Consider the following 57671-nt stretch of genomic DNA (forward strand, 5'->3'; position numbering starts at 1 on the left):
TCATGTTAACGACGATATATGAAGTTGCAGATAAAGGCTTTTATTACGATGAACAAGTCATGAAATTTATTCATGAAGGTTTATTAAACAGTAGTGATCAGATTAAAAAATCTAATTTTGATACTACCTATTTCACCAAACGTGAAAAAGAAGTATTAGAACTTATTTGTAAACAATTCACTACCAACGAAATTGCCGAAAAACTGTTTATTAGTCCGAGAACTGTCGACGGCCATCGCAATAATTTACTTTTAAAAACGGAAGCTAAAAACCTGGCAGGCTTAGTGGTGTATGCGATTCAGAATAAATTAGTAAACTTGGAAGAACAGTTATAAAAAAAAGCATCCTTTACAGAATGCTTTTATATATCATAGTGTATTGACTACTTAATCTCTAGACATAAAGATTTGTAACACATACCAGAATAGCAACATCAAGGATGCAAATAAGCCTAATGATGCCGGAATGTAATCGTCTTCAGAATATTTATGTATCAAATTTGAGGTTTGGTATAAAATCGAACCTCCAGCTAATAAACACATGGCTACAGAAAACCATAAGCCTAAATTAAATCCGAATAATGTTCCTGCGATTATAAGTCCGATAGCAATAAAAAAGCCAATAGTCAAACCTGTTTTCAGAAATGAAAAATCTTTTTTTGTCACAAAAACAACGGCAGACAATCCTGTAAATAAAGATAAAGTTACGATAGCCGCCTGATTTAAGATTTTTCCACCATCTTCTAAAAAATTAATGGCGATATAAAGCAAAGGCACAAAAATAAAGGCTTCCGCCAGAATGTAAAGTCCGTATGCCAGATACTGCTTGTTTTTATCTTCAGTTTTTAAGGCCATGCCTTCAGCATAATTGGTAATAAACATAAAACCTCCAAGCATGATAAGCCATCGCCAGCCTTGGGTCATTGACATCGCAAAATTCACAATAGTTTCGCTTTGTAGGAGCATCCATTCAAATAGAATGAACACCAAAACACCACCAGCTACGTGGCCGTAGGTTTTTTTGTAAAAGGCTACACGATCTGCATCAGATAATGAATGTACTAACACTTTTCCTTCTAATTGACCAACAGGTCTTTGATTTGAATTTTCCATAAGTAATAATTGATTCGTAATATCGAAAATACTAAAAACAAAACCGAATTAGGTTTAAAAAACCATAATTCGGTTGAATTTTATGCTATTTCAATCTGTTTAATCGCGTCCGCCAAAAACTTGCATTGCCCAATATAAAAGTGACGCTAATGCACCAATGGCAGCGACCAAATAAGTTCTGGCTGCCCATTTTAAAGCATCTTCAGAACCTTTATATTCTTCTGGAGTAACAACGTTTTTATTTTTTAACCATGCTAAAGCTCTGTTACTCGCATCATACTCAACTGGCAATGTGATAAAGCTAAATAAGGTTGCAAATCCCATAAAGACTAAACCTGCAACAGCGACCCAGTAACCGAGACCAACTCCAGCGGCAGCTCCAAGAACCAAACCACCAATAACAAGCCATTGCGACATGCCAGAAGTAACGCTCACAATAGGCACTAATGCTGAACGCATCCCTAAAGCACTGTAGGCTTGTGCGTGTTGTACAGCGTGACCCACTTCGTGAGCCGCAACTGCTGCTGCAGCTGCATTACGCTGATTGTAAACCGCTTCACTTAAATTAACGGTTTTATTTTTCGGATTATAATGATCTGTTAACTGACCCGCAACAGAAATCACTTCCACATCAGAAATCCCATTATCGGCCAGCATCTTTTCTGCTACCTCTCGTCCACTCATCCCATTACGCAATTGCACTCTTGAGTACTGCGCAAATTTTCGTTTTAACTGACTACTCACTAACCAGCTTACTAATGTTATAGCGCCAATTAGAATCCAGTAGCCTATTCCTATTCCTCCCATAATGTTTTTAAATTAAAATTGTTAGTTTAAAGATAACAAAAAGTAAGCCAAATTGTGTTTAGGAAATTTTGTCAGTTCACTCTTTAGAATGTATGACTTTCGCCACCTTTCCTTCTTCAAAAACTACGACGAGCCGATCGCCAATATAGTCTTTAAAACTAGGAGCTTTACCCATTTTATAGATAATATAATTTTTAGAATCATCATTAAAAATTTCGGGCGTTCCTAAAAGTGCTATGACCTCGTTTTTTGTTTTTCCGATGAGTAACTCATTATCGATAATATCATCGGCCATCTGATAGCGTTTCGCCGGATTAGAATGCCAGTTTTCCTGATGAAAACGTTCGTCAAAAAGCCAAATTAATGAGCTTGCTGCAATGGCTGCAACGAAAAAAAACAGCAGTACTTTATCATACTTTTTGATATTCAAAACCTATTAATTTTTAAGTTCCAGACTGCTCACTTTAAAACGGTTTTCTAGAATTTCACCTGAAACCTCACCCGTTCTAATCACTTCACAAAATCCAGTATTTTCATCATGAGCATCTCCAAAATCATCAATATGAGCACCATCAACAAAATAAGCCTTGTCATCAATACGAACAGCTAAATCACAGCCTTCCTGAGTGGTTAATCCAAATTGACATTGCCCACAAGAAACCTCAACGATTTGCTTTTCAGAATTTGCACAAGCAAAACTTAAGCTAAGACTTAATAATAATGCTAATTTTTTCATCGTTTTCTTATGTTTTAACCTACAATATTGACGATTTTTCCAGGCACAACAATTACTTTTTTAGGCTCGCGCCCATCCAATTGAGCGATTGTTTTTTCATGAGCCATGACTGTTTTCTCAATGTCTTCCTTCGTCATATCTAAAGGTAATTCTAAGGTAAAACGCATTTTTCCATTAAATGAAATTGGATAATTCTTACTGCTTTCGACGAGATGTTTCTCTTCAAACTTCGGAAATGCTGCTGTTGAAATCGATTCGGTATGACCAAGTCGACTCCATAATTCTTCAGCAATATGTGGTGCATAAGGTGAAATTAAGATTAGTAACGGTTCAAGAATGGCCTTGCTGGTACATTTTTGAGCAGTTAACTCATTCACGGCAATCATAAAAGTTGATACAGAGGTATTGAACGAAAAGTTTTCGATATCTTCTTCAACCTTTTTAATGGTTTTATGAAGCGTTTTCAGACTATCTTTTGAAGGTTCGGTATCACTAACATTTAAACCATTGTCACCAACATAGAGTTTCCAGAGTTTTTTAAGGAAGCCGTGTACACCTGTGATCCCAGCTGTATTCCAGGGCTTGGCTTGTTCTAATGGTCCAAGAAACATTTCGTAAAGGCGTAAGCTGTCGGCACCATATTGCTCGCAAATAGCATCTGGATTGACGACATTGTATTTGGACTTGGACATTTTTTCGACTTCGCGTCCTACTTTATAAACACCATCTTCTAATTCAAATTCAGCATCTTTAAACTCAAGTCTCCAATTTTTGAAAGCTTCAATATCTAATTCATCTGAAGCATTAACAAACGAAACATCAACATGAGAATTACTAAATGGAGTCATAAGATGTAATTCCTTTTTATTAATTTTATTTAATAAGCTTTTTTCAATATAAGGTTTAACAATATCTGATGCTAAATTTGTCTTATTGCCTTCAGAATGGATTCTATCGTAAGATTCTCTTGAAATAAAAACACTCTTTTTATTTACTAATACTTCTTTGGTATTTTGGTCAATGATTGAATAGAAAATATAATAAACAAAAGCACTCGTTCCCAAAATCATCCCCTGGTTAATCAGCTTTTTAAACGGCTCTTCAACATTGACAAAGCCTCTGTCTTTCATAAACTTCACCCAAAATCGTGAGTACAACAAATGACCTGTGGCATGTTCGCTGCCGCCAATATATAAATCGACATTTTCCCAGTAGTTCAAGGCATCTTCGCTTGCAAATGCTTCACCTCTATTGGCTGCTTCTTCCATATACCTAAAGAAATACCAGGAACTTCCTGCCCATCCTGGCATAGTATTGAGCTCTAAAGGAAAGACATGCTCATGGTCAATCAATTCATTTGAAACAACTTTATTATTCTTTGTATCCCAAGCCCAAACATCGGCACGACCTAAAGGCGGTTCACCTTCTTCGGTTGGCAAGTATTTCTCTACTTCTGGCAACACGATTGGCAAATGTTTTTGTTCAATCATTTGCGGCATCCCATTCACATAATACACAGGAAATGGTTCACCCCAATAACGTTGACGAGAAAACACCGCATCACGTAATCTATAATTGGTTTTGCCTTCGCCTTGGCCCAATTGCTCCAATTCATAAATGGCACGTTTGGTGGCTTTTTTATAATTCATTCCGTTAAGGAAATCACTGTTGGCAATTACAGTCTTTTCTTTATCTGAAAAAGCTTCTTCGGAAATATCGACACCTTCAAAAATATTAGGAATCGGAATATCAAAATGTTTGGCAAAATCATAATCACGTTGATCACCACATGGAACACTCATCACAGCTCCTGTTCCGTAGCCAGCCAAGACATAATCACCAATCCAGATTGGAATTGGCTCCTTTGTAAACGGATGCTCCGCATAAGCACCTGTAAAGGCTCCAGAAATAGTTTTTACATCTGCCATACGATCGCGTTCGCTACGTTTTGCAGTGGCTTCTATATAAGCATCGACGTCTGCTTTTTGAGCTTCGGTTGTGATTTTTGACACCAATTCGTGTTCTGGCGCCAGCGTCATAAACGACACTCCGTAAATGGTATCGGGTCTTGTTGTAAAAACTTCGATCTTGTACGGATGAGATTCAGAAACAAGTTCGGAATGAGGTTCACTTAAGTCATGCTGAACGTGTTTCAGCATCTCACTTGTCATGTTGACATTGAAAGTCACAGATGCACCAACCGACTTGCCAATCCAATTGCGCTGACTTTCCTTAAGTGAATCGGTCCAGTCTATCGTATCTAAACCTTGAAGCAAACGTTCAGCATAGGCCGAAATTCGCATGCTCCATTGGGTCATTTTTTTTCGAATTACCGGATGTCCGCCACGTTCAGACACACCATTAACAATTTCATCATTGGCTAAAACGGTTCCTAGTGCCGGACACCAATTCACTTCAGTTTCGGCCAAATAGGTCAATCGGTATTTAAGTAATATTTCCTGTTGCTGTTCTGAAGAAAAACCGTTCCAGTCTTCCGCAGAAAATTCGGCTATAGCATCATCACAAACCGCATTCACTTTTGTGTTTCCTTCCGACGCAAACTTTGAAATTAAAGTCTCAATGGGTTCGGCTTTATTGCTGTCGTTATTATACCAGGATTCGAACAACTGAATGAAAATCCATTGCGTCCATTTATAATATTCGGGATTGCTCGTACGTACTTCTCGGCTCCAATCGAATGAAAATCCGATTTTATCGAGTTGTTTCCTATAGCCTTTTATGATATTATCTTGATAATTATCATCTTTAATGTTTACGGGAATATTTTTGTCAATTAAGGCTTCATTTTTAATACTTCCATCCTCATTAACATATTTTTCTAAAATCTTATTTTCATTACTTAAACATCCATCAATGTTTATCTCAGTAGTAATTTTTGGATGCAATCCCGTTTGAATCGCATATTGCTCGGCAGGCAAACCAAAACTATCATAACCCTGAGGATGCAAAACATTAAAGCCTTTATGGCGCTTGTATCGTGCATAAATATCACTGGCAATATAGCCTAATGGATGACCAACATGTAAGCCTGCTCCACTCGGATAAGGGAACATATCTAATACATAGTATTTAGGTTTATCACTATTGTTTTCAGCTTTAAATGTTTGGTTATCGGCCCAATAATTTTGCCATTTCTTTTCGATCTCGTTAAAATGATAACTCATGGTTTGTTTGCAAATTTAGACCGCAAATTTAACGGTATTACAACACAATTAAAAGTTTAAGCGTTGTAAACCTTATACAAACAAATAGTTTTATATTTTTACAGCATTAATCCGACATATTTATGAGCACATCCTTTGACAGATATCAAAAACGAAAATTAATTTCTTCCTACTTTTCTGTGGTGATTAGTATTGCTTTGGTATTGTTTTTATTGGGATGCTTAGGATTATTGGTTTTAAATGCTAAAAAGGTTGCCGATCATTTTAGAGAACAGGTTGTGGTGACGATTTATTTAAATGATTCGGCTAAAGAGGTTGAAGTAAATCAGCTTCAAAAAAGTTTAGCTATGGCCGAATACACCAAAGAAGCCAAGTATGTTTCAAAAGAAGAAGCGGCTCAAATTGTCAAATCTGATATTGGAGAAGATTTTATGGAGTTTTTAGGTGCCAACCCTTTACAAAACTCGATTGACGTTTACCTTAAAGCCGATTTTGTAACCAACGAAACTTTGGATGGGATTACTGAAGAGTTAGCGACCAAAGCTTTTATTGAAGATATTAAATACGATAATGATCTGGTCGAAATCATGAACAATAATGTAAAGAAAATCACATTTTGGGTTTTGATTTTAAGTGCTTTATTTACACTCATTGCCGTATTACTTATTAACAGTTCGATTCGATTGGCAGTGTATTCTAAACGTTTTATCATTAAAACGATGCAAATGGTTGGGGCCACCAAGCGTTTTATTAGAAAACCCTTTGTACTTAAAAGTATTCAACTAGGAATTATTGGTGCTATCGTTGCATTAATAGGAATGGCTGTGGTTTTATATTACCTTAACCAAACCTTCCCAGAACTAGAATTGCTTCAAAAACCCGTATTAATTGCTGCGCTATTTATCGGTATTTTTCTACTTGGTATTTTAATTACATGGATTAGTACGTTTATAGCAACGCAACGTTTCTTAAACCTAAAGACCGATCAATTGTATTATTAGTTGTTGGCTATTGGCAAATACTAAAATCTTCAAGGTTTCGTTATGACACTACCAACTCATCTTAATGTGATGAAAAGACAACTCCTTATTTTATTATGCGTTAGTTTTTTAACCACAACATCATGCATTATAAAAAACCCGCAACCCGAAGACTGTGTGATTACAACAGCTACAATCACCAAAATTACTGAAGGCCCATCGTATGATATTGTTTTTCATGATGATGATGCTTCCTTCTATATTAATCGCGGATTAGAATATGGACTAAATTTAGATACTCTTAACGCAAAAGTTTTAAATAAAACTGTTACTTTGCACTTACCAAAATTATTTTATGGTACCACAAAACATATTGCTCAGTTAGCAATAGGTGATGAGATTATCTTTACAGAGTTTTAAATCATTATGGGAGAACAAAAACGCAAAGAAACGACGAAACAGGATTTTATCTTCGGAAAGAAAAACTATAAGTTCATGCTTATAGGTTTGGCTTGCATCGTACTTGGATTTATTTTAATGTCTGGTGGCGGCAGTGATGATCCTAATGTATTTGATCCTTCGATCTTTAGCTGGAGACGTATTCGACTAGCGCCAACCTTAGTACTTATTGGTTTTGGAATTCAAGTCTATGCGATTTTATTGAATCCGAATAAAACTCCTAAATCTTAATCAGTAACTTTTACTGAACAAATTCAGAATCTTTTATCAATTGATACGTCTATTTTGATATTTTTGCCGCATGGATATTTTAGATTCAATTGTATTAGGAATTATTCAAGGACTCACCGAGTTTTTACCAGTCTCTTCTAGTGGACATCTCGAATTAGGCAAGGTCATCCTACAGGATGAAAATCTGGGAGCAGAAGACAGTCTGCTATTTACAGTGGTATTACACTTTGCAACAGCACTGAGTACAATGGTTATTTTTAGAAAAGATATTCTGGAGATTGTTAAAGGTGTTTTGAAGTTTGAATGGAATGAAGACCTTCAGTTTATTTCTAAGATTGCCTTGTCAATGATTCCAGCTGTGATCGTTGGCCTCTTTTTTGAAGAACAACTCAAAAGTCTTTTTGGAGGCAATATCAGACTCGTTGGTTTTATGCTTATCGTGACTGCTGCGCTTCTCTTTTTAGCTGATCGCGCCAAAAACACAGATAAAAAAGTCACGTTTTCAAATGCCTTTATCATCGGAATCTCTCAAGCCATAGCAATGCTTCCAGGAATATCCAGATCTGGCGCAACCATTTCGACATCTGTATTACTTGGAAATGATAAAACCAAAGCGGCTCGCTTTTCGTTTTTGATGGTCGTTCCGCTTATCTTCGGAAAAATAGCCAAAGATGTTTTAAGTGGAGAAATCACCTATGACAGTTCTAATTTTACAAGTTTAAGTGTAGGCTTTATTGCCGCATTTGTTACTGGCTTATTTGCATGTACCTGGATGATCGCTCTGGTTAAGAAAAGTAAGCTATCCTATTTTGCATTCTACTGCATTATTGTTGGGATCATAGCAATCATCTATTCTTATAACTTAGCCTAATGACACTTGAAGATTTCAAAAATGGTCAGGTGTTACTCATTGACAAGCCTCTAAACTGGACTTCCTTTCAGGTGGTTAATAAACTGCGTTGGGAAATACGTCAGGCATTCAACATTAAAAAAATAAAAGTTGGTCACGCCGGAACATTAGATCCTTTAGCTACGGGATTACTCATTATTTGTACAGGTAAAATGACCAAACAAATTCACACTTTTCAAGGTCAGGATAAGGAGTACACTGGAACTTTTGTTTTAGGCAGCACGACGCCTTCCTATGATTTAGAATCCGACATAGACCAGCACTTTCCAACCGAGAACATTTCCGAAGCTTTAATTCACGAGACTACCAAAACATTTATTGGTGCTATCGAACAATTTCCGCCTGTATTTTCGGCTTTAAAAAAAGACGGAAAGCGTTTGTACGAATATGCCCGAGCTGGAGAACACGTCGAAGTTTCATCGCGAACTGTGCACATTTCAGAATTTGAAATCACAAAAATCGAAGGGACAACTATTGACTTTAGAGTGGTTTGTAGTAAAGGTACTTATATTCGCTCTTTGGCTCATGACTTCGGAAAAGCGCTTAACTCTGGCGCACATCTTTCGGTGTTACGTCGTACAAAAATTGGTGATTTTGATGTCGCCAATGCGAGCTCTCCTGAAGATTTTATTCAATCCTTGTCTTCGGAATAATTATTGATACTTGCTTCTAAACCTCTTCAACTATGAAGCAAGCCTCTACACTATTTATGGTGCTGTTAGGTATCAATCTGTATGCTCAAGATGATATCAAAACTAATGGAATTTTTTATAAAATATCATTAGCGACCACATTAACTGTCAACGAAGATTTCACCCTTGGTGATGACACAATTGAACGCTTTTTTAGAACAAGTGCTTTCTTTTTAAACAATACTGTTGGTTTTCAGTTTGATGATCGTTCTGCATTAGGTCTAAATGCCGAGTACAATTGGCATTCTGAAAGTGGTTTACAATTTTTACCTGTACATTTAAGCTTTCAATACAACATCGTTGATTTTGATGATACATTATTTATTAGAGTAAGTTACGGACGCTTAGTTGGTATCAACAGTGATTTTGAAAAAGGAACACTTTATAAAGTTGGTCTAGGCGCTCGATTATTTGATGAAAATTTTAAAAACTCATGGCTCATAGGTATTGATTTTACCAGAAAACGATTCGGATTTAGACAGTTAGAAAAGCTTTCTAGTCTTTCATTTTTTCTGGAATTTATGCTGTTCTAATCTTTTTTTGTTAATTTAACGTATATAAGACACCAACTTAAATTAAAATAAGGCCTACTTGGAATTTATTGAAAAACATAAAGCGCTTCTCATTACGTCCTTACTTACAGGAACGATAATTCTAGCTATGTTCTCGCTTAGTATCAAGAAAAAAGCAGAATTTATAGCCGAAAGCTATTATGAAATTGAACCTCAAACCATTGAAGAATTAGAACAGCTTGAACGGCTAAAAGCGTTGGAAGAGCGTGAAAATGCTAATCTGAAAACCAATCAGGCTTTTAATGAAGATGAAGAGTTTAAGGAAATGATGCGTAATTTTAAAACCATGAGTTCGCAACATGAAGATGAGATTTCTGAAGACACACCTGAAACACCTTCTGAAGCCTCTTCTCAAACCCCTGAAGCACTTACAGCGTCTAACGCCTCGCACAACGCTTCTCAAAACTATGCTTTAAAAGACCAAGAACGCAAAACATTTAATAAGGCAAATGATATATTAGCGATGCATTCTCCCAAAAAAGAAGCTAAAAATAGCAAAGGCAATGCGGCCAGTAGTGTTTCGTTTTCACTTTCTAAAAGATCTAAAGTAAAACTTCCGCCACCAGTCTATTTATGTGAAACTGCTGGTAAAATAGTGGTGAATATTACGGTGAATTCTAGCGGACAAGTCACAGATGCCTATATCAACTCCTCATCATCAAGCAGCAATCAGTGCTTAATTGATACAGCTTTAGAATATGCAAAAAATGCATTGTTTTCTCGTGCCGAACGTCAAAGCCAGATAGGTTCTATCACCTATTATTTTCAAGGAAAATAGGACAGACTCTATGATTAAATCTAAGCTTGTAAAAAGTTAGGCTTTATCCAATAGCGTAAGTATGTCCTCTACAATATTTTGCCCTTTATCCTTATTATACCAAACTTGTAAATCTTCTTTAAATACTGGTGTTAAGATTCCGTGTTTCGCTTTATACTCATTGACCAATTGCGTGGCTTTACTTGGTCGTGGCCCAAAAGTACTGAGAACCTCTCTGGTGTTTGAATCAATCATAATTAACTTTGCAATAGCACGTCCGCCATTGGTTAAAAATTGATCCATTAAAGCTTCATTTTCATCTCTAAAAACTAATTTTAAGTCGATGTTTTCTGAAAGTTGAGCCAATTTATTAAGCACCGGAATCACATGAGCGGCATCACCACACCAACTTTCAGTAATGACCAGCCAGGTGACTTTTTGGTTAAAACGGGCTATGCCATCTCTGGCTTCTTCAGGAATTTTAACTGTTTTATCCCAACGTTTCATGCGTCGGTCATTAAGCATTGTATAGTTAACTAAAGCTTCGGTTTTTTCGTTTCCAGATGTGGATCCTTCTAAAACTAACTGCGTTACTAGTTCACGATATTCCTCATATGAAATGGCCTTTTGTAAGCTTTCATTAATAAGGTCTTTTACAGGTATAGTTGTCAATGTATTCATGTTATTTAGGCTTGCAATTTAAATGATTCTGCTCGAGCAGAACATGATTTAAATCATCTATTTTATATTCTAGATCATTTTACTGTAGCTCAGACGAATTTTTGTGCAAAAACTTACTATTTTTAAAATTCAATAGGTCTAAATAGAACTCATATGAAAAAACATAAATGCGGTTGGTGCTTAGGTGACGACTTATACGAAGCATACCACGATGAAGAATGGGGCGTTCCTGTAAAGGATGACGACACCTTATTTGAATTTTTAATTTTGGAGACCTTTCAAGCGGGTTTAAGTTGGATTACTGTTTTAAAAAAGCGTGAGAATTTCAGAAAAGCTTTCGACTATTTTGATTATAAGAAGATTGCACAATACAATCAGAAAAAAGTAGACAACCTGCTCCAAAATGAAGGGATAATCAGAAACAAATTAAAAGTTAAGGCTACCATTACCAATGCACAAGCTTTTATGAAGGTACAAGAAGAGTTTGGGTCCTTCTCAAAATATATATGGGGTTTTGTTAATGACAAGCCTATTAAAAATAAGCTTAAAGATTATAAAATGGCACCTGCTAATACACCGCTGAGTGATGCGATTAGTAAAGATTTAAAAAAACGTGGTTTTAAATTTGTGGGTTCAACAGTGATTTATGCGCACATGCAAGCTACAGGAATGGTGAATGACCATGAAGTTAATTGTTTTAGATATGATGAAGTTTAAACTTGTTTTTGTACTCTGTATATGGATTTCTTGTTTTAGCTTGGAGGCACAAACGAAAAACGAAAAAGAATCACGCATACCGTTGACCGAATTTCCTAATGAATCACAAATACTTCTAAAAACCATTATAAAAAAGGTGAAGCGTTCTCGCTTTTACAAAGAAACCGACGGTAGTAAACTGAGTTTTGAAAGCAAATTCAAATATAATAAGTATTGGTTCAGTGTTGAGTTTAATAATTTAGGAACTCTAGAAGACATTGAAGTTTTGGTAAAGGAAAAACATTTATCTAAACCTGTTAAAACGGCTATTAGATCTTATTTAAAAACGAATACTACTAAATATGAAATTATTAAAATTCAGGAACAATACGTGTATTCTAGCGACCATAGTGAAGCTACATTTTTAAACTCAATTTTAGAAAACAGAACAACATTATCATCAAACTATGAACTAATTGTTGCAATGAAATCTCAGAAAACATGGGAACTGAAAGAACTCACATTTGATGAAAAAGGAGATTTTATCAAGGCTCGAAACTTACAACAAGACAGCTATGAATATATCATGTACTAGACTTCTGGTCGTGCTGCTTCTGCTGGTAACTTTGAGCACAAAAGCACAGGAAGACACCGAAATATTTCACGAACAAGAATTTGGTCTTAGACATAGTTTTAGTAAAAAATACAGTGCCAATTTTGAATTGGCCTCACGTGCTTATGTGTATACAAACGAAGATTTTTTATACAAAATCAGACAATTACAAATTAGTCATTTTTCAACTTTAAAATTAGACTTAAAACACAGCATGGCTTTAGGCATCATGTATAGAAATCGAAATGCTTTTGAGAACTCCAGCAATGAAATTAGAATAACCCAACAATTTAATAGAAAATCCTTGTTTAATACTTTGCGAATCGGACATCGGTTACGAAGTGAACAACGCTTTTATGACAGCTTTACGGCGTTTCGATTTCGCTACCGCTTAGCGCTTGACATTCCTTTGCAAGGTTTAAAACTTGATGTTGGTGAAACCTATTTTGTAGTTACTAATGAAGGTTTACTAACCAGCTCAAAAGTTCATAAACCAGAACTAGAATATCGAATATCACCATCTATAGGTATTTTATTATCGGAAGACTTAACTATAGAATTTGGAGTCGAACTTCGATTAGACCAATTAAATATTGATACTGAAGACACCTTATTTTTTAATACTTCCGTAGATATAAAAATTTAGTCTAAGTAGTTCAAAAATTCTTTTCTGGAAATCTCTTCGGCACCTAAACTTTCGAGATGATTGGTATAAACCTGACAATCGATGAGTTGATAATTGGTGTTTTGAACAAAGGAAATAAAGCCTGCTTTACTCGCATTACTCACACGACTGAACATACTTTCGCCACAAAACACGCCATTATCTAAATCTACACCATACAAACCGCCAACCAGTTCATTATGGAGCCAAACCTCAACAGATTTAGCATAGCCTAAACGGTACAAATTAATGTAGGCAGCTTTCATATGTTGTGTAATCCAAGTGCCTTGTTGACCATCGCGTTTTATTTGTGAGCAGGCTTCAATGACAGACTCAAAATCGGCATTGATGGTCACTTTAAAATCTGTATTTCTAAGCACTTGTTTCATGCTTTTCGAGACCTTCAATTTCTTCGGAAAAAGGACAAATCGAGGATCTGGAGACCACCAGATAATAGGTTCTTCTTCATCAAACCACGGAAAAATTCCACGTTGATAAGCCGCTAATAATCGTTGCGATGATAAGTCGCCTCCAATAGCTACAATGCCTTCTTCAGTAGCCGAAGACACATCAGGAAATTCGATGGTATGATCTAGAAATTTCATATTTGAATAAGGTCAGCATTATTCATCAATAGTGTGTTAAATCTAGGTAATAACTTTGAAAACATCAGATTTTTATTCATATTTGATATGACCTTTGTGAATTAAATTTTGTTCATCATTGCTTTTTTTGAGTTTGTTTATAAAGGTCAAACCTAAAACCACAATACTAAGTCCCAAAGCAATTTGGGGCTTTTTTAATAAAAAAAACCTCAATTTTCATTGAGGTTTCATTTATGACTCTTTTCATCTTTACAATGAAAATTGTTCTATACTATTAAAACGGTAAATCGTCGTGATCTTCTTCGTTTAAATTCGTCGCAGGTTCGAAAGCTTCTGTTGGAGCTGCAGGTGGTACATTAGCGCCATCAGCTTGCACAGCTTCAATTCTCCAACCTTGTACAGAATTAAAATATTTGGTTTCCCCTTGAGGATTCACCCATTCTCTACCTCTTAAATTGATATTTACTTTGACAGCTTGACCTACTTGGTAACTGTTTAACAAATCGGTTTTATCTTGAACAAATTCAACCAAAATATGTTGTGGATATTGTTCTTCTGTCGTTACTACCAATTCTCTCTTTCTAAACCCATTGCTTCCAAACGTTTGAGTTTCTCCAATCATTTTGATTTTTCCTTGTACTTCCATTGTTGTATTTACTTATATTTAATTTAGACTATTTTATTCTTTAAGATAGCAGCAATTTCCAGGCACTATCAACGTCGCCATAACTCAAATAGTTTCTGGCAATTTTATGTTTTTCACGATGTGACATTTCTTTGATATTCGGATAACGTTCACTCACATTGTTTATAAATTCATCTATTTCATTTTGCTCAGGCAGTGCTTCAACATTCCCCAACATTCCTAAGTCATTCCCCGTTAAAATCATACTGTTTTTAACTTCCGAAGGCATTGCATCTACGCCAATTCCGATAGTCGTTAAAGGTTTAGGAATTTCAAAAAATCCTTTTTTTGCTCGGTTGTAATAACTACCTCCTGCTCTCGCAACCAGATCAAGTTTTTCTTGTACTATACTTTGATTATCATCGAGTACATCGTCAGAAATATGAAGCTTTACAACTTCACAAATCACTAAGTTCCCTGCACCACCTTCGGTTCCTAAGTGTACAATATCGTTGACTTTACATTCAAACTGCACAGGAGATTCGGCCACTCTAAATGGTTTTACTATATCAGATTCTAACATAGTTAAACCTGATTTTTCAAACTCATTAACACCTTTAGCATACTCGGTACTACTTAAGGACATTTGCTGTACGATATCGTAATTAACGACATTAATAACAACTTCTTTAGTGATTTCAACATTCTCTAAAGTATGCTTCGTGGTATTATCTCTGACGCGTCGCGCTGGAGAAAAAATCATAATTGGCGGATTCGCACTAAACACATTAAAAAAACTAAATGGCGATAAATTAGGATGGCCTTCAGCATCTATTGTACTTGCAAAAGCAATAGGTCTTGGAGCCACGGCACTTAATAAGTAGCCATGAAGTCGTCCTGTTGATAAGTCTTTTGGTGTAAACGAAGCCATCGTGTTGTTATTTTCACTCTAAACCTAAGCGTTTCAAGTGCTTGTATTTATTTGAAATGCAAATGTAACCATATTGCTAGTGTTATAAAAATGAATTCACCTTATCTCAACACAATATTATTAACATAAATCCTTTATATTTAAAAATCAAAAATCAAGTTAATGGCATTAACCATAAACCGCAATATGACACGATGGATTATCATCGTTGCATCCTTCCTCATTATTTCTCTTATTCTTTGGAACACCTACGTGTTTTTTCAGTATTTTAAATCTGAAGAAAGAGCTAAGATGAAAATATGGACGAATGCTTATATTGAATTTTCAAACGATTTAAACGACATTCAAAGTGGCTCTGATGATGTAGAAATCAACCTTGTTGCTGAAAACATAGTAGTAGATTCAACATTAACCACACCACTTTTGCTTATTGATAAAAATGGTACAATTCTCAGTTCAAGAAATATCTCACCTTTTTCAAATAGTACTGAGCCTGAAGACATAAAAAAAGATTCTGCTTATGTTGCACAAAACTATAAAAAGCTAATTGCTAAATTTAGTGAAGAGAATGAACCCGTTGTGCTCGAAAATTTAAATCGAACTCTTTACTACGGAAACACACCTTTACTCAATAAATTGAAATATTATCCGCTTGCATTGTTATTAATAATATTTCTTTTTGCTGCAGTAGCCTTCTTTTTTTATCGGAGTACAAAAACGGCAGATCAAAATAGGCTATGGACAGGGATGGCAAAAGAAACTGCGCATCAAATTGGAACGCCCTTATCGTCACTGGTTGGCTGGACCGAAATTCTTAGATCAGAAAACGTCAACCCAGATTATTTAGTGGAAATTGAAAAAGACGTCACAAGACTCCAAACCATAACCGAGCGTTTTAGTAAGATTGGTTCTATGCCAACCTTAGAAAAAACTGATATTGTTAAAGAAACATTAGATTCGTATGAATACTTAAAAGCGCGATCATCTAAACTAATTGATTTTGAAATCTCTACTCCTTCATCGCCACTCTACGTTAGTCTTAATCAGCAATTATACAGCTGGACCATAGAAAATCTGGTTAAAAACGCTATTGACGCTATGAAAGGAAAAGGCAATTTAAAACTTGCTATCACCAACGATGATAAACATGTTAAAGTTACGGTTCAAGATTCTGGAAAAGGTATTTCTAAACAAAGTTATAACGCTGTATTCCAACCGGGTTATACGACTAAAAAACGTGGTTGGGGATTAGGTTTATCGCTTGCTAAACGGATTATTGAAGATTACCATAACGGAAAAATTAAAGTGCTTCATTCAGAAATTGGAAAAGGCACAACCATGCAAATTTCATTGAAATTATTATCTTAATCGGTGGTTATGAAAGAAAAACAATACTTTACATTAAAAGAGGTACAACTCAATAACAACTGCCCTGAATGTTATTCTAACGAAGGCTTAGAGTTGACATTCAAACAACGTTTTATTGAAAACAAATTCTACAAATCGATTACTCAAGAAACCATTCATGAGATGCATTGTAAAACGTGTAATACTGCTATTTTTCCTGTGCGGTGGACCAACGATATTGAGCAAGTTGTGGCCTATCAAGAACGTGCTGTTATACCCAAACCAAAATCCCTAAAATTAAAACAACTGGCATGGTTTGTCATTATCGCTGATGCCTTATTGTTTATTGTCGTGTTATTAGTTGTTACAGGCGTCTTGAAATTTTAATTACAAAAACGAGACAATCTTATTGGCAATGGCTTCAAAGGCGTCTTTATCTAATTGCACTTTGTTTATAAATCGGGCATCCTCCATAGAGTTCAACGGAATTAAATGCACATGTACATGCGGCACTTCGAGTCCGATAACTGCCATCCCAACACGCTCACAAGCAACAGCTTTTTCAAGGGCTATGGCGACTTGACGAGAAAATTCCATGAGACCATGGTAGGTCTTTTCATCCAAATCAAAAATCTTATTGACTTCTTTCTTCGGAATGCAAAGTGTATGTCCTTTTGCATTGGGATTGATATCCAGAAAAGCCAGATAATCGTCCGTTTCAGCAACTTTATAACAAGGAATCTCGCCATTTATTATTTTAGTAAAGATAGATGCCATGGCTTTAAATTTTAGAGTCTATGTAAATATAAAAAGATTCCTCTTTTGAAGGAATCTTTTTGACTCATATATTAATAAGTTTTATGTTTTATCTAGAAATTTCTAAGACATCAAATTTCATCACACCGTTTGGTACTTGTACTTCGGCAACTTCTCCAACCGATTTTCCTAAAAGGCCTTTACCAATAGGCGAATTAACCGATATTTTCCCTGAAGCTAAATCGGCTTCACCATCGGCCACTAAGGTATAAGTCATTTCCATGCCATTGGTTTGGTTTTTGATTCTCACTTTAGATAAAACCAAAGCTTTAGACGTATCCATCTGAGATTCATCAATAACACGTGCACCAGCCAAAGTTTCTTCTAACTTAGAAATTTTCATTTCTAACATTCCCTGAGCTTCTTTTGCAGCATCATATTCAGCATTTTCACTCAAATCCCCTTTATCTCTTGCTTCAGCAATAGCCTGTGATGCTCTTGGACGTTCTATATCTTTAAGTTGTTTTAATTCGTCTCTTAATTTTTTTAATCCTTCCGCAGTATAATAAGATACTTTACTCATAATTCAATCGTTTACTTAATGTATGCTTAATCACTATATTCAAAATATCCCGAAACAAGTTCGGGACTAATGAAAAAATCTCGCCGTCACGAGATTAGTAATACAAAGATACAAAATATTTAATTCAACCTTTAAAATATTGTAAATTGCACCCAAAAATTACCCAAATTATGAAGAAGTTATCTTTTGTTTTATCGCTCTTAGTTTTAATGAATTGCGGCAGCGATGACAATATAAATAATTGCAATTTTTTACTCAATGTTGGTGTTAACGCATCGCTAAATTTAAACTTGCCCGAGTATAGCCAGTTGATGTTTACAAGCAATTCTGTATATGTCGCTAATCAAGGTAATGGAGGTATTATCGTCACTAATGTTGGTAATAATAACTACAGAGCTTGGGATGCAGCAGATCCTAACCATGTGCCGAGTGCCTGCTCTTTATTACAAATAGATGGCGCAAATGCAGTTTGTGGTTGTGCAGATGAAAATGAATACAGCTTATTTACCGGACAAGCAATTGGAGATCCTTTGCCTTGCGGACTAAAAGAATACCGAGTGACGCTTTCGGGATCCAATTTGGTGATTAGCAATTAAACCTGTTTAAAAAGTAAAACTCATAAAAAAACTCCTAATCGTTAAATTAGGAGTTTTCTATTTAAATAATGCTTCGGAAGCATTAAAACTTTAAGGTGACTCCTAATAAAAAGTTAGTGGTGGCTTGCGGATAAAAACCGGCAAAGTATCCTGTTGAAATTCCCGTAGGACTATCGCTATCATCAAAATCAAAAGACCCAAAATAGCCATTAGACACGTACTTTTCATTAAAGATATTATTGACTAATCCTGAAAACACAACCGATTTAAACACCGATTTTGGTTGCCATTCATAGGTAATATTGAAATCATTAATAAAATAGCTTTCCAATTTTGAATCTGGGTTTTCGGTATTGCCCATAAATTGTTCACCAACAAATTTACTTAACAAAGCCATTTGAAACCCTTCTCTAGGCTGAAATACAAACGCATTGGCAGCAACAAATTCTGGAGAAAATGAAATATCGGTTTTGCCTAAATTAAGGAGTTCGCCATTAACAGACTCAAAAGTTTCCTTGTTTTTATTAGAACTTATTGTAAAGTTAGGCTGTACCGAAAACTTATTAGTAATCGCCACAGCAGCATCAACTTCTAATCCTAAACGATAACTATCACCACTATTGGCTCTTACAGGATCTCCAGTAGTATCAATCTGACCTGTCAATACTAACTGTTCATTATAAAGCATATAATAGCTATTAACATTCAACCTGAATTTTTGTGTGTTATGTCTCCAGCCCAATTCAAAATCATTAAGCTGCTCAGGTTTTACAGTCGCATTATTTTCAAAATCGCTTCGGTTTGGTTCACGATTTGCTCTGGCATAAGAAAAGTATAAGCTGTTATTAGGATTGACTTTATAGGTAATTCCGGCTTTCGGATTAAAGAAACTGTAATTTTCATCAACGTTAAACGGAACTCGATCTGAAGTAAGTCCAGACGTCTCATAACCTACGAGTCGCAATTGTAAATCACCATACAAACTCACTTTATCATTAATGCGATACGTCGCTTTTGTAAACAAACTCCAATCTGATTTTTTTCCGTTGCCTTCATAATAACGATCTCTAATTTCGCTATCGCTGGCAAATTCTGCCCAAATGATTTCCCCAAAATGATCACCATCATAAATGCTGTAGGAGGTTCCGAAAAAGAGATTGACCTCATTATTTTTGTAGTTGGCACTCGCATTTATCACATAAAAATCATTATCCAGCCAACGACGTCTAATTAAATCGGTAGTATTCACAGTTTCACCGCCAATTTCTATAGGTGTTAAATCATAATCGGCAAAGTCTTCATCTTCTTTATATTGCTCAAAATAACCTCTTCCGTAGGTATAATTCAAACCTAAATTAGTTGACCATCGGTTGTTATAACGTTGGTTCCAATGTAACTGATAATGGTCTTGATTATAATTATCAACTTCATTATCGTAGAACTGAGGATTTCCGTCGGCATCCGTGTAAGCACCAGACGGATTAAAAGTTCGGTTGTCTTCTAAAGTTTCAGCATCAATTCCATTCCAGGCTTGATAAGTAACTTCTTTCCCACCAAACATTATGGCTTTAATTAAAGTATTGTCATCTACATAAGACCCTTGTAAAAAGTAAGATTTTAAGTCGGTTTCAGCTCTATCAATATAGCCATCAGAAGAAATATTAGACAAACGACCCGCAATTTCAATATGGTCATTTATTAAGCCTGTACTAAATTTGACCGTATGTTTTCTGGTATTGTAACTTCCGAAGGCATTAGAAATTTCACCATTTGATTCTGAAGAAACAGCATCTGTAAGGACATTTATACTGGCGCCAAAAGCTCCAGAACCATTGGTTGACGTCCCGACACCTCGCTGTAATTGTAAACTTTCAACAGACGATGCAAAATCACCTAAGTTTACCCAAAAAGTACCTAACGATTCGGCATCATTATACGGAATTCCGTTGATGGTCACATTGGTCGACTGCGCGTTGATTCCACGAACCCGAATTCCCGTATAACCCACACCAGCACCAGCGTCGGTAGTCGTCACCACAGATGGCAAATAGTTTAAAAGCACCGGAATATCCTGCCCTAAATTACGTTTGGCCAATTCCTTTTTGGTAACATTAGAATGTGTGATTGGTGATGTTGCATTAACTCTAACAGCTTTAACCAGAACTTCGTCAAGTGTTTCGGTCTTTGTTGAATCTTGCTGTTTTTCATTGTTCTGTGCCATAGCACTTACAGAAAGCACAAAAAGTGCTAAAAAAAGAAATGTGTTTTTCATTACGATTATAATTCATAATCGAATAAAAAGAGGTCATTATTCTTGGTTAATAATTAAAATTGTGAACATTAATATAAATGTGATTAAAAAAATGCTAAAGCATTTTTTTGCACTCACTAAAAATGTCCAGTGGACATTTTATTAACGTTCGCTTCCTAAACAGCATTACCTGTTCTAGGTTCAATGGGTATGATCTCAGCCGATAATAGGCACCCCTTTTTTGAGAACGCTGCAAAGATAAAATAGATTTATTGTTTTACAGTTAAGATTTTAAAATAATTTAAAAAGAAACCTATAATTGTAATATTGCTATATCACGATAACATCAACTAATACCAAAGACTTGATTACTTAAAACAATGTGTCTACTGAATTTCAGGTGGTTTACGATTCGCTTTTTTTTCCGAATTTCTGCGTTTGTTTGTAAGTCTTTTTTTGACAACAGCTCTTGGGATTTTAGTTGGGATACGCTCCTTATCTTCAATTAAATTATCCCTAATAAGTTCTACAAACCGCTGACTAATAATCGTTTTGTTTTTATGCTGACTTCGGCTTTCGCCACATTGCATGATGAGTACAAAAGTTTTACTTAATCGGGTTTGAAGATTGGATTTAAGTAATTCTTTTTGCGCTTCAGTTAGTACTTCTGAATTCTGAACATCAAAAGCTAATTCAACTTTAGAGGCCGTTTTATTAACATGCTGTCCACCAGCACCAGAACTCTTAATGGCTTTAAAATTTACCTCTTGCAATATGGCTTCTGCATCAAACATCTTATTTAATCTGATGAGGCGCTTTAAGTAAATCATTAACTGTTTTCACAGGACTAAACGTAATTAAGGGAACTTCTACGAAAATGGTATTCCAGTTGGCCATACTACCATTCCACAACCCAGGAAGTTCAAGAGCTTTGATGTCTTTTCCGGTTTTAGTTTTCATGGTAATAAAAGCTGTTTTAGGATCAACAAACTTTTTGAGATTAAACTTTTCACCTTTATGGTTTTTGATACCACAGACTAAATCTACAGGGTTAAAATGCGTTGCATTCTTCAAAATTTCTTTTTGGTGCTTGCTTTTTTTATTGATTTGAGCAGATTCTACGATTTGTAAGGAGATATTTCCGCTTTCATCTTTAACCCAAAACGGGCCACCTCCTGGTTCACCTTCATTTTTTACCATCCCACAAACTCGAATTGGACGATCGAGTTTTTCAGCTAAGTATTCTATTTGATATCTACGTGAATACTTTTCAAATTCGGAGCTGATTTTAACATTCAATTTATTGACTAAAAACTCCCCTATTTCGATTAATTTTTCTTCGGAAGGCTTGCTCGATTCCAGTAACTTAAGGTATTCAAATGCTTGGCTTTGCACTTCAAGTAAAATGCCTGCCAGTATTTTTTTGAAATTGGCGACTTCTTCCTTGTATTTGTAAGTCACTACATTATCAATGTTTTTAATAAAAACAATATCGGCATCTAAATCATTTAAGTTTTCTATAAGTGCGCCATGACCAGAAGGTCTAAAATGCAAAGCGCCATCGTCTTCGCGAAATAATTTATTTTTGGAGGTTACCGCAATCGTATCGGTAGATTCTTTTTGATAAGAAAATGAGATATCAAATGCTGAACCCGATTTTTCTTCTACTTTCTTTTCGATTCTTTGGAACTCTTCATCAAATTTATGGTTGAATTTTTCTGAAATTGTAAAATGCAATTTTGCTGATTCTTTACTTGAAGAGTATAGTGCAGATTCATACAAATGTTCTTCAAAAGCTGTTGAAATCGTCTGATTTTTGTACTGATGAAACGGCAGCAGGCCTTTGGGGAAATTTCCGTAATTTAATTGGTCGGTATGAAGCATCATTTGTACAAACTTTAGCCGTTGCTCATTAATGCTCAAACTATCAAAGTCTGAATAGGTGCTTTGAAGTCTATCCATAACTATATGATAAAACGGAAACTTTTCGAGGCCGATAAAGAACATGGACAGATCTTTACTATCGTGCGTATTGATATAAGAATTAATACTTTCTTCCTCAATATTATACTCCTCTAAAAACTTAAATAAAAATTTAAACATTCGTGTCGCAGCACCAGAGGCTGGAACAAATTTTAAAATAGAAATTTCATCTTTTTTAGTTTCAAAAATCGAAATATAGCTTTCACTTTTATCTTTTGATAATTTAACAATCCCATTACCAATTGTAGCCGCAGAAACTAAATTTGAAAAAGGCAAACCGGTTTCAAAAAGCTCAATTTGTTTCTTAATTTTTTTTAAGGTTAAGCCTTTGCGTTCTATTTGTTTTATATCGTTTTCAGAAAAATTCAATCGCTTATTTTTAAAAGTTTATCAATATGTTGTTTGCAGATTTCTAAGCGCGCTTCAAAACTCCCTTTAACAATCACATAAGGCTTTTTAGAATCTGCTAGTGCTTCCTCAAATCTTTGAAATTGCTGCAATCTGTTATGGGGTTGATCCCGAATTCCATCAGCTTCCCAAACCGTGTCAATATAAGTTAAAAAATACAAATCATAGGTATTTTCAAGTGCGTATTTTTTTACCATATCTGGACAAAAATCATCATAATAAAACTCTGAATACACTTTGGTTTCTAACAAATCGGTATCGCAAATTAATAGTCGGTTAGCATGGTTAAGTTGCTCATTTTCCAATTGCATTTGTCCGATAGCAATAGGCAGTACATCGTGTTTGGTTAGCTGTAAATTGTTTTTCGCTTTAGTTTCAGCATAGATACGTGAAAACTCCTCAACAAAAACCGTATCATACCAATGCGCCAATGTTTTAGCCAACGATGATTTTCCAGTAGACTCCGGACCATATAAAACTACTTTTATACAGTTTGGGTTGGTGTCTCTATTTTGTTTAAGCTGTTCTTCCATGCTAAATAGCCAAATATGGCAATAAATGTAAATCCTAAATATTGAAAACTCGTAAAGGTAAAACCTTTATAAAAATAAAGTGGAACAGAGATGACATCCCCTACAATCCAAAACAACCAATTCTCTAGTTTTCTTCTTGCCATTAACCACATGCCGACAAAAAATATTGCTGTCGTAATCGTATCAACATAGGCAACCCAGCCAGACCATTTATCAAATGCTTGATAGACAATATAAACAAACGCTAAAGTCGCTATAAAAATAACGACACCTATTTGTTTTTCTTTTATGGTTGTTCTAGAAATTGGTGTAACCTGGGTTTCATCTATTTTTCTTGTCCATATATACCAACCATAAACACTCATGATAAAATAATATACATTTATCATCATGTCCCCTAACAGTTCCCATTTTATTAATAAATACACAAATATTGCGGTACTTATCATTCCTGTTGGGAATACCCAAATTTTATTTTGTTTAGAAAACCATACAGATAAGAACCCAAAAATTACAGCTGTTATTTCTAGAACAATATCTGTAGTAGAATAGGCATCATATTGACCAAAAAAAAACTCAAAAATGTGGTTCATAATCGTAGCGATCCGATTTTACAATTTTCATATGTAATAAGCCTCTTTCAATTAACTCAAAAGCTGCTTTAATTTCGACTGTTAAGAGCGTCATGACCGCATCATAATCACCATAGACCTGTGTGCTTAACGGATTTTCAAGTACTTTTAAATTAGAAGCACGAAGCTGTTTGATAAAATGAATAATTGCAGGTTCGTAATCGTCATGCAATGGTGTTAAAGTAAGTTCTACGGATATGTTCATATTATTTTTTATAAAAACGAAAGTCTAAGTTATTGTTTAAACTAAATTTATATTAGGCTTTTAATTCATCGAAGAAGCGTTCATCCTCTTCAAAAGCAGTACCTATAACTACTAAATTGGCTCCTGCCTTATAGGCATTCTCTAATTGTGTTTTCGTTCTAATGCCACCTCCAACAATCAGCGGAATCTTCAAAGTCTGCTTTACAAAACTAATGATTTCAATTGGCACAGGATGCAAAGCACCACTACCGGCTTCCAAATACATGAGCTGCATACCCAACCATTCGCCAGCTTTAGCAGTATCGGCTATTTTTTGTACATGTTCTCTAGGTATAGGTGTTGTTTTTGTAACTCTTTCTACAGCTGTTTGCTTACCGTTTTCAATTAAAATATAACCGGTTGAAATTACTTCTAAATTAGAACCTTTCAACTTTGAAACGGCTTGTACATGTTTCCCAATCAAATATTCAGGATTATCACCTGAAATCAGCGATAGAAACAATAAAGCATCAGCTTCTTTAGTAATTTGCGATACATCACCAGGGAATAAAACAATGGGTAAACTGGTATGTTTTTTAATTTCAATAACCAATTGTTCTGTGGCGTTTTCACTAACGATACTTCCACCAACAAAAATATGGGTGGCTACAGATTGATTTAACTTTAACATAAAATCAGACAAGCCTTCGAGCATCATTTTGTCTGGATCGATTAAAACAGCCAGTAATTTTTCCCCTTTGGAAATCGATTCAATAACCCTTCTATATACCTCTTTTTTATTGGTCACTAACACAACTTTTACGTTTTCAATCTAATTTAAAGTTCTTCATTTCTTTTAAGTCGTCACAAACGCACATGTAAACCCTTCAAATTCTAAAAAGTGCGTTTGATATCTGTATTTTTTATTGTCGTAGTCTATCCAAGCCACGGTTTTCCCATCTTCCAGCATAAAAGGAATCACTAAAAAATGCTCTCGAAACAACATACCTGGTGTCGCAAATAGTTTGTATAGCGATTCTTTAATACCCCAAATAACGGTGAGTCTTTTAATATAATCTGTATCGTTTTCAGAGAGGTAATTGAGCTCATAATCCACAAATTTTTTAGCAATCACCGTAATTTTTTCTCGCTGCTTTTCGATATCGATACCAACTTCAGCATCGCTAATAATGATTCCCGAAAAGGTAAACGAATGCGTAATCGAGATTTGTTTTCCATCTTTTAAATGGGGTTTTCCGTTGGTATCATAATACAAATCCTGATCGGTATATCCAGAGTCTCGAAGCAAATGACGCACACTTAAAAAACCACGTTGATGCAACTCACTTTTCATACCTAATACGCGCTCTAAACTATTTGGTTTTAAATCTAAGGGCTGCATTAATTCAGTATAAGATTCTGTAATCTTCCAGATTTTAACAACAGTTTGTGAGTTTGGATGGATAGTTTTATAAAGTGGCATTTAATTATCTGAAACTTAATGGTTATCTTTGCTGCGCCTTAAGCGAATTAGATCGTTTTATCAAGCGAATTTAACCAAAATTAAACTCTAAAGGCAAAGCATAATTAAAAAATAAGAAAGCAAAAATAAACAAATGGATAAAACAACGACTTACGTACCTTACAAAGTAAAAGATATGTCTCTTGCAGATTGGGGAAGAAAAGAAATTGAATTAGCTGAAGCGGAGATGCCAGGACTAATGAGTCTTCGTGAAGAATACAAAAACACGCAACCTTTAAAAGGTGCGCGTATTGCAGGCTGTTTACACATGACCATTCAAACTGCGGTCTTAATCGAAACACTACAAGCTTTAGGTGCTGAAGTTACTTGGAGTTCTTGTAATATTTTCTCAACACAAGATCAAGCTGCTGCTGCAATTGCTGCTACGGGTACTGCTGTATATGCATGGAAAGATATGACTGAAGAAGAATTTGATTGGTGTATTGAACAAACCTTATTCTTTGGTGACGATAAAAAGCCGTTAAATATGATTTTAGATGATGGAGGCGATTTAACAAATATGGTATTAGATAAATACCCTGAGTTAGCTGCTGGAATCAATGGCTTGTCTGAAGAAACTACTACAGGTGTTCACAGACTTTACGAAAGAGTAAAGAATGGAACATTACCAATGCCAGCAATTAATGTAAATGATTCTGTTACTAAGTCTAAGTTCGATAACAAATACGGTTGTAAAGAATCTGCTGTAGATGCGATTCGTCGTGCTACAGATGTCATGCTAGCTGGAAAGCGTGTGACCGTTTGTGGTTATGGTGATGTTGGTAAAGGTACTGCTGCTTCTTTTAAAGGTGCTGGTAGTATCGTTACGGTTACCGAAATTGATCCAATCTGTGCTTTACAAGCTGCCATGGATGGTTTTGAAGTTAAAAAATTAGAAACTGTTGTAGCAAATTCTGATATCGTTATCACCACTACTGGAAACAAAGATATTGTTCGTTCTGAGCATTTTAAAGCCATGAAAGACAAAACTATCGTTTGTAATATTGGTCACTTTGATAACGAAATTCAAATGGCCTGGTTAAATGAAAACTACGGAAATACCAAAAACACCATTAAACCTCAGGTTGATAAATATACCATTGATGGTAAAGACATTATCATTCTCGCTGAAGGGCGTTTGGTTAACTTAGGTTGTGCTACTGGTCACCCAAGTTTTGTAATGAGTAATTCGTTTACCAACCAAACTTTAGCTCAAATTGAGTTATGGAACAATGCTGATGCTTACAAAAATGATGTGTATATGTTGCCTAAGCATTTAGATGAAAAAGTAGCCAAATTACACTTAGAAAAAATTGGTGTTGAGCTAACTGAGCTTAAAGATTACCAAGCCGATTATATTGGTGTAACAGTTGAAGGTCCTTACAAACCTGAACACTACAGATACTAAAACCATTTGCGCTCTTAACCATTAGATCGCATAAGAGATAAAAACAAAATCCTGAACATTCGTGTTTGGGATTTTTTTGTAGTTGCACTTACTATTAGGACAAATTCAAACACCTAATACTCTTGTTTTATTTAGTAACTTCACACAAACAAAATTTATGAGTTTAAAAAAACTAAATACTGCATTAGTTCATATCGAAAATCATATAGAACACCATCATATTTCAAATCCTGAAATATCAAAAGCTGATGTGGCATGGCATATTGATCACAGCCTTAAGGTTATTAATAGAGTTATTGATTCACTCAAAACATCAGACCCAAACACTTATAAAAATAACTTCAGTTTTTTAGGCAAATTCTTTTTTACACTTGGGTTTTTTCCCAGAGGAAAAGCAAAAGCTCCAAAATATGTGAGACCTCCCGAAACCATTTTAAAAGCAGATCTTATTTCGCAAACTACATTAGCCAAAGCCAATATTGAAACCATAGCTGATTTACCCCAAAATGCTTATTTCAAACATCCTATATTTGGAAATGTGAATACGCCAAGAGTGTCTAAATTTTTAGTATTACACACCCAGCATCATTTAAAGATTATCAATGCTATAGTCTCCAAATAAGAGTTGTTGTATTGGGGCAATTGCAACGTCGCAAAAGCTATGTTGCACCAGGCTTTCCGTTGTATCTTTTTCTCGTCCCTCAAAAAAGGATGCCACTGCAATCCTTATTGCAGAACAAGCTCTAACATTGTTTACAACGACTCCAAATAATAGGTAAACTAATACCCAGTAACGAGTAAACGCTTAGCGCCTTTTAAACCACATTTTTGATAATGATGATAAGCCTTTGCAGCGCGTTCACTAATTTGAGCATCCGATTCATTCAAAATCCAACCGTCAATAGCCCATTTTAAAGTATAAGCTTCTGGTGCCATTAATCCAGTGGTCCAAACCAACGGATTGGCTTTGGTTTGCTTCAAATAGGGTTTAAAATAATCTTTACTAATACATGCTAAGATTATGGCGTCTCTCTTGGTTTCATTAACCGGTTTAAAATCCCCCTGAACATTAAATTCCATGAGTCCGTCGTGACCAATATAAGTCAGTAATTGAGCATCTCCTCCAAACTTCAACACTTGCTTTTTGTGTGTTATCGCTACCGAATTTCGTCCTGCCGTAGCTTCCAAAAAATCGATCGTTGTTTGCTTGATGTACTTTCCGTCATAGGCATCAGCCAAAAGATAAGTATTGGTGGTGTTATGCTTAAACAAAACCCGTTCTAAAATATGATTTCCTATAGCTTTTTCCGAAGTTATTAAAGTCCAATCTTTAGAATTTTTAAAATGAGTTTTCACACCATACAAGGCCGACCAATACAAATTTCCTTTGATATCTTGTCCGTTACCAAGCTTTGCAGGAACAGGAACAATACCTTGATTTACATTATCACATAAGGCGACAAATACATGAATGGTTTTGGGTTGAGACTGTGAAAAGACCGTTAGAGACAATAATAACGAAATGGTGAATAGTAGTGGTTTCATACAAGCTAAACGAACAACTTATAGAAAATCGTATAAAACAAAAACCTTTCTATTGCTAGAAAGGCTTTTGTATAAAATCGAGTCATTTCTATTTTTTAGGATGAACTAATGTCATCTCTTCAATTAAATGCGTTGCACCAGCGTATTTATCGACAATAAATAAAACATAACGTAAATCGACCATAATGTTTCGGCAAATTTCTGGATCGTAATAGATATCACTCATCGTACCTTCCCAGACACGGTCAAAATTTAAACCAACCAGGTTTCCTTCCGCATCAATTGCCGGACTCCCAGAATTTCCTCCAGTAGTATGGTTGGTTCCTAAAAAACAAACTGGTAGTTTTCCGTTTTTATCTGCGTATTGTCCATAGTCTTTCGCGGCATATAAATCTCTGAGGCGCTGAGGCACATCAAATTCGTAATCTCCAGGCACATATTTTTCAATCACACCATCCAGATAGGTCACCGGATTATAATAAATAGCATCTCTTGGCGAATAACCATTCACTTTTCCATAGGTCACACGTAATGTACTATTGGCATCTGGGAAATAACGTTCTTCAGGCATCACTTCCATTAAGGCCGTCATATAGGTGGTTTGAAGGGCGTTTATTTCGGTGTTAATTCGTTGAAAATCGGGCTCTAATGTTGTATAAAACTCTTTGATTAACGGTTTTGCATATTGGTAAGCAGCATCTTTATTTAACTTTTTAAGAACCTCATCAGAACTTCCTTTAAGTAACTTTAAAGTGCTTTCCATAGTTGTAAAAGCTGTCGTATTATAAATGGACACATCAACATTTTTTGAATACAATGGCATCACCGACTCATAAACACCTTTATCTACTGCCACATTATAATTTTTATGGATGCTTTCCATACGGTTTATAAAATTTGCAATAGCCTTAGTGTTATCCGGATTTTTAATGAGTGCTTGTTCCATTTGATAAGCTCTAAAGGTCATTTGCATTAACTCATTGGTACGAAAAAACACTTCAATGAAGTTATTACGCTTAACATTAACGCTTTCAAAGTCTGCGTAAAGTCGGTCAAATTCTGATAATAGGTGACCATATTTAGCCTCTTTATTTTGAGCTTTTAATGCTTTTGTAAAATCACTTTCAAACTCACGTTTTATAGCAATTGCTCCACTTTTTTCAATCCCAAGGTTTTCACCAATCCATTTTTTCCAGGCATTGGCAATACGCGCTTGCTTTGATGCGTATTGAATTCTAATCTGGTCATCAGCTTTCATATTAGCATCTATCACTTTTAAAGCCGCTTCTCTAATCGCAATATTTGACGGATTTACCTTTTTTGTTATTTGTTCTATAGCAACGGCTGGTAAATATTCGTTAGTACGACCCGGAAACCCAAAGACCATAGTAAAATCTCCTTCTTCAATTCCGTCTAAAGAGACTGGCAGGAAATGTTTTGGTGTATACGGAACATTATCTTTACTGTATTTTGCCGGACGATTATTTTGGTCGGCATAAATTCTAAACATCGAAAAATCACCAGTATGTCTTGGCCAAACCCAGTTATCGGTATCGCTACCAAATTTCCCGATGCTACTTGGTGGCGCACCAACTAAACGAATGTCTTCAAAACGTTCGGTAACAAATAAAAAGTATTGATTGCCTTTATAAAATGGTGTAATCTTAAGGTTTTGCCATTCTTCTTTTTTGGTCGCTTTAACTACTGCATTTCTATTAATATCAATTTTAGATTGTCGATCTCTTGGACTCATATCATCTGTAACGCCAGCAAGCATGCTTAATGTCACATCTTCAATGCTCACAATAAACTCGACATAAAGTCCTTCGTTAGGAATTTCTTCAGCAAGAGACATAGCCCAAAATCCATCTTTTAAATAATCATTTTCTAAAGACGAATGCGACTGAATTTGACTAAATCCGCAGTGATGATTAGTGAGTAATAAGCCTTTAGGAGAAATCACTTCGCTTGTACAACCGCCATTAAAATGACCAATAGCATCTTTGAGACTCGATTGGTTTACATCGTAAATATCTTGTGCTGTAAGTTTGCTTCCTAAGCTTTGCATTTCACTTTCATTCATTCCTTCTAATAAGGAAGGAATCCACATGCCACCTTGTTGAGCAGACATTTGAAACACAATAAAAAAGAAGATAATTTTGAAATATCGCATGGTCATTAGTTTTGAATATAGAATGCCGTAAAGATAAAAAAATACTTCTGGTATTTTTTAAGGATTTGGCAGCTGCAAACGCTCATTAAAAATCCAGCGTTTCACTAAATGTTTGTTTGTCGATACTTCAGCAAACACATAAATATTGGAAGGAAAACAAGGCGATGTCTCAGCAAGTTCTATCATTACTTTATCATCGTAATAACTCGAATGTAAAAAGTAGAGTTCTTTATTTTTTACAAGCACATACCCAACATGATTGTCGAGTCCAACAAAATAAACACCATCAGTATATACCGAATTCACTTTCGCTTTTAAAGATTCAAAAGACAAATTCGAAAAGATTTGCAACTGAGCTTTTGGCTGCAACATTTGCGCTTCTATAAGTCCGGCCTGTTGCGCCATCTTGTAACGATTCAAATTAAAACCTAAATGCTTTAAAGTTGTCGACACAAAATAACCACACGCAATTTCACCTTGATTAGGAATATTAGTATGACCATTAAAATCCCATTCGGTACCATACCAATGTGGCACTATAGTATTTAACAATTTCGAATATAAATACTGTGATGCACTATCAATCGCTTTAGCTGAATTGGTTTGATATAATCTTTTAAAATAAGGTCGGTCTGAAAGTATACGACTTGTCATTGTTGAATACTCCCCTTTGGGCTTAAAATTAATGTCAAGTTTTGCCGAATCTAGAGTAGGTTCCGCAATTTCGAGAGGAAATTCCTGTAGAGAATTGTTTACAACGGCATTTGGAATCACTTTTGTTTTAGGTGCTTCTACACAGGCCATTAAGCCCACAAATACAATACATAAAAATGTTTTAATAACAGGTTGAATTGGTTTCATTAATACAACTCGCTTTTCGTATAATTATTATATTTACATATGCAACTTTCACCAAAACTCACCAAGGTAGACACCTCGATTTTTTCTGTCATGAGTGCTTTAGCCAATAAGCACAATGCTATTAATTTATCCCAAGGATTTCCAAATTTTGAAAGTGACCAAAAGCTCATCGATGCGGTTTCAAATGCGATGAATACTGGTTATAATCAATATGCGCCTATGGCTGGAAGCTTCGACTTACGGCAAGCCATTTCTAAAAAATTTGAGTATTTATACAATTCCAGTTACCATCCAGAAACTGAAATTACAGTAACTGCTGGCGCGACTCAAGCTATATTCTCTATCCTATCAGCCTTTATTAAACCAGGTGACGAAGTCATTATATTTAAACCTGCCTATGACAGCTACCAACCTTCCATTGAAGCCAATGGTGGAAAAGCAATTGCAATCGCATTAGAAGCGCCTCATTATAGTATAGACTGGACACATGTTGAACAGCAAATTAGCGCTGCGACCAAAATGATTATCATTAATACACCTCACAACCCAAGCGGAACTGTAATGCATCAAACCGATATGCTGCAACTTCAAAAATTAACTGAAGGCACCAATATCTTAGTACTGAGTGATGAAGTCTATGAGCATATTATTTTTGATGGCGAGTCTCATCAAAGTGTCTGTTTGTTTTCTGATTTAAAAAAACGCAGCTTTATTACGGCATCCTTCGGAAAAACATTTCATAATACCGGTTGGAAAGTTGGGTATTGCTGCGCACCTAAAGCGCTTATGGAAGCCTTTAGAGCACTCCACCAATTTACTGTGTTTTCGGTGCACCATCCAACACAAAAAGGTTTGGCCGATTATTTAGCCGAATCTAATCATTATGTCCATTTATCAGAATTCTATCAAGAAAAACGTGATACATTTTTAGACCTCATCAAAGCATCACGTTTTAAATTCACACCATCAAAAGGAACATATTTTCAAGTTTTAGATTTTTCAAATATTACTTCGGAAAATGACCTCCTTTTTGCAAAACGTCTCACAATTGAAAAAGGATTGGCTTCTATCCCACTATCTGTTTTTAACGATCAGCAACGAGATGATAAAGTGCTGCGTTTTTGTTTTGCTAAAACCAACGATACTTTAAAAGCGGCAGCTCAAATCTTGAATTCAATTTAACTTAATTTTAAGTGACTTTTCTATTACTTTTGTTTCTAATAAGTAGAACAAAACAAAAACATGAACATGAAATATATAATCATTCTTTTAATGTTAACTTTTAGCATCACTTTACATGCTCAGGAAGTTCAAAAAGACGGAAAAACTTATGAAGTTAAAAAAGAAAAAATCTTTCTTGATGGAAAAGAGGTTACAGATACTTTAAGCCTCGAAGATAAAACGGCCATTTTAAAGGAAGCTGCAACGATTTCAGAACAAATCCAACGAAAAGAAGCAGCCGAAAAGCTAGAAGAGAAAAAGCAAAAAGAAGCTAAAAAACTCGAAAAAGAAAAGAAAAAAGCTGAAAAAGCTCAAAAAAAGGCTGAAAAAGAGCAGAAAAAAGCAGAAAAGGCTTTAAAGAAAAAACAAAAAGCTCAGGATAATTTTGACAAAGCCACTAAAAAATTAGAAACGGCTCAAAACAAATACGACAAGCTAAAAAAGAAAGGCAAATTGTCACCTAATGATGAACAAAAATGGCTTGATAAATTAGAAAAATTAAGAGCCAATGTCGAGAAAACAAAAGGCAAATTGTAGCTCGATATTAATAACCAAATACAAATCCATTTTAAGTTTTTCAAAATGAACTAAAATGGATTTTTTTTGTTTAAATTTTGTAAATTTAAACATGCAAAATCAATTAAGTGTTGCGTTAATTCAAAGCAATCTGGTTTGGGAAAACCCTGAACAAAACCGCATTAATTTCAGTCAGAAAATTAATGCTATTTCCAAACCTGTCGATCTTATTATTCTACCCGAAATGTTCACTTCAGGATTCACGATGCATGCCGCACAAGTTTCAGAAGCGATGACAGGAACAACCGTATCCTGGATGCGAGATTTGGCACAACAAAACCAAGTTGCTATAACTGGAAGTTTGGTAATCGCAGACCAAAATGCCTTTTACAACCGACTTCTTTTTGTGATGCCTGATGGCGACGTTCAATATTATGATAAAAAACACACCTTTACCTTAGCTGGTGAAGATCGCGTTTATAAGGCTGGAAAAAAACCTTTGATTGTTGATTATAGAGGTTGGAAGCTCAAACCTTTGGTATGCTATGATTTACGGTTTCCCGTTTGGGCCAGAAACACCGAAGATTATGATGCTTTAATCTATGTTGCAAATTGGCCTAAGGTAAGAATTTCGGCTTGGGATGCGCTTTTAAAAGCACGAGCCATTGAAAATATGAGTTACTGTATTGGTGTTAATCGTGTAGGTTTAGATGGTAACAATTATGAATATTCTGGGCATTCGGCAGCATACGATGTTTTAGGAGAACGCATAGATTATATGTTGCCTAATAAAGAAGCCATTGACGTAGTAACACTCTATAAAAATCACATCTCTAAATATCGAGAAAAACTAGGTTTTTTAAAAGACAGAGATACTTTTAGTCTAAAATAAACACTTCTTCGGGATAATCCCATCCTGCACGACCGTCAATAAATCCTTTGGCAAAACTCACGCGTTCGGCTTGGCGTTGTAAAAGATAATTTCCAGAATCCCATTGCTGGTTTCCGTTGGTATCATAAATCACTTTGATATAGTACTTTGCAGGTGTTAAATTTCTAAAATCAAATAGACGTTCTTCAGTAGCAAATTGTTGGTATTTCATCTCGCCTTTTTCATTAGTAAGCTGCACAATCACTGGATAAACTGCATTTTCTAAACGCACTCTAATATTGGTATAATCTGAATATTGTTTAGTCTTCAAATTATAATTAAGTGTATCATTGACATTTCCGAAGAAATCTTCAAAAGCGCCTGGAAGCATTTGAATTTTATAGGTTTGAAGTTCCTCTTTTTCAAACTGAAACCTATAGGTATTCTCTAATTTTGAATAGCTGGTTTCGAAAGGCACGTTTAAAGAATCTTTATCTAAAATTGTGATGTGCTGCGTGTTGATATTTTCTAAAGGAATATTTGCTGAAACTCCAAATTGATTATTAAAATTTATGGTTCCCGAAACCGTCGATTTTATAACTAATGAATCTCTATCAATCACCCTAAAACGATGGTTAAGCGTATCAACAAAACTCTTATTTCGCACAACAAACTTCGCCGAATCAGCCTCAATATTAGGCTTGTACCAATAGTATAAGGTATCGGCCTTTTCATCTTTTGTAATACGGGTTTTAAATCCATCAGGGCGATTACCTAACAGTTCAATTTCCATGTCTTTATAATCACCTTGGTAACCAAAAGCAATTTTTTGACCCGCAACTTGTCTTGGTCGTTTCACATCAAAATTGAGTGTTTCATTAAATAATTTTATGGTGTATAAAGAATCGGTAGGTGCAGTAATATAACCTTCATAAAACCCTATTTTATCAGAACCTTGCTGAAATGTAAAATTCCCGTTTTCATCTTTTAAAGCGACCAGTTTATAGGTTCCTGGTTTGATATTATCAATACTAAAAGTGGTTAAGCTATCTAAGGTATTTGTAATGTATTTAGGACGTTGCTTAAAGACCGTCGAATCTGTATAGGTCGAATCAATTTCATATAACATCACAGAGATAAATGCGTCTGTTTCTCTGTTTTGAGCATCCATAACTTGACCTTTTACCGAAAGTGAATCAATTACATCTCCAGTAGAAAACACATATCTGTAGTAATCGTAAGGGTTTTCTTCGTTATTATCGACAATACTTTGCCCAAAATTAAACGCGTAGGTTGTATTGGCTTCTAAAGTATCGTTAATAATAATTTTGATGTATTTACTTGCAGTTCCCAAAGGCGTTACTGTTGGCTCAGGATCCATTGGAGGCGAAATGATAAGTTGCTTTTGAAGATTTTTGATTTTCACATATTCATCAAAAGAAATTCTAATTTCCTTTCCGTTAAAGTTGGTGGTAAAATTCTCCGGACTTGCCTTTATGATTTTAGGTGCTTCTTCATCTTTTGGTCCACCAGATGGTGTTCCTCTATTTGCACAACTTACCAGCATCACCAGAATAGCTATTAAAACAAAACCTTGTAAAACGTTTTTATGCATGCTCACTTCAAATTTCAACAAATTAACAACAAACCTCCTTATCCTCAAAACAATTAATACCAATTTAACCTCAAAATAGCAGTAGTCATAAGGCTTGTATTAATCGGTTATTGCCATGGTTGCCAAACTTAAAGTGATTCCGTTAATTTGTAATAAAGACGTAGCGCAGTCTTCTATTGTAGCACCTGTAGTTATAATATCATCAACGATGAGAATATGTTTATGCTCAAGCGCAGCGCCATTTTTAATTTGAAAATTACTGCTCACATTTTGATTCCGTTTTAAGCGATCTTTAAAAACCTGTGTTTTAGTATTGGTGGTTTTAATTAATACTGAAGGATTATACTCGGCTTCTAAGGCTTTAGCTAAAGCTTGTCCAAACTTATCCACCTGATTATAACCTCTGGTTTTTAATTTAGATTTATGAAGCGGAACTGGAATCACAACATCAATACTGCGATAAGCTTCTATATGTTTTAACTCCTCTCCTAGCCATTCCCCTAAACAATGCCCAATAGTTTCTTGTCCTCTATATTTTAAATTATGCATCAACTGTTGTACAATACCCTTTTTAGAAAAATGCAAAAGAGCAGTCGCTTGTTCCAGTTTCACTCGTCCGTAAAGTATTTTATGCACTGCATAATTGGTATCATCATGAAAATGTGTCAGCGGTAATTGATGCCTACAATTAGTACAAATTTCTAACTCATTATCAGATAAATGTTGACTACAGCCACTACATGTCTTAGGAAAAAATAAGTTTAACAAGTTTTTTATCATTTCAACGATTAAAATCAGTTATGAATAACATATTACTTAGTTTCGCAAGATAAAATAACGATATTAATAATGATAGTTAACCCTCAATCATTTAACTACAGATTAATAATTGGTTCTTTAATAGTTGCTGTCGCCGTTTTAACTGTTTACAGTTTTACAAGTTATAAATCCATTGTAGCGCATGAGCAATTTTTAGAACAGGAAAAGAAGCTAGTTGAAAGTGAACTCTCCCAAATGATCACCCGCTATGATGATGTTTCAATTTCAAATGATCTGATTTCTTCCCAATTGGAAGACGCAAAAAAGAAAACCCAATTAGCTTTGGACTCACTTAGAGTGCTTCGTAGCGATCTTTCTGTATTGGCGAAATTCAAACAACAATTATTTAGCCTAAAACTTAAAAATAAAGCCTTATTTAAAGCAGTTGATTCATTAGAACAAGTTAATAAAGGTCTTGAAAAGGAAAAACTACTTGCTTACAACGCTTTAAGAAAACAGCAACGCGAAAATTCGACTTTATTAAAAGAAAACGAACATCTGGAAAAAAGTATAGAAAAAGGAGCTCTGCTTACTGCAAACTCGTTTAAAGCCAGAGGTTATGAAAAGTTTTTTGGAGCTAAACGTTCTAGTACAAAAGCAAAACGCGTCCACAGCATTGAGGTTTGTTTTACACTAGCTGAAAATTCATTAACCGAAGCTGGAAACAAAGAACTTTATATTCAAATTTTGAATCCCAGAAATAATGTTGTTGCCGACAAAGGCGCTGTTCGTTTTGGGGATTCATCATTAATTTACAGTGCAAAAGAAATCATAAACTACACCAATCAAGTTGTTGAAATTTGCATTGATGTTGACGCTGATATTGACGAACAACCTTTAGAAAGTGGAACCTATTATATTTCCATTTTTCATAAAGACAGAAAACTTGGAAGCACAGAAGTTAAACTTAAATAACCAACATTATATAATTTCTTAAAAACCGTTCTATTAATTGGAGCGGTTTTTTATTTTTGCATCATGGCAAACGACGATCAATTTAAAAAAGTAATCTCTCACGCAAAAGAGTATGGTTACGTGTTCCAGAGTAGTGAAATCTATGACGGACTTAGCGCAGTGTATGATTATGCACAAAACGGAGCAGAGCTCAAGAAAAACATTCGTGACTACTGGTGGAAAGCCATGGTGCAAATGAATGATAATATTGTAGGAATTGATGCTGCAATTTTTATGCATCCAACCACTTGGAAAGCTTCTGGCCACGTTGATGCCTTTAACGATCCATTAATTGATAATAAAGATTCCAAAAAGCGCTATCGTGCCGATGTTTTAGTGGAGGATTACTGTGCTAAAATTGAAAATAAAATTGAAAAAGAAGTCAAAAAAGCTGAAAAACGCTTTGGAGAGGCTTTTAATAAAGAAGAATTTATATCAACCAACGGAAGAGTATTAGGCTATCAAGAAAAAATTGATACGATTCTAAAACGCTTAGGCCAATCGCTAGAAAAAGAAGACTTAGCCGATGTAAAAGCGCTTATTGAAGAATTAGAAATAGCAGATCCACTTACAGGGTCTCGAAACTGGACCGACGTCAAACAATTTAATTTGATGTTTGGAACTAAGCTTGGAGCGAGTGCCGATAGTGCTATGGACTTATACTTACGTCCGGAAACGGCTCAAGGTATTTTTGTGAACTTCTTAAACGTTCAAAAAACAGGACGTATGAAAATTCCTTTTGGAATTGCACAAACAGGAAAAGCGTTTAGAAATGAAATTGTTGCCAGACAGTTTATTTTTAGAATGCGTGAGTTTGAACAAATGGAAATGCAATTCTTTATCAAGCCAGGAACTCAAAAAGAATGGTTTAATCATTGGAAAGAAACTCGATTAAAATGGCATTTATCACTTGGGATGGGCCAAGATAATTACCGTTTTCACGATCATGAAAAACTAGCGCATTATGCTGATGCTGCGACTGATATTGAATTTAAATTTCCGTTCGGATTTAAAGAACTCGAAGGAATTCATTCCCGAACCGATTTCGATTTAAAACAACACGAAGAATTTTCTGGTAAAAAACTGCAATACTTCGACCACGAAGACAATGCCAATTATACACCTTATGTATTAGAAACGTCTATTGGTTTAGACCGAATGTTCTTGGCTGTGTTTTCTAATGCCTTAGAAGACGAAACGCTTGACGACGGAAGTGTGAGAACTGTTTTAAAATTACCTGCTGTATTAGCACCAACAAAAGCAGCTGTTTTACCATTGGTTAAAAAAGATGGCTTACCTGAAATTGCCAAAACTATCATTGATGACCTAAAATGGGATTTCAATGTAGCTTATGATGAAAAAGATGCTGTAGGAAGACGTTACAGACGCCAAGATGCCAACGGAACACCATTTTGTATCACTGTTGATCACGATACCTTAGAAGATAACACAGTTACCATTCGTCATCGAGACACGATGGAACAACAACGTGTTAAGATTGAGGATTTACGAGACATCATTAAAAAAGAAGTGGATGTAAAAGAATGGTTACAAAAAATGTAAGCAATGAAAACAGTCGTAATTTGTGTTTTATATCTTCTCAGTTTTAATACCATTTATGCGCAACAGAAGGATGCAAGTGTAGAAAAATCTGTTTTTGGTGTACAAACCGGACTCTTAGGAATTTGGGCGAACAACGAATCAAGGTTAAGCAACAGTATCGTTTTACGAACCGAGCTAGGTATGGACGCTGGCATTTTTGGAAATGACATCTATAACTCTTCAGGTTATATTTTAGGTTTTGTTATAACAGCTGAGCCTCGATGGTATTATAATTTGAATCGCAGACAGAATAAATCGAAACGAATTGATGGTAATAGTGGTAATTTTATTTCACTTAAAACCAGTTATCATCCGGATTGGTTTTATTTTTCTAGTGATGACAACGTCAAATTAATAGCCGATATCTCAATCATTCCTACTTACGGCATTCGTAGAAATATAGGAAAACACTTCAATTATGAAGCCGGTTTTGGTATTGGATATATTGAGTATTTAAATGACAATGACGTGATTATACTTAACGAAAGTGATGTTGCTGTTAACTTACATCTAAGACTAGGCTACCGATTTTAAAAATAAGCCTTCAGCTGAATGGTTCCTGTATGAATGGTTTTGCTCGTCTCTGTTTTTCTTCCGAAGTAATTTAAGTTTAAATCCAGAAACTTCGTTAATTTCTTTTGTGCCAGTAAGGTCCATGTAAAGTTATTTCCAGGTTGTAAGCCTTCTAAAATCTGATATGCTACAGGTGTATTGGCATTGCCTTCAAATTCATTTTTAAAGAAATTCACTTCTCCTGTCAAAGCCAGTTTATTAGCATTATTGTACGTAAATGAGAGTCCGTAATTATTCTGCAACAACTGCTCCAAATTGCCAATCACATTATCTTTAGACGTGTATTGATAAAAGATATCAAATCGGGCATTTTCATTAAAAATATAAGATAGTTTGGGTTGAAATCTTACTTCTTCCAATTCATAATTTCTAGAGGTAAAATTCTCATTCAGACTTTCATTGGTTTCTAAACTGGTTTCCAAATTTAACAGCCAGCTTGTCGCAAATTTATGATTGAATTGCAACTGATGACTCTTAAGCTTATTTTGTAACAAGCCAATAGACAACAAGTTTCTGGTTTTGTTCGATAGAAAGGTATACGATGTGGTATAGCGCTGTTTAGACCTATTAAAAAACAACACATTTCTAATACTTTGGTTGATTAGAAAATAGTCTTCAATGTTTAAATTTTCTTGAAGCGCTTCAAAAGGATTTAAATTAAAACCATGACCTTCTCTTAGTTTTTTACTTTCGACCAAAAATGAACTTTGATTGTAAAAATGGGACCAGAATTTCTTAGTGTTATCTTCGGAAACTGCCCATTGTTGCGGATTTATAGTCAAGGTTTGACTGAACCTATTTTGATGGGTTTTAACAAACACCTGATTAGGTAATAAAACTCTAATATAGCTACCTTGATCGGCAAATTGAGCCACTTCAAATTCGTTGAGTTCTTGAATACCGTTTTCGTTATAATCTATCCAAGTGTAAGCACCTTGACCTGGCTCTACTTCAACATAGGTAAAATCCTGTTGCGGCAAGGTTCCCGAATTGGTTTCATAAACGGTATTCCATAACACTAAATTATTCCATAATTTCTGGTTAAAATTCAACCTAGAGTTTAACGAATTTTCATCAGCTATAGCTTCATCTTCACTTTTTAAGGTTCGGTAATTTGCATAAATCCCCAAATTGGTTGTTGCATTTTGAATGATTTTCGATTTCAGATAAAACGTATTAGAGGAATTGACGCGTGTAACAATATTATCGCGCAAACTATCATTAACTCTATGTTTGTAACCAATTTCAACAAAAACACCAGTACTATCTCCATATCCTGTGAAGGCTTCATAGGAATTGAATCGCTGACTTAAATTAGTTAATAAATTGGTGTCACGTTCTCGCTGCTCACTATCTTCTAAAGCTATTTTGGCACCAACCCATTGCTTTTTAAAGTTGTAAGTCACACGGTTAAATGAACGAATAAAGGTTGAAGTAGATATACTGCTTTTATTATTTAAAACACTAGAATTTGTAAAAATATTAAACTGTTTAAGCTGAAGGTTTGCTAATAGATTATGACGATTTCCATTAAAATTTTCAGTGTAATTTAAATGTTCAAATTTGTAAGTCGCCAGCCCTTTTTTAGGATGAATAAGTTCAACCCCTGAAGACAATAAGGCTTGATTCCCTTGAGGATCCTCTAAGTTCCAGTCCCGATTAAATTCGGCACGATACAAACGCTGAATCGTTTTAAAATTTTTGTGAATTATATCGGCATCAGCATAAGCATTCAGGTTCCATAAGCTATCTGTTTTAACAAGGCTTTGATGAACGCGCAGCTTTCCTGCAAATCCATCATTATTAGTATCGTCTAAATTTGAAAACAAGTTTAAATCATTTTTACTCCCAGCGAGCTCAAAATATACCGCTGTTTTTTCAGAAGGCTGATAGGTTCCGTTAACGACTGCTACTTGCAACCGTTCTGGAGCAACTAACCTGACGATAGGCTCATAATTTCCTTGAGGAATACCGTCAACAGGCGCTATATATTCAAAAATATTTTCAACAGCATTACTATTTATAAGAATATAATTGCCTTGATTGGGTCCGACAAGTGTGAATCGAACACTAAATAAATCATCGTCCGGATTATTAGAAAACACAAATATTTCGGTACCATCTACGGTTTCCTTTTTATATAAAATTCGGTTCTCATCAAACGCCTGAGCTACATCAGAAGGCGCTACCATTAAGGACGTATCATCACCTGCATTGGATAAAATATCGACCTGTTCAGAAGATAAATTTTGCTGTAAAGGTTGATTTTTGGCATCAGATTCTGAATACACCGACACCCCTAATTTTAATTGTTCTGTTTCATAAGTTCCGCCGCCATAAATGGTAAACCTTGAATAATTGCGCTCACTAAACTGATAATCTACGGTGATTCGCATTTCAGAAGTGATGGGATAGGTCGAATTAAAAATGATTTCGCCAGCATTATAATCGATCACATAATCTTTGTTTTCGCCACGTTCAATAGGAATTCCATTCACATAAACCGTTTCGCTCCCAGAAACAATCAAAACAAACAGTTCGTTATTAGGTCCTGAGAGTTTATAAGGCCCTTGATTGCCTTCTTGCGCAATAAACTGACTTGTTGTAAACTGGCCTCGCACCAAAGCACCCGAAGCAAATACATTGGTTTTTGAATCTTCGCCACCCAAATTGGCAGCCACTTGTAAACCTTGAACACGCTTGGTAAAATTCGCAAAATAACTATTGGTATTTGTTAGATCAATATCACCTGCTCTAATGTTCCAGTTGTCGCTAAACAGTTCAATAAATACCTGATCAAATTCGTCTAAGCGTTGCGAATAGCCACTTTCTTGTAAGGGGATGTTTGCATCTTGAATGGAGGCTCGCAAGGAAACCTTATCGCTTAATTTTCCGGAAATTTGCAAATCCAACTCACTATTTAATACCGAGTTCTGGTTGTTTCCAAGGGTGACACCTCTCGAAATACTTCCGGAAGTACTCAACCCACTAAAAGGAATGTAATTGTTCTGAATATTGGATTGATTCAGCTTATATAACCGCTGAAGACCATCGGTATTTTCAACAATAATCTTATCATCCAACTGAAAATATTTCCGTGTTAAAAAATCGGGATATCGCAAATAACTAATTTCTACGGAATCGACTTCAACAGGTTTTTTAAAAGTGAGTAAAGCTTTTGCAAAATCAACATGATAATAAGAAGAATCGATCGTGGTATTATCGTTGCGTTTGAGCTTAAACCAACTGGAATTGATACTAACTGTATCAATTTTTATGGAGTCTCTAACGGCTACTTTTTTCGTTTTATAGTTAGAGCTTTCCTCTTGCGCAACGGCACAAAAAGACAGCATCAAACAAATAAGTGAAGTAGCAATTTTCATTCTTTATATAAACTTGTAAAGACAAAAATTATTTTATGGTTAAAATGCCCTTAAAATAATAGTGTAAAAGTACAGTATTATTTAATTTAGGCCGATAATAGGTATTTTATAAAAAACACCTAATAAATTTATATTATGAAAATAGTTTCTTACAACGTTAATGGCATACGAGCCGCCATGAATAAAGGCTTTATAGATTGGCTTAAAAGTGCAAATCCTGACGTGATTTGCCTTCAAGAAATCAAAGCGATGAAAGAACAAGTAGACATTGAAGCTATTGAAAATGCTGGCTACATCTACAATTATTGGTTTAGTGCTCAAAAAAAAGGCTATAGTGGTGTTGCTATTTTAAGTAAGATAGAACCTAAACATGTCGAATACGGAACAGGAATTGAATCTATGGATTTTGAAGGGAGAAACCTAAGAATCGATTTTGACTCACTTTCTATTATGAGCATGTATTTACCTTCAGGAACAAACGATGCCAGATTAGCTCATAAATTTGAATATATGAATATGATTCATCAGTATTTAAATGAACTGCGTACCGAATGTCCTAATTTGATCGTTCTAGGAGACTATAATATTTGTCACGAAGAAATTGATATTCACAACCCTAAAATGAAAGGTGTTTCAGGGTTTTTACCTGAAGAACGTGAATGGCTTGGAGATTTCATCGCTAGCGGATTTATAGATTCGTACCGCTATTTACATCCTGATAAACAAGAATTTTCATGGTGGAGTTACAGAGCAAATTCAAGAGCTAACAACAAAGGCTGGCGTTTAGATTATGCTATGGTTAGCGAACCATTACAAGAAAATATCAAACGAAGCGTTATTCTAACGGAAGCGGTTCACAGTGACCATTGTCCGATTTTAGTAGAAATAGAGCACTAATTAATAATCGCTCTTTTCTTAAAAAAGCAAAAAATAATTAACAAAAAAACAAACCCAAATTATAAATAACATGATTAAAAAATTGTCATTAATAGCACTCACATTAATACTTAGCACATCTTGTGTTTCAAAAAAGATTTATACCGATTTAGAAGACAAATATGCAACTCTGAAAAAGGAAAATCGCAAACTGGCTGATAGCAATAGAGATTTAGAAACCGCATTGAATAAAGCCGAAAATGATTTGGCCAAACTCCAGAAAGATTATAAAGATACAGTAGCCAAGCGCAATGCCTTACAAAACGATTACGATGCGACTAAATCTAACTTAGACAATTTGAAAGCGTCTTACGATGCCTTAGAAAAAAACAGTAGTGCATCCATTGCAGCAAATTCGAAAAAGAACAGAGAATTATTAGCGCAATTAGAAGCCAAAGAGCAAGCCTTAGCTGCTGAAAATGCACGACTAGAACAACTCAAAAAAGAGTTAGAATCACGTTCACAACGTGTTGCCGAATTAGAAAATGTCATCGCTTCTAAAGATGCTGCAATGACCAAATTAAAAAATGCCATTTCTAAAGCCCTAACCAATTTTGAAGGTAAGGGTTTAACCGTTGAGCAACGCAACGGTAAAGTTTATGTCTCTATGGAAAATAAGCTCCTTTTCGAATCTGGAAGCTGGGCAGTTGGATCTCAAGGAAAACAAGCCGTTAAGCAACTTGGAGAAGTTTTAGCTGTAAATCCGGAGATTGCTATCCTCATTGAAGGACATACCGATAATGTGCCTTATAAAGGAAACACGCAATTAAGCGGAAACTGGGATTTATCTACAAAACGAGCGACAGCAATTGTTAATATACTTAGAGAAAATGCATCTATAAATCCGGAAAACCTAACCGCAGCAGGACGCGGAGAATTTGCACCAATTGCAACAAACGACACGCCTGAAGGTAAGGCAAAAAATCGCCGTATTGAAGTGATTTTAACACCTAAACTAGATGAAATTTCTAAGCTGTTAAATGATATTTAGCTTTTTGTCATTCTGAACTTGATTCAGAATCTCACAAGAGCATAAAACTTAACATAGATTTAGATGGTTCAATTTTTATAAAGTTGAACCATCTTTTTATCTTTACACTTCTTAAAAATAAGGCAACAAGGTTCACTGATGATTATTGAAACCTATTAAACTAAATAATGAGATTCTGAACCAAGTTCAGAATGACGATACTATGAGATACACAACTTTACCAAAAACCGATATAAAAGTTAGTAAAATATGCCTTGGCACTATGACCTGGGGAAATCAAAATACCCAGGAAGAAGGCTTTGCACAAATGGATTTAGCACTAGATAGAGGTGTTAATTTTTTTGATACTGCTGAATTATATCCGGTTCCCGCAGAACAAAAAACCTATGCAGAAACCGAACGTATTATTGGGAATTGGTTTAAAAAAACTGGTAATCGCGATAAGGTTGTTTTAGCATCAAAAATTGCAGGAACAGGTGACTACACGGCACATATTAGAACTAACGGATTTAGTAAAGCCGCCCTTAACGAAGCGGTTGAAGGCAGTTTAAAACGTTTAAAAACCGATTATATTGATTTGTATCAATTGCATTGGCCAGAACGTGAAACTAACACCTTTGGCGTTAGAGATTACGATCATAATCCTGATGATTCTTGGACCGACAATTTTAATGAAATTCTTCACAGTCTCGATACCCTTGTAAAATCTGGAAAAATACGTCATGTAGGTATTTCTAACGAAAAAGCTTGGGGAACCATGCGTTATTTAGAAGAATCTAAGCAGCACAACTTACCTCGAATGATTACCATTCAAAATGCCTATTCGTTGTTAAATAGAGTTTTTGAAGGCGATATGGCTGAAGTGGCTATTCGTGAAGACATTGGACTCTTAGCATATTCACCTATGGCTTTTGGTGTATTGTCTGGTAAATACATTAAAGGTACTGCTGGAGATCAAGCACGTTTAAAGTTGTTTCCAAGATTTGCAAGGTATAGTAGTGTTAATTGCACAGAAGCAACGAAACGCTACCTAAAAATCGCAGAAGATAACCATATGACATTAGCTCAAATGTCGTTAGCCTTTGTCACCGATAGACCATTTATGACGAGTAATATTATTGGTGCAACTTCATTAGAGCAATTAGAAGAAAATATTGACAGCATTGATATTGTATTAAATGACACTATCTTAAAAGCGATTAATGAAGTACATGCGGATATTCCAAATCCTGCGCCTTAAAAATTTTTATCTTGAAGTGTAAAATGGTGAGCCTCTTGAAATAAACTTAATTTATTTTGTTTGTTTGTCGATTATATTCTATATTAGTACAGCTAATCGAATCATTATGACGCCATTAATCTTATTATTACAAGAAGTAAATACGTACACAACTGAAAATTTTGATAGTACATTTGCTACATTGGGAATTATTCAATTATTACTTTTCATCATACCTTTAGTATTAGGTGTATGGTTATTTATAAAAGTAATTACGTTTCTCAATCTTAAAATCAAATTGATGAGACGTGAGTTAAATCAATAATAAAACAGGATTAATTCTTGGCTTAAATAGGTCTATATCACACTATAATCTCATGAATTTAGCATTTGTAATTTTAATTCTTCAAAATCAACAGGTTAGAGACATCCCATCTCGTGATTTTCAATTAGGCTCTGTATTTTATGCCTATTATGGTTTGGCTATTTTCATTTATACGACCATTTTGGTCTTAGCACTCATTTTGTATTTTAAAATTATTAAGTTTCTCAACTTAAAAATTAAACTTATGAAAAGAGAATTAGATAAAGACTAATTACTAAGAAAAAAACCTTAGAATAATAAATGCCCTGAAATAAATTTCAGGGCTCTTTTTTTGAACCTAGTTTGCATGCTATTAATTAAGTTTCCGTAAAATCAGCATTAATTTTAAAACTGTAAACACCCATAAATCAAAATGTTATTTGTTTTTGTATAGAATATTTTCTATATTTGATTATGTAGAAAATATTCTATACAAGTATTTGATCAATTACTTTCAATAAACACTAATTTAAATCAATGGATTATGAAACATTATTTTAAAATCCTATTTCTAATATTAGGAATAGTAGTAAGCACTTTCTCTTGTCAAAAACAAGACGAGATCATATCAGACATAAATCAATACCAGGTTCCTAGTATTGAAACAGCAAGAACATATTTTAATGACAGAGCAAATTTGGGTAACTTAGATATAAATTATTCGTTTCGAAATGGTGAAAGCACTTTAAATTCTGATTGGGAAAGATCTAAAGCCAAAAAATATAAGGATGAACCTCAGGAAAATATAGATATTTTATATACTCCTATCTATTTACCTACTTCTGGTAACGCTAAAGGCTTTATAGGAACCGTTGAGATTAATGGCGAATTACAATCTAAAATTATTATGTTAATATACACTGAAAGCAGTAATGATAATGCATTTTCAGGGTTTATGCTATTATATGACTTAGATGGTAACATTGAATATTCATATAAATATTCGGAAGGCCAACGCATAGCAGAAGGTTTACCATCACTTGGTACTACCAATGCAAACAGAAATAACGGTGACGACTGTAACAACCCATTTGACAGTGTTGGATGCTTTATAGATTGGATAGGTGGTGATTGGTTTGGTATTGATGGTTTTATTGAAAATGAAGAAGTAGTTGTTATTGCAGCAGGTGATTCGAGTACAGGTGGTTATGTAAACGATTCTGATTTTGGAAATCCAGGGTTTAATATTCCAATGTTAAACGACCCTTATTCAGGAACTGCAACCCCATGGTGGTTATCTAATACAGTGTCGCCTAATGCAGTATCGATAGTCATGGCATTAGAACTAGAACATGCATCACTTCCTGAAGCACAATGGTTACTTAATGAAGCTAACCAGGAACAATTAGAGTCCATAGCCAGTTTTTTAAATGATAATCGCGTTATTGATAGAGACACCGTTCCCAGTGAATTTGAAAATGATGGTGTAGATCAAAATCAGGTGACTGAGATTTCACAGGAGGCTTTAGATTTTGCATTGACAATGATTAATTCTTTAATCAATAACCCAAGTGTTTCCTATGAGTATAGTCCTTCCAATCAATCTAATAATAACTTTCAAGATTTTGATTCTTTTAGTGAAGTAGAAGATTTCTATCAAAATGCTACGACATCTTCATCAAGTACATTTTCTACAGATAGAGATAAATTCACGCACAGTTTTAACTTATGGATATTTAGCTATGCTATACATATGGATATCGAAAAACTTATTCCTAATGGAAATTCATGTGACTGTATTGAAGTTGTTGATGTAATAACTTATCTTAGTGGTAATGAAACTTTAGTCGCATATGAACAGATTGGTGATTATTGGACAGATATTTCTAGTCAAGAAAACACGATAAAGGTAAGCGTGAAGGGAAAAATCACACACGGATTGAATATATATGGATTTCCTTGGAAAAGATCCGAAATTTATGTCATGCATGTCACTTATAATCATTCTACAGGACTTATAACAAATTATGGTATTAACTTATATTAAAAAATAATGATGAAACTATACATTAATACGATTCTAATTGTCTTCTTTTTTGCAACCAATATTTATGCACAAGACGAAACTCAAAATGAAGAAAATGACTTGCTTATTAAAAGTTATTTAAACCTTAATGATCATAAGTTTTCTACTTTAAAAAAACATCAAGTCATTATAGATGAACTCTATCTTACAGTTAAAGACTCGGTGAAGCCTGAAAAAATAAATAGGAGATTGAATTTGTTTCTAGACAATAAATATAATCAAAAGCAATTATTAATCACTTTGAAAATGGAAAGACAAATGAAAGGCTCTAATTCTACTTTCGAATTGGATTATAGTATTGACCAAAGTAAAGCTTTAAATTTTGGTACTGTGGATGAGTATATAGAATATAAGAAGAAATTAGATAGTGTTCTCCTTACCAAAGTAAAAATCAAAGACTCGACAACTACCAAAAAGAAAAACTAACTTTATAACCATTAAAAACAAAACCCCTTTCCGTTAAACGAAAAGGGGTTTTTTGATATTATTTGATTTCCTTACCATTTTTGTCATAAAAATGATATTCAAGATATGTGTAAGCATCTCTAGGTAAAACTTTTACCCATTTTTTGTGTTCTAAAAACCATTTAGAACGTACTGATGGAAACCCTTTGGTTAAAAAGGCTGCTATAAAAGGATGCGCATTTAAGGTTATCTTTTTATAGTCTTTTTTGAAAAGCCTTTCTAGGTCTTGGGTAATATTTTGAATCACTTTAATTGGTGCTTCAATTTCTCCTCCTTGGCCTCCGTTAGGATTTTCTTCTTTTGTTTTAATATTGCGTTCTGGGCGAACACGTTGTCTGGTGATTTGTATCAAACCAAACTTACTGGGTGGCAAAATCTTATGTTTTGCCTTATCATCTTTCATTTCGTCACGAAGATGATTGTACAATTTTTTTCGATTCTCTGCCCTTCCCATATCAATAAAATCTACAACGATAATGCCTCCCATATCACGTAATCGTAATTGTCTGGCAATTTCTGATGCAGAAATTAAATTCACTTCTAAAGCAGTGTCTTCTTGATTTTTTTCTTTGTTAGATCTGTTCCCACTATTCACATCAACAACATGCATCGCTTCGGTATGTTCTATAACCAAATAGGCTCCTTTTGCCATGGAGACTGTGCGACCAAAAGATGTTTTGATTTGACGTTCTATTCCAAACTTTTCATAAAGTGGTACGCCATTTTTGTACATCTTGACTATTGATTCTTTTTTGGGAGCAATTTCTTGAACATAATCTTTGATTTGTTCATAAAGCACTTCGTCATCTACTGTAATCCCTGAGAATGAATCGTCAAAAATATCTCTTAGAATAGAAGAGGCTTTGTTCATTTCACTCAACACCTTACTAGGATGATGTGCTTTGTTTAATTTTTTACACATTGCTGTCCATCTATTCAGCAAATTTTGTAAATCTTTGTCGAGTTCGGCTACTTTTTTGCCTTCTGCGACTGTACGAATAATAACACCAAAACCTTTAGGTGTAATACTCTTGACCAAACGTTTTAAACGTTCTTTTTCTTCCTTTGATTCAATTTTTTGAGAAATTGAAATTCGGTCAGAAAATGGGACCAAGACAATATAGCGACCTGCAATAGAGAGCTCGCTACTAATGCGAGGCCCTTTGGTTGAAATTGGCTCTTTTACTATCTGTACTAATAGAGATTGATTTGATTTTAAAACATTCGCAATGCTTCCGTTTTTATCAATATCTTTCTCAAACTGAAAATTTTTCAGTAAAAAATCGGTATGTCTACCTGTGCTTACACGTTTAACGAATTTTAAAAGTGAAGGTAATTTTGGTCCTAAATCATGATAATGCAAAAAGGCATCTTTTTCATAACCTACATTTACAAATGCAGCATTGAGACCAGGAACAGCTTTACGTATTTTGGCAATAAAAATATCACCAACTGCAAATTTGTTATCATCTTCATCTTTGTGTAACTCGATAAGTTTTCCATCTTTTAATAAGGCAAAATCAACAATATCGGAACTCGATCTTATAATCAATTCTTTTTCCATGTTGTTCATTTTAATCCATCCCAATTCATTTCGGGATAGATGGATAATACTTTTTTGACACAGGATATTAAATCCAGCAAACTCATGTATTGCGAAGGTAAACGCAATAAATTCATGAATTCTATATCAAAGAACGTTGTTGTTAAAATTAAGAAAAGTAGTTAAAAAACTACTTTTCTTAATTTATTTCTTTTTGTGACGATTAGCGCGTCTACGTTTTTTACGCTTATGCGTCGCTACCTTGTGTCTTTTTCTTTTTTTACCACTTGGCATAAATAAGTCTTTTTTAAATTAATGTTTGTTTTAATGTTTTAGTTGACCTCAACGTTGGTCTTAACACCTTCAACAAATACTTTTGCAGGTTTAAATGCAGGTATATTGTGAGCAGGTATTTTAATCGTTGTATTTTTTGAAATGTTACGTCCAGTTTTTTCTGCTCTAGTTTTTACGATAAAACTTCCAAAACCTCTCAGGTATACGTTATCTCCTCCTTCTAATGAAGATTTTACTTCTTCCATGAATGTTTCAACTGTTGCTTGAACATCTCCTTTTTCAATTCCTAATTTATCAGAAATTTTAGCTACTATATCAGCTTTTGTCATTGTTATTAATTTTTAGGGTTATCTATTAATTATAAGGGATGCAAATATAGGCAATTTAAATTCAATATTTCAAACGTAATTAATTAAAATTTAACCTAATAAACGATTATTTTTGTGATTTCAGCAGAAAAACTATGAATTTTACACAGGATATAACTAATTGGTATTCAAATAATAAGAGAAATTTACCTTGGAGAAAAACAAAAAATCCATATCCAATTTGGTTATCTGAAATAATTATGCAGCAAACCCAAGTTAAGCAAGGTTTACCTTATTATGAAGCTTTTGTTAGCCATTTTCCTACCGTTTTTGATCTTGCAAATGCCGATGAAGAAAGCATTTTAAAACTCTGGCAAGGCTTAGGCTACTATTCTAGAGCTCGTAATTTACATGCTTCTGCTCAATATATTGTAAATGATTTAAATGGTGAATTTCCATCGACCTTCACTGAACTATTAAAATTAAAAGGTGTTGGCGATTATACGGCAAGTGCCATTGCCTCTATATGTTACAATGAGCCTGCAGCTGTTGTAGATGGTAATGTTTATAGAGTATTGTCTAGGTATTTTGGCATAGATACACCTATTAATAGCTCAAAAGGGATTAAAACCTTTAAAGCATTAGCAACGACTTTAATTGATCCTGTAAATCCAGGTGATTACAATCAGGCGATTATGGAGTTTGGTGCCATACAATGCAAGCCTGTAAATCCAGATTGTAATGTATGTCCGTTAAATACCAGCTGCATAGCACTTCAAAAAAACAATGTTGGTGCGCTTCCAGTCAAATTAAAAAAAACAAAAGTCACAAAAAAGCATTTCAATTTTTTGGTCATCATTTCTGCGGATAAGCAAATTGTATTCGAAAAACGACATCGTAAAGGTATTTGGCAAAACTTATATCAATTTCCGCTCGTTGAAACTAAAAGCCCATTAACTCCTGAAGAATTTAAAACAGAGCCAAAAATAACTTCAGTTTTTAAAGATTTAACTTTTGAATATCATCTTTATAATACTAACGAACGTGTTCATAAACTCTCACATCAGCATTTATATACTAAATTTTGGATTGTTGAAGTCGAACAACTTCCTAAAAAGGGGATTTCAATTTCAGAATTAAACCGCTATCCTACGCCGATTTTAATCAGTAATTTTATCGATGAGTTTAATTTTGAATTTTAGAATAATCATAAATTTTTCATACTTTTAATACAGTGATAACAAAATGTGTAATTTTGTACGCTTAAACACAATAAATTATGTCAGGAACATTAAATAAAGTAATGCTAATTGGGCATTTGGGAGATGAAGTAAAGCTGCATTATTTTGATGGTGGAAACTGTATTGGCCGATTTCCATTAGCAACTAATGAAACCTATACCAACAGACAAACCAATGAACGTGTCACCAATACAGAATGGCACAATATTGTGGTACGCAACAAAGCTGCCGAGATCTGTGAAAAATACTTATCTAAAGGCGATAAAGTGTATATAGAAGGTCGATTAAAAACCAGAAAATGGCAAGATGATAAAGGTGCCGATCGTTATTCGACCGAAATACAATGTACCGATTTCACGTTTTTAACAACTAAAAGTGAGAGTCAAGGCGGAAGCGCACCAACGCCAAACCCGCAACAATCCGAACAAAAACCATCTAGTACTAGCGTTTCTGAACCTCTAGTTGAAGATAATGATGACCTACCATTTTAACTAAATTTATTTACCTTGGATCCTGAACCCACGAGTTTAATAATTACCATGCTATCTGTAAACGTATCTTTTGTATCTGGATTCGTATTACTTTTAATTTTATTGCTCTTCTCTGCCTTAATTTCTGGTGCCGAAGTCGCATTTTTTTCTTTAACAAAATCTGACCTCAACACAGGTTTGGAAGAGAATCAAAAGAAATTCAGTATAATCTCTGCTCTCCTTGAACGCCCTAAAAAACTATTAGCAACCATTTTGGTCGCCAATAACTTTATCAACATTGGTATTGTTATTTTGTTCGCCTATTTGGGTGAAACTATGTTTGAAACGATCGCTATTTCTTGGTTACGTTTTACTTTAGAAGTTGTTGTTATTACCTTTCTAATCTTACTCTTTGGTGAAATTATCCCAAAGATTTATGCCAGTAGAAATCGCGTCAAGTTCTCTACTTTTATGGCCATTCCTTTAAAGGTATTAGATGTTATTTTTTCGCCAATTAGTCTACCAATGCGCCATATGACTCTGGCCATTCACAACAAACTCGGAAAGCAAAAATCAAACCTCAGCGTTGACCAGTTATCTCAGGCTTTAGAGCTAACAAGTGATAGTGATACGACCGTTGAAGAACATAAAATTTTACAAGGTATTGTGTCTTTTGGAAACACCGATACCAAACAAGTGATGCGCCCAAGGATGGATATATTTGCACTTAATGAAGATGCCAAATACATGGATATCCTTCCTGATGTTATTAGTAATGGTTATTCTAGAATTCCGGTTTATAAAGACAGCATCGATAATGTTACTGGTATTTTGTATGTTAAAGATTTATTGCCTTATATAGAGCGAAAGCAATTTGACTGGACCACCTTACTTCGTGATCCGTTTTTTGTTCCTGAAAACAAGAAACTAGATGACCTTATGGTTGAATTTCAAGAAAAAAAAGTGCATCTCGCTATTGTAGTTGATGAATATGGCGGTACCTCTGGTGTTGTTTCTTTAGAAGATGTCATCGAAGAAATTGTAGGAGATATTAGTGATGAGTTTGACGATGATGATATTATTTATACTAAAATTGACGACAAGAATTTTTCTTTTGACGGAAAAACAACACTCAAAGACTTTTATAAAATTGTACAATTAGAAGACGATGCCAGTTTTGAAGACCACAAAGGTGAAGCAGAAACCATTGCTGGTTTTGTTTTAGAAATTTCGGGTATTTTTCCAAGGCGCCAAAGTAAAATAAATTTCAAAAATTACGTTTTTACTATAGAAGCTATTGACAAGAAACGAATTAAACAGATTAAGTTTACAATTTTAGACTAAAACAACCTCCTTTATGCGTTTTAAACATCTATGTATTATCTCGGTAACTGCTGCTTTTTTTTCCTGCGGAAATGATCCACTTCCCAAACCAAAAGCAATGCTAAGATTAGATTATCCGCAACCCAAATACGCTAAAGTTGATGTGCGATTGCCTTTCACCTTTGAAAAAAATCAGGCTGCAGATAAAATAACCAATATAAAACTTGATGGGATTAGCAACTCTTCTGGTGTAGAAATTAATTACCCAGATATGAAAGGCACCATTTACCTTACTTATAAAAAGGTTGATGCTACCAATCTTGAGAATTTATTAAGAGACGCTCAAACCTTAACTCAAAAGCACACTATTAAAGCCGACGAGATTGAAAGTGTTATTTACGAAAACCCTGAACGGAATGTATTTGGAATGTTTTATGAAGTTGGAGGAAACGCAGCGTCGCAATCGCAGTTTTATGTCACAGATAGCATTAATCACTTTTTAAGTGGCTCCTTATATTTTTACGCCAAACCAAATTATGATTCCATTTATCCTGCGGCTATATATTTAAAAAATGACATTAAGCATATCATGGAATCTATAGAATGGAAAGAATGACTTTTGAAATTGTTCTCAGGAAAATAAAAAAGCCTTGACAGTTTTGTCAAGGCTTTTTTTAGTATAGTGAGTTGAGAATACTCCTAAATTTAATTAGTTAGCAACCCATTCGCCACCTTCTTTGATAAGGCTAAAATCTTCAGTGCCACCACTACCATTATAGATATCTGCAGTTACAATGTATTTTTGACCTTCTTCAGCAGAAGGATCTAAGTTATCTAATACAATTCCCATGGCTGTAATCATCATCTCATCAGTCCAAGTTGTACTTCCACCTTGTCTGTTGAAGTTACCAAAAGTATCTAAGTTACCTGCTGCAGCTTCAAAACCTTCAACTTCTAATAAAGTAGTTGCTACTAAGGTGTAATCTGAACCAACAAGTGAATATCTAATCGTGTTATCTGGAACCCAAACACCATCTTCAAGACCAAATTGTAAAGAAGAAATGCTTGGTGACCAACTACCTCCTGTGAAGGTATATAAGTTCCCTTTAGTCACTGTACCTAAATCACCACCAGCAAAGAATCTATAAATCATAAAGATTTCATCTTCTTCTTGAGCAAATGGATAGTTGATACTTAAAAACTGTGGTAAATAATCCGACGGTAATACCGAACTACTAAAGTTATTAAACGCACCTGGTTGTCCAGAAGCTTCACCCATAGAATCATAATCTGCTGTAGATAAGTAGTACACACCGTCTACTGATTCCCATTCGCCTTCAACATATCTGAAATAAGCCGATCTCGCTTCCGTATCTCCTGAAATTCCAGGAACTTTAAGGTTGAAAGACTCAACTCTCCATCGTGGTGAGTCTGAATCGGTTGAGCTATATTTCAAGCCAATATGAACCGTTTCACCTTCGTAAGCAGAGAAATCAAAATCTTCAGATGGTGTCATATCACCAAAAGCCGTTTTATCAAAACTGAATGCTGTCCAGGTTGCAGCCATAACATCAGTTCCTGTTGTATAATCCGTAGAGACTAAGATATCAATTAAGGTTTCATCACCTAAGAAATCGATTTCTTGTGTGATTTGAAATAATAAATTAGATGTGGTTGTTAAATCGATTTGGGGGCTTACCAACCATTCTTCAACAGCATTAGCACCATCATCAAATCCAGAACCCTGAACATTAGTAGAACCTTCTGTCCATCCTAAAGCATCTGGACCAGAAACAGACACTAATTCGAAGTTACTTGTGCTTTCAGGAAATACCGCTCCAAATACGTTTGCAAATCCAGCTACTGGTTCTCCTGTAAATACATTATAACCTAATCGTACAACCTGACCTTCAGTTGGAGACGGAAATTGAACACCTAAAACGCTTTCTAATGCAGTTTCGGCATCTTCTTCAGGTAAAAACGCATTACTCAAATCGGTAATATAATCATCAGATTCAAGATTATAAGTATCGGCATTAACAAAAGAACTCACGTCTTCTGGGTTACCGTCATTTAAATTAAAACTCACCGTTACAGATGAACCGTCACCCCAAAACGGGTATCTATCAGCTAAAAAAGGAGGTAAAATTAACTTTGCATCTTCCATATCACTAAAAGCTTCAAAAGTCTCGTAGTAATCTGGTTCTTCGTCGTCACCTTGCTCAACAAGTGCTGCATAATCATCTGATGTAAGTGTAAACGCGTCACTTCCAATTATAGGATTATCTTGATCAGCAAGATCGTTATTAATATCTTCCAGAGGATTACATCCTGTGAAAATCAAGCCTATCAAGGCAAATACATAAATTATTCTTTTCATTGTTCTATTTTTTTAAAATTGAAGTTTTGCACCAACACTAAATGTTCTTCCAAAACCATAATATACTAAAGCTGTTTCAGCATTTGAACCAGTACCATCTAAGGCATCAGCAATGTACTCGGTATTAAATACATTGTTCATACGTGCTGTTAAGGTTGCATCAAACTCTCCAAAAGAAAATCCGTGAGAAATAGCTGTATCAAAAATTCCGTATGCAGGTACTTTCCATGGATCTGGAGCGCCTTCTGTTCCTCTATCACTCGGATCAAAATCAGCATATAAATTATCAAAGTAGTTGTAATCTACTGTTAATCTAGTTTTAGCACCTAATCTATAATTAGCACCTAATGCCATGGTTGTTTGCGCAGCATCTCCTACAGGAGTATCTTTAATAAATAAATCTACTGTATCAACAACATCTTGTTCTTCGTCTAAAATTTGAACTCCTGTGACATCATCTTCCCATCTCCAATCACCTAAAGATACCATACCTGTGATATCTAATTTATCGGTTGCCTT

62 protein-coding genes (2 of these 62 running past the window's edge) are annotated in these 57671 nt (G+C 34.8%); 33 read left to right on the forward strand and 29 right to left on the reverse strand.

All coding sequences use genetic code 11. The features are described from left to right. Window positions 1–335, forward strand: partial view of a response regulator transcription factor gene (locus tag N4270_RS02495; RefSeq protein WP_260095213.1) — the final stretch only. Its footprint begins 343 nt before the window's first position; the window shows 335 of its 678 coding nt (coding positions 344–678); the start codon falls outside the window, past its left edge; its stop codon occupies window positions 333–335. A 51-nt stretch (window positions 336–386) separates the two neighbouring features. Here N4270_RS02495 and N4270_RS02500 read toward each other — a convergent pair whose 3' ends face one another. The 5 genes from N4270_RS02500 to N4270_RS02520 form a co-directional block, all read right to left on the reverse strand. Then, window positions 387–1112, reverse strand: a complete 726-nt coding sequence (locus tag N4270_RS02500) for a Bax inhibitor-1 family protein (protein WP_260095214.1) — start codon at window positions 1110–1112, stop codon at window positions 387–389. Between the two features lie 99 nt (window positions 1113–1211). Beyond that, window positions 1212–1919: a zinc metallopeptidase gene (locus N4270_RS02505; RefSeq protein WP_260095215.1), complete on the reverse strand. Its 708-nt coding sequence runs from the start codon at window positions 1917–1919 to the stop codon at window positions 1212–1214. A 76-nt stretch (window positions 1920–1995) separates the two neighbouring features. Then, the gene (locus N4270_RS02510) at window positions 1996–2349 is read right to left on the reverse strand and encodes a hypothetical protein (protein WP_260095216.1); all 354 of its coding nucleotides are present in this window, start codon (window positions 2347–2349) and stop codon (window positions 1996–1998) included. A 6-nt stretch (window positions 2350–2355) separates the two neighbouring features. Further along, entirely contained in the window at window positions 2356–2655 is a 300-nt protein-coding gene (locus N4270_RS02515; RefSeq protein WP_260095217.1) for a DUF6370 family protein, read from the reverse strand. A gap of 14 nt (window positions 2656–2669) precedes the next feature. After that, window positions 2670–5840: a leucine--tRNA ligase gene (locus N4270_RS02520; protein WP_260095218.1), complete on the reverse strand. Its 3171-nt coding sequence runs from the start codon at window positions 5838–5840 to the stop codon at window positions 2670–2672. 122 nt (window positions 5841–5962) lie between these two features. On the opposite strand from N4270_RS02520, the gene N4270_RS02525 reads away from it, so the two are divergent. From N4270_RS02525 to N4270_RS02555, 7 genes are all read left to right on the forward strand, one after another. Next, the gene (locus N4270_RS02525) at window positions 5963–6841 is read left to right on the forward strand and encodes an ABC transporter permease (RefSeq protein WP_260095219.1); all 879 of its coding nucleotides are present in this window, start codon (window positions 5963–5965) and stop codon (window positions 6839–6841) included. Between the two features lie 42 nt (window positions 6842–6883). After that, a complete protein-coding gene (locus tag N4270_RS02530; protein ID WP_260095220.1) occupies window positions 6884–7240 on the forward strand; it encodes a hypothetical protein in 357 nt (118 codons plus the stop codon). Between the two features lie 6 nt (window positions 7241–7246). Then, window positions 7247–7510, forward strand: coding sequence for a DUF3098 domain-containing protein (locus tag N4270_RS02535; RefSeq protein WP_260095221.1), 264 nt, complete (start codon window positions 7247–7249; stop codon window positions 7508–7510). 70 nt (window positions 7511–7580) lie between these two features. Continuing rightward, on the forward strand, window positions 7581–8381 hold the full coding sequence (locus N4270_RS02540) for an undecaprenyl-diphosphate phosphatase (protein ID WP_260095222.1): 801 nt from the start codon (window positions 7581–7583) through the stop codon (window positions 8379–8381). Continuing rightward, the gene (gene truB / locus N4270_RS02545) at window positions 8381–9073 is read left to right on the forward strand and encodes a tRNA pseudouridine(55) synthase TruB (protein ID WP_260095223.1); all 693 of its coding nucleotides are present in this window, start codon (window positions 8381–8383) and stop codon (window positions 9071–9073) included. The genes N4270_RS02540 and truB overlap by 1 nt, the downstream gene beginning before the upstream one ends. A gap of 32 nt (window positions 9074–9105) precedes the next feature. Then, window positions 9106–9645, forward strand: coding sequence for a hypothetical protein (locus N4270_RS02550; protein WP_260095224.1), 540 nt, complete (start codon window positions 9106–9108; stop codon window positions 9643–9645). 58 nt (window positions 9646–9703) lie between these two features. Next, entirely contained in the window at window positions 9704–10462 is a 759-nt protein-coding gene (locus N4270_RS02555; RefSeq protein WP_260095225.1) for a hypothetical protein, read from the forward strand. A 36-nt stretch (window positions 10463–10498) separates the two neighbouring features. Here the strand turns inward: N4270_RS02555 and N4270_RS02560 are convergent, their stop codons facing one another. Continuing rightward, window positions 10499–11122: a thioredoxin family protein gene (locus tag N4270_RS02560; protein WP_260095226.1), complete on the reverse strand. Its 624-nt coding sequence runs from the start codon at window positions 11120–11122 to the stop codon at window positions 10499–10501. 153 nt (window positions 11123–11275) lie between these two features. Here N4270_RS02560 and N4270_RS02565 point away from each other — a divergent pair, with 153 nt between their 5' ends. Genes N4270_RS02565 through N4270_RS02575 form a run of 3 tightly spaced genes read left to right on the forward strand, consistent with a single transcriptional unit; the run spans window position 11276 to window position 13077 of the window. After that, window positions 11276–11839 (forward strand): DNA-3-methyladenine glycosylase I, encoded by a 564-nt coding sequence (locus N4270_RS02565; RefSeq protein ID WP_260095227.1) that lies wholly within the window; start codon window positions 11276–11278, stop codon window positions 11837–11839. Next, window positions 11826–12413 carry a hypothetical protein gene (locus N4270_RS02570; protein WP_260095228.1) on the forward strand — a complete coding sequence of 196 codons (588 nt, stop codon included), beginning with the start codon at window positions 11826–11828 and terminating at the stop codon, window positions 12411–12413. The genes N4270_RS02565 and N4270_RS02570 overlap by 14 nt, the downstream gene beginning before the upstream one ends. Then, window positions 12394–13077, forward strand: a complete 684-nt coding sequence (locus tag N4270_RS02575) for a DUF2490 domain-containing protein (protein WP_260095230.1) — start codon at window positions 12394–12396, stop codon at window positions 13075–13077. The genes N4270_RS02570 and N4270_RS02575 overlap by 20 nt, the downstream gene beginning before the upstream one ends. Here N4270_RS02575 and aat read toward each other — a convergent pair. The 3 genes from aat to N4270_RS02590 all read right to left on the reverse strand — a co-directional run bounded on the left by aat (window position 13074) and on the right by N4270_RS02590 (window position 15256). Then, window positions 13074–13700, reverse strand: a complete 627-nt coding sequence (gene aat, locus N4270_RS02580) for a leucyl/phenylalanyl-tRNA--protein transferase (protein ID WP_260095231.1) — start codon at window positions 13698–13700, stop codon at window positions 13074–13076. The two genes, N4270_RS02575 and aat, sit on opposite strands and share 4 nt — an antisense overlap. Window positions 13701–13974: 274 nt before the next feature. Continuing rightward, window positions 13975–14346 (reverse strand): DUF3127 domain-containing protein, encoded by a 372-nt coding sequence (locus N4270_RS02585; protein WP_260095232.1) that lies wholly within the window; start codon window positions 14344–14346, stop codon window positions 13975–13977. A 40-nt stretch (window positions 14347–14386) separates the two neighbouring features. After that, window positions 14387–15256: a flavin reductase family protein gene (locus tag N4270_RS02590; RefSeq protein WP_260095233.1), complete on the reverse strand. Its 870-nt coding sequence runs from the start codon at window positions 15254–15256 to the stop codon at window positions 14387–14389. Between the two features lie 162 nt (window positions 15257–15418). Between N4270_RS02590 and N4270_RS02595 the strand changes: the two genes are divergently transcribed. Both N4270_RS02595 and N4270_RS02600 read left to right on the forward strand, forming a co-directional pair. Beyond that, entirely contained in the window at window positions 15419–16624 is a 1206-nt protein-coding gene (locus tag N4270_RS02595; RefSeq protein WP_260095235.1) for a PAS domain-containing sensor histidine kinase, read from the forward strand. Window positions 16625–16633: 9 nt separating this feature from the next. Further along, a complete protein-coding gene (locus tag N4270_RS02600; protein WP_260095236.1) occupies window positions 16634–16990 on the forward strand; it encodes a hypothetical protein in 357 nt (118 codons plus the stop codon). Here the strand turns inward: N4270_RS02600 and N4270_RS02605 are convergent, their stop codons facing one another. Together N4270_RS02605 and greA are read right to left on the reverse strand one after the other, a co-directional pair. Then, complete coding sequence (locus N4270_RS02605) at window positions 16991–17380, reverse strand: HIT family protein (RefSeq protein ID WP_260095237.1); 390 nt, start codon at window positions 17378–17380, stop codon at window positions 16991–16993. An 88-nt stretch (window positions 17381–17468) separates the two neighbouring features. Then, entirely contained in the window at window positions 17469–17942 is a 474-nt protein-coding gene (greA, locus tag N4270_RS02610; protein ID WP_260095238.1) for a transcription elongation factor GreA, read from the reverse strand. Between the two features lie 170 nt (window positions 17943–18112). Between greA and N4270_RS02615 the strand changes: the two genes are divergently transcribed. Next, window positions 18113–18538 carry a hypothetical protein gene (locus N4270_RS02615; RefSeq protein WP_260095239.1) on the forward strand — a complete coding sequence of 142 codons (426 nt, stop codon included), beginning with the start codon at window positions 18113–18115 and terminating at the stop codon, window positions 18536–18538. A gap of 82 nt (window positions 18539–18620) precedes the next feature. On the opposite strand, the gene N4270_RS02620 is transcribed toward N4270_RS02615, so the two are convergent. From N4270_RS02620 to N4270_RS02655, 8 genes are all read right to left on the reverse strand, one after another. Then, entirely contained in the window at window positions 18621–20810 is a 2190-nt protein-coding gene (locus tag N4270_RS02620; protein ID WP_260095240.1) for a TonB-dependent receptor, read from the reverse strand. A 365-nt stretch (window positions 20811–21175) separates the two neighbouring features. Further along, window positions 21176–21619 (reverse strand): alternative ribosome rescue aminoacyl-tRNA hydrolase ArfB, encoded by a 444-nt coding sequence (arfB, locus tag N4270_RS02625; protein WP_260095241.1) that lies wholly within the window; start codon window positions 21617–21619, stop codon window positions 21176–21178. Next, on the reverse strand, window positions 21585–23141 hold the full coding sequence (locus tag N4270_RS02630) for a DUF4301 family protein (protein WP_260095242.1): 1557 nt from the start codon (window positions 23139–23141) through the stop codon (window positions 21585–21587). Before N4270_RS02630 ends, arfB begins: the two co-directional genes overlap by 35 nt. Next, window positions 23138–23713: an ATP-binding protein gene (locus N4270_RS02635; RefSeq protein WP_260095243.1), complete on the reverse strand. Its 576-nt coding sequence runs from the start codon at window positions 23711–23713 to the stop codon at window positions 23138–23140. The genes N4270_RS02630 and N4270_RS02635 overlap by 4 nt, the downstream gene beginning before the upstream one ends. Further along, a complete protein-coding gene (gene pnuC, locus N4270_RS02640; protein ID WP_260095244.1) occupies window positions 23665–24306 on the reverse strand; it encodes a nicotinamide riboside transporter PnuC in 642 nt (213 codons plus the stop codon). Before pnuC ends, N4270_RS02635 begins: the two co-directional genes overlap by 49 nt. Further along, window positions 24290–24550 (reverse strand): thiamine-binding protein, encoded by a 261-nt coding sequence (locus N4270_RS02645; protein ID WP_260095245.1) that lies wholly within the window; start codon window positions 24548–24550, stop codon window positions 24290–24292. Before N4270_RS02645 ends, pnuC begins: the two co-directional genes overlap by 17 nt. A 52-nt stretch (window positions 24551–24602) precedes the next feature. Next, window positions 24603–25337 (reverse strand): geranylgeranylglyceryl/heptaprenylglyceryl phosphate synthase, encoded by a 735-nt coding sequence (locus N4270_RS02650; RefSeq protein WP_260095246.1) that lies wholly within the window; start codon window positions 25335–25337, stop codon window positions 24603–24605. A 48-nt stretch (window positions 25338–25385) separates the two neighbouring features. Next, window positions 25386–26012: a 4'-phosphopantetheinyl transferase superfamily protein gene (locus N4270_RS02655; protein ID WP_260095247.1), complete on the reverse strand. Its 627-nt coding sequence runs from the start codon at window positions 26010–26012 to the stop codon at window positions 25386–25388. Between the two features lie 133 nt (window positions 26013–26145). Between N4270_RS02655 and ahcY the strand changes: the two genes are divergently transcribed. Both ahcY and N4270_RS02665 read left to right on the forward strand, forming a co-directional pair. Further along, the gene (gene ahcY, locus N4270_RS02660) at window positions 26146–27459 is read left to right on the forward strand and encodes an adenosylhomocysteinase (RefSeq protein WP_260095248.1); all 1314 of its coding nucleotides are present in this window, start codon (window positions 26146–26148) and stop codon (window positions 27457–27459) included. A gap of 157 nt (window positions 27460–27616) precedes the next feature. Next, window positions 27617–28081: a DUF1569 domain-containing protein gene (locus N4270_RS02665; protein ID WP_260095249.1), complete on the forward strand. Its 465-nt coding sequence runs from the start codon at window positions 27617–27619 to the stop codon at window positions 28079–28081. Window positions 28082–28239: 158 nt separating this feature from the next. Here the strand turns inward: N4270_RS02665 and N4270_RS02670 are convergent, their stop codons facing one another. The 3 genes from N4270_RS02670 to N4270_RS02680 all read right to left on the reverse strand — a co-directional run bounded on the left by N4270_RS02670 (window position 28240) and on the right by N4270_RS02680 (window position 32038). After that, window positions 28240–29004, reverse strand: a complete 765-nt coding sequence (locus N4270_RS02670; protein WP_260095250.1) for a hypothetical protein — start codon at window positions 29002–29004, stop codon at window positions 28240–28242. 88 nt (window positions 29005–29092) lie between these two features. Then, complete coding sequence (locus N4270_RS02675) at window positions 29093–31177, reverse strand: S46 family peptidase (protein WP_260095252.1); 2085 nt, start codon at window positions 31175–31177, stop codon at window positions 29093–29095. A gap of 57 nt (window positions 31178–31234) precedes the next feature. Beyond that, a complete protein-coding gene (locus N4270_RS02680; RefSeq protein WP_260095253.1) occupies window positions 31235–32038 on the reverse strand; it encodes a hypothetical protein in 804 nt (267 codons plus the stop codon). Window positions 32039–32077: 39 nt separating this feature from the next. Between N4270_RS02680 and N4270_RS02685 the strand changes: the two genes are divergently transcribed. From N4270_RS02685 to N4270_RS02695, 3 genes are all read left to right on the forward strand, one after another. Then, window positions 32078–33220 (forward strand): methionine aminotransferase, encoded by a 1143-nt coding sequence (locus tag N4270_RS02685; protein ID WP_260095254.1) that lies wholly within the window; start codon window positions 32078–32080, stop codon window positions 33218–33220. Between the two features lie 66 nt (window positions 33221–33286). Beyond that, window positions 33287–33796, forward strand: a complete 510-nt coding sequence (locus N4270_RS02690) for a hypothetical protein (protein ID WP_260095255.1) — start codon at window positions 33287–33289, stop codon at window positions 33794–33796. Between the two features lie 91 nt (window positions 33797–33887). Beyond that, window positions 33888–34667, forward strand: a complete 780-nt coding sequence (locus N4270_RS02695; protein WP_260095256.1) for an amidohydrolase — start codon at window positions 33888–33890, stop codon at window positions 34665–34667. Here the strand turns inward: N4270_RS02695 and N4270_RS02700 are convergent. Further along, window positions 34654–36261: an Ig-like domain-containing protein gene (locus tag N4270_RS02700; protein ID WP_260095257.1), complete on the reverse strand. Its 1608-nt coding sequence runs from the start codon at window positions 36259–36261 to the stop codon at window positions 34654–34656. The genes N4270_RS02695 and N4270_RS02700 overlap by 14 nt on opposite strands. A gap of 99 nt (window positions 36262–36360) precedes the next feature. Next, complete coding sequence (locus N4270_RS02705) at window positions 36361–37041, reverse strand: ComF family protein (protein WP_260095258.1); 681 nt, start codon at window positions 37039–37041, stop codon at window positions 36361–36363. A gap of 69 nt (window positions 37042–37110) precedes the next feature. On the opposite strand from N4270_RS02705, the gene N4270_RS02710 reads away from it, so the two are divergent. The 3 genes from N4270_RS02710 to N4270_RS02720 all read left to right on the forward strand — a co-directional run bounded on the left by N4270_RS02710 (window position 37111) and on the right by N4270_RS02720 (window position 40170). Next, a complete protein-coding gene (locus N4270_RS02710) occupies window positions 37111–37995 on the forward strand; it encodes a hypothetical protein (protein ID WP_260095259.1) in 885 nt (294 codons plus the stop codon). 63 nt (window positions 37996–38058) lie between these two features. Further along, entirely contained in the window at window positions 38059–39597 is a 1539-nt protein-coding gene (locus N4270_RS02715) for a glycine--tRNA ligase (protein ID WP_260095260.1), read from the forward strand. 3 nt (window positions 39598–39600) lie between these two features. Then, a complete protein-coding gene (locus tag N4270_RS02720) occupies window positions 39601–40170 on the forward strand; it encodes a hypothetical protein (RefSeq protein WP_260095261.1) in 570 nt (189 codons plus the stop codon). Here N4270_RS02720 and N4270_RS02725 read toward each other — a convergent pair. Beyond that, window positions 40167–43592, reverse strand: a complete 3426-nt coding sequence (locus tag N4270_RS02725; protein WP_260095262.1) for a hypothetical protein — start codon at window positions 43590–43592, stop codon at window positions 40167–40169. The genes N4270_RS02720 and N4270_RS02725 overlap by 4 nt on opposite strands. A 135-nt stretch (window positions 43593–43727) precedes the next feature. On the opposite strand from N4270_RS02725, the gene N4270_RS02730 reads away from it, so the two are divergent. From N4270_RS02730 to N4270_RS02760, 7 genes are all read left to right on the forward strand, one after another. Further along, the gene (locus N4270_RS02730) at window positions 43728–44489 is read left to right on the forward strand and encodes an exodeoxyribonuclease III (protein ID WP_260095263.1); all 762 of its coding nucleotides are present in this window, start codon (window positions 43728–43730) and stop codon (window positions 44487–44489) included. A gap of 70 nt (window positions 44490–44559) precedes the next feature. After that, complete coding sequence (locus N4270_RS02735) at window positions 44560–45519, forward strand: OmpA family protein (protein WP_260095264.1); 960 nt, start codon at window positions 44560–44562, stop codon at window positions 45517–45519. A 202-nt stretch (window positions 45520–45721) separates the two neighbouring features. Further along, on the forward strand, window positions 45722–46759 hold the full coding sequence (locus N4270_RS02740) for an aldo/keto reductase (protein ID WP_260095265.1): 1038 nt from the start codon (window positions 45722–45724) through the stop codon (window positions 46757–46759). Window positions 46760–46865: 106 nt separating this feature from the next. Beyond that, entirely contained in the window at window positions 46866–47063 is a 198-nt protein-coding gene (locus N4270_RS02745; RefSeq protein ID WP_260095266.1) for a hypothetical protein, read from the forward strand. Between the two features lie 52 nt (window positions 47064–47115). Then, window positions 47116–47334, forward strand: coding sequence for a hypothetical protein (locus N4270_RS02750; protein WP_260095267.1), 219 nt, complete (start codon window positions 47116–47118; stop codon window positions 47332–47334). Between the two features lie 252 nt (window positions 47335–47586). After that, a complete protein-coding gene (locus N4270_RS02755) occupies window positions 47587–49089 on the forward strand; it encodes a hypothetical protein (protein ID WP_260095268.1) in 1503 nt (500 codons plus the stop codon). A gap of 6 nt (window positions 49090–49095) precedes the next feature. Beyond that, window positions 49096–49554, forward strand: a complete 459-nt coding sequence (locus tag N4270_RS02760; protein WP_260095269.1) for a hypothetical protein — start codon at window positions 49096–49098, stop codon at window positions 49552–49554. 58 nt (window positions 49555–49612) lie between these two features. Here the strand turns inward: N4270_RS02760 and N4270_RS02765 are convergent, their stop codons facing one another. Beyond that, on the reverse strand, window positions 49613–51157 hold the full coding sequence (locus tag N4270_RS02765; protein WP_260095270.1) for a ribonuclease E/G: 1545 nt from the start codon (window positions 51155–51157) through the stop codon (window positions 49613–49615). Between the two features lie 311 nt (window positions 51158–51468). Next, window positions 51469–51759, reverse strand: coding sequence for an HU family DNA-binding protein (locus N4270_RS02770; protein ID WP_028870804.1), 291 nt, complete (start codon window positions 51757–51759; stop codon window positions 51469–51471). Between the two features lie 134 nt (window positions 51760–51893). On the opposite strand from N4270_RS02770, the gene mutY reads away from it, so the two are divergent. The 4 genes from mutY to gldD all read left to right on the forward strand — a co-directional run bounded on the left by mutY (window position 51894) and on the right by gldD (window position 55388). After that, entirely contained in the window at window positions 51894–52940 is a 1047-nt protein-coding gene (gene mutY, locus N4270_RS02775; protein ID WP_260095271.1) for an A/G-specific adenine glycosylase, read from the forward strand. Window positions 52941–53017: 77 nt separating this feature from the next. Continuing rightward, the gene (locus N4270_RS02780) at window positions 53018–53470 is read left to right on the forward strand and encodes a single-stranded DNA-binding protein (RefSeq protein ID WP_260095272.1); all 453 of its coding nucleotides are present in this window, start codon (window positions 53018–53020) and stop codon (window positions 53468–53470) included. Between the two features lie 15 nt (window positions 53471–53485). After that, the gene (locus N4270_RS02785) at window positions 53486–54793 is read left to right on the forward strand and encodes a gliding motility-associated protein GldE (RefSeq protein WP_260095273.1); all 1308 of its coding nucleotides are present in this window, start codon (window positions 53486–53488) and stop codon (window positions 54791–54793) included. A 13-nt stretch (window positions 54794–54806) separates the two neighbouring features. Further along, a complete protein-coding gene (gene gldD / locus N4270_RS02790; protein WP_260095274.1) occupies window positions 54807–55388 on the forward strand; it encodes a gliding motility lipoprotein GldD in 582 nt (193 codons plus the stop codon). Window positions 55389–55481: 93 nt separating this feature from the next. Here the strand turns inward: gldD and N4270_RS02795 are convergent, their stop codons facing one another. After that, window positions 55482–57152 carry a DUF5017 domain-containing protein gene (locus N4270_RS02795; protein WP_260095275.1) on the reverse strand — a complete coding sequence of 557 codons (1671 nt, stop codon included), beginning with the start codon at window positions 57150–57152 and terminating at the stop codon, window positions 55482–55484. Between the two features lie 12 nt (window positions 57153–57164). Next, window positions 57165–57671, reverse strand: the 3' portion of a protein-coding gene (locus N4270_RS02800) for a TonB-dependent receptor (RefSeq protein ID WP_260095276.1). 2067 nt of this gene lie beyond the right edge of the window; 507 of the gene's 2574 nt are visible here — the last part of the coding sequence; the start codon falls outside the window, past its right edge; it ends in the stop codon at window positions 57165–57167.

The organism is Psychroserpens sp. SPM9, from assembly GCF_025153525.1.
Classification (GTDB): domain Bacteria; phylum Bacteroidota; class Bacteroidia; order Flavobacteriales; family Flavobacteriaceae; genus Psychroserpens.

What these genes read in the sequence shown, in the direction of transcription:
- N4270_RS02500 (WP_260095214.1), bottom strand. Translation starts at nt 1,112, where the DNA reads ATGGAAAATTCAAATCAAAGACCTGTTGGTCAATTAGAAGGAAAAGTG.
- N4270_RS02725 (WP_260095262.1), bottom strand. Translation starts at nt 43,592, where the DNA reads ATGAAAATTGCTACTTCACTTATTTGTTTGATGCTGTCTTTTTGTGCC.
- N4270_RS02760 (WP_260095269.1), top strand. Translation starts at nt 49,096, where the DNA reads ATGATGAAACTATACATTAATACGATTCTAATTGTCTTCTTTTTTGCA.
- N4270_RS02750 (WP_260095267.1), top strand. Translation starts at nt 47,116, where the DNA reads ATGAATTTAGCATTTGTAATTTTAATTCTTCAAAATCAACAGGTTAGA.
- N4270_RS02585 (WP_260095232.1), bottom strand. Translation starts at nt 14,346, where the DNA reads ATGGAAGTACAAGGAAAAATCAAAATGATTGGAGAAACTCAAACGTTT.
- N4270_RS02745 (WP_260095266.1), top strand. Translation starts at nt 46,866, where the DNA reads ATGACGCCATTAATCTTATTATTACAAGAAGTAAATACGTACACAACT.
- N4270_RS02520 (WP_260095218.1), bottom strand. Translation starts at nt 5,840, where the DNA reads ATGAGTTATCATTTTAACGAGATCGAAAAGAAATGGCAAAATTATTGG.
- N4270_RS02715 (WP_260095260.1), top strand. Translation starts at nt 38,059, where the DNA reads ATGGCAAACGACGATCAATTTAAAAAAGTAATCTCTCACGCAAAAGAG.
- N4270_RS02705 (WP_260095258.1), bottom strand. Translation starts at nt 37,041, where the DNA reads ATGATAAAAAACTTGTTAAACTTATTTTTTCCTAAGACATGTAGTGGC.
- N4270_RS02675 (WP_260095252.1), bottom strand. Translation starts at nt 31,177, where the DNA reads ATGCGATATTTCAAAATTATCTTCTTTTTTATTGTGTTTCAAATGTCT.
- N4270_RS02795 (WP_260095275.1), bottom strand. Translation starts at nt 57,152, where the DNA reads ATGAAAAGAATAATTTATGTATTTGCCTTGATAGGCTTGATTTTCACA.
- N4270_RS02690 (WP_260095255.1), top strand. Translation starts at nt 33,287, where the DNA reads ATGAAATATATAATCATTCTTTTAATGTTAACTTTTAGCATCACTTTA.
- ahcY (WP_260095248.1), top strand. Translation starts at nt 26,146, where the DNA reads ATGGATAAAACAACGACTTACGTACCTTACAAAGTAAAAGATATGTCT.
- N4270_RS02635 (WP_260095243.1), bottom strand. Translation starts at nt 23,713, where the DNA reads ATGGAAGAACAGCTTAAACAAAATAGAGACACCAACCCAAACTGTATA.
- N4270_RS02710 (WP_260095259.1), top strand. Translation starts at nt 37,111, where the DNA reads ATGATAGTTAACCCTCAATCATTTAACTACAGATTAATAATTGGTTCT.
- N4270_RS02700 (WP_260095257.1), bottom strand. Translation starts at nt 36,261, where the DNA reads ATGCATAAAAACGTTTTACAAGGTTTTGTTTTAATAGCTATTCTGGTG.
- N4270_RS02535 (WP_260095221.1), top strand. Translation starts at nt 7,247, where the DNA reads ATGGGAGAACAAAAACGCAAAGAAACGACGAAACAGGATTTTATCTTC.
- N4270_RS02605 (WP_260095237.1), bottom strand. Translation starts at nt 17,380, where the DNA reads ATGGCATCTATCTTTACTAAAATAATAAATGGCGAGATTCCTTGTTAT.
- N4270_RS02505 (WP_260095215.1), bottom strand. Translation starts at nt 1,919, where the DNA reads ATGGGAGGAATAGGAATAGGCTACTGGATTCTAATTGGCGCTATAACA.
- N4270_RS02540 (WP_260095222.1), top strand. Translation starts at nt 7,581, where the DNA reads ATGGATATTTTAGATTCAATTGTATTAGGAATTATTCAAGGACTCACC.
- mutY (WP_260095271.1), top strand. Translation starts at nt 51,894, where the DNA reads ATGAATTTTACACAGGATATAACTAATTGGTATTCAAATAATAAGAGA.
- truB (WP_260095223.1), top strand. Translation starts at nt 8,381, where the DNA reads ATGACACTTGAAGATTTCAAAAATGGTCAGGTGTTACTCATTGACAAG.
- N4270_RS02620 (WP_260095240.1), bottom strand. Translation starts at nt 20,810, where the DNA reads ATGAAAAACACATTTCTTTTTTTAGCACTTTTTGTGCTTTCTGTAAGT.
- N4270_RS02560 (WP_260095226.1), bottom strand. Translation starts at nt 11,122, where the DNA reads ATGAATACATTGACAACTATACCTGTAAAAGACCTTATTAATGAAAGC.
- N4270_RS02665 (WP_260095249.1), top strand. Translation starts at nt 27,617, where the DNA reads ATGAGTTTAAAAAAACTAAATACTGCATTAGTTCATATCGAAAATCAT.
- pnuC (WP_260095244.1), bottom strand. Translation starts at nt 24,306, where the DNA reads ATGAACCACATTTTTGAGTTTTTTTTTGGTCAATATGATGCCTATTCT.
- N4270_RS02595 (WP_260095235.1), top strand. Translation starts at nt 15,419, where the DNA reads ATGGCATTAACCATAAACCGCAATATGACACGATGGATTATCATCGTT.
- N4270_RS02730 (WP_260095263.1), top strand. Translation starts at nt 43,728, where the DNA reads ATGAAAATAGTTTCTTACAACGTTAATGGCATACGAGCCGCCATGAAT.
- arfB (WP_260095241.1), bottom strand. Translation starts at nt 21,619, where the DNA reads ATGATTTACTTAAAGCGCCTCATCAGATTAAATAAGATGTTTGATGCA.
- N4270_RS02680 (WP_260095253.1), bottom strand. Translation starts at nt 32,038, where the DNA reads ATGAAACCAATTCAACCTGTTATTAAAACATTTTTATGTATTGTATTT.
- N4270_RS02550 (WP_260095224.1), top strand. Translation starts at nt 9,106, where the DNA reads ATGAAGCAAGCCTCTACACTATTTATGGTGCTGTTAGGTATCAATCTG.
- N4270_RS02670 (WP_260095250.1), bottom strand. Translation starts at nt 29,004, where the DNA reads ATGAAACCACTACTATTCACCATTTCGTTATTATTGTCTCTAACGGTC.
- N4270_RS02515 (WP_260095217.1), bottom strand. Translation starts at nt 2,655, where the DNA reads ATGAAAAAATTAGCATTATTATTAAGTCTTAGCTTAAGTTTTGCTTGT.
- N4270_RS02655 (WP_260095247.1), bottom strand. Translation starts at nt 26,012, where the DNA reads ATGCCACTTTATAAAACTATCCATCCAAACTCACAAACTGTTGTTAAA.
- N4270_RS02565 (WP_260095227.1), top strand. Translation starts at nt 11,276, where the DNA reads ATGAAAAAACATAAATGCGGTTGGTGCTTAGGTGACGACTTATACGAA.
- N4270_RS02590 (WP_260095233.1), bottom strand. Translation starts at nt 15,256, where the DNA reads ATGGCTTCGTTTACACCAAAAGACTTATCAACAGGACGACTTCATGGC.
- N4270_RS02575 (WP_260095230.1), top strand. Translation starts at nt 12,394, where the DNA reads ATGAATATATCATGTACTAGACTTCTGGTCGTGCTGCTTCTGCTGGTA.
- greA (WP_260095238.1), bottom strand. Translation starts at nt 17,942, where the DNA reads ATGAGTAAAGTATCTTATTATACTGCGGAAGGATTAAAAAAATTAAGA.
- N4270_RS02765 (WP_260095270.1), bottom strand. Translation starts at nt 51,157, where the DNA reads ATGGAAAAAGAATTGATTATAAGATCGAGTTCCGATATTGTTGATTTT.
- N4270_RS02645 (WP_260095245.1), bottom strand. Translation starts at nt 24,550, where the DNA reads ATGAACATATCCGTAGAACTTACTTTAACACCATTGCATGACGATTAC.
- N4270_RS02615 (WP_260095239.1), top strand. Translation starts at nt 18,113, where the DNA reads ATGAAGAAGTTATCTTTTGTTTTATCGCTCTTAGTTTTAATGAATTGC.
- N4270_RS02525 (WP_260095219.1), top strand. Translation starts at nt 5,963, where the DNA reads ATGAGCACATCCTTTGACAGATATCAAAAACGAAAATTAATTTCTTCC.
- N4270_RS02720 (WP_260095261.1), top strand. Translation starts at nt 39,601, where the DNA reads ATGAAAACAGTCGTAATTTGTGTTTTATATCTTCTCAGTTTTAATACC.
- N4270_RS02780 (WP_260095272.1), top strand. Translation starts at nt 53,018, where the DNA reads ATGTCAGGAACATTAAATAAAGTAATGCTAATTGGGCATTTGGGAGAT.
- N4270_RS02530 (WP_260095220.1), top strand. Translation starts at nt 6,884, where the DNA reads ATGACACTACCAACTCATCTTAATGTGATGAAAAGACAACTCCTTATT.
- N4270_RS02755 (WP_260095268.1), top strand. Translation starts at nt 47,587, where the DNA reads ATGAAACATTATTTTAAAATCCTATTTCTAATATTAGGAATAGTAGTA.
- N4270_RS02600 (WP_260095236.1), top strand. Translation starts at nt 16,634, where the DNA reads ATGAAAGAAAAACAATACTTTACATTAAAAGAGGTACAACTCAATAAC.
- N4270_RS02685 (WP_260095254.1), top strand. Translation starts at nt 32,078, where the DNA reads ATGCAACTTTCACCAAAACTCACCAAGGTAGACACCTCGATTTTTTCT.
- N4270_RS02770 (WP_028870804.1), bottom strand. Translation starts at nt 51,759, where the DNA reads ATGACAAAAGCTGATATAGTAGCTAAAATTTCTGATAAATTAGGAATT.
- aat (WP_260095231.1), bottom strand. Translation starts at nt 13,700, where the DNA reads ATGAAATTTCTAGATCATACCATCGAATTTCCTGATGTGTCTTCGGCT.
- N4270_RS02570 (WP_260095228.1), top strand. Translation starts at nt 11,826, where the DNA reads ATGATGAAGTTTAAACTTGTTTTTGTACTCTGTATATGGATTTCTTGT.
- N4270_RS02735 (WP_260095264.1), top strand. Translation starts at nt 44,560, where the DNA reads ATGATTAAAAAATTGTCATTAATAGCACTCACATTAATACTTAGCACA.
- N4270_RS02695 (WP_260095256.1), top strand. Translation starts at nt 33,888, where the DNA reads ATGCAAAATCAATTAAGTGTTGCGTTAATTCAAAGCAATCTGGTTTGG.
- N4270_RS02740 (WP_260095265.1), top strand. Translation starts at nt 45,722, where the DNA reads ATGAGATACACAACTTTACCAAAAACCGATATAAAAGTTAGTAAAATA.
- gldD (WP_260095274.1), top strand. Translation starts at nt 54,807, where the DNA reads ATGCGTTTTAAACATCTATGTATTATCTCGGTAACTGCTGCTTTTTTT.